At 53.9% G+C, this 57671-nt stretch carries 53 protein-coding genes (1 of these 53 running past the window's edge); 22 read left to right on the top strand and 31 right to left on the bottom strand.

The features are described 5' to 3' along the window. On the top strand, positions 1-976 hold a 976-nt coding region (locus ABGA49_RS14315), incomplete at its 5' end, for a hypothetical protein (RefSeq protein WP_347665707.1). Between the two features lie 5 nt (positions 977-981). Beyond that, positions 982-1563 carry an SLATT domain-containing protein gene (locus tag ABGA49_RS14320; protein ID WP_347665708.1) on the top strand — a complete coding sequence of 194 codons (582 nt, stop codon included), beginning with the start codon at positions 982-984 and terminating at the stop codon, positions 1561-1563. Between the two features lie 578 nt (positions 1564-2141). On the opposite strand, the gene ABGA49_RS14325 is transcribed toward ABGA49_RS14320, so the two are convergent. Continuing rightward, positions 2142-2504 (bottom strand): helix-turn-helix domain-containing protein, encoded by a 363-nt coding sequence (locus ABGA49_RS14325; protein ID WP_061493372.1) that lies wholly within the window; start codon positions 2502-2504, stop codon positions 2142-2144. Between the two features lie 329 nt (positions 2505-2833). Between ABGA49_RS14325 and ABGA49_RS14330 the strand changes: the two genes are divergently transcribed. Next, positions 2834-4009: an efflux RND transporter periplasmic adaptor subunit gene (locus ABGA49_RS14330; protein ID WP_088237809.1), complete on the top strand. Its 1176-nt coding sequence runs from the start codon at positions 2834-2836 to the stop codon at positions 4007-4009. A gap of 23 nt (positions 4010-4032) precedes the next feature. Further along, positions 4033-7185, top strand: a complete 3153-nt coding sequence (gene oqxB, locus ABGA49_RS14335; protein ID WP_347665709.1) for a multidrug efflux RND transporter permease subunit OqxB — start codon at positions 4033-4035, stop codon at positions 7183-7185. A 65-nt stretch (positions 7186-7250) separates the two neighbouring features. On the opposite strand, the gene ABGA49_RS14340 is transcribed toward oqxB, so the two are convergent. The 3 genes from ABGA49_RS14340 to ABGA49_RS14350 all read right to left on the bottom strand — a co-directional run bounded on the left by ABGA49_RS14340 (position 7251) and on the right by ABGA49_RS14350 (position 10114). Continuing rightward, a complete protein-coding gene (locus ABGA49_RS14340; RefSeq protein ID WP_347665710.1) occupies positions 7251-7730 on the bottom strand; it encodes an Rrf2 family transcriptional regulator in 480 nt (159 codons plus the stop codon). A gap of 318 nt (positions 7731-8048) precedes the next feature. Next, on the bottom strand, positions 8049-9437 hold the full coding sequence (locus tag ABGA49_RS14345; RefSeq protein ID WP_134318749.1) for an ATP-binding protein: 1389 nt from the start codon (positions 9435-9437) through the stop codon (positions 8049-8051). Beyond that, positions 9437-10114 carry a response regulator transcription factor gene (locus ABGA49_RS14350; RefSeq protein WP_347665711.1) on the bottom strand — a complete coding sequence of 226 codons (678 nt, stop codon included), beginning with the start codon at positions 10112-10114 and terminating at the stop codon, positions 9437-9439. The genes ABGA49_RS14345 and ABGA49_RS14350 overlap by 1 nt, the downstream gene beginning before the upstream one ends. Before the next feature lie 206 nt (positions 10115-10320). Between ABGA49_RS14350 and ABGA49_RS14355 the strand changes: the two genes are divergently transcribed. Then, complete coding sequence (locus tag ABGA49_RS14355) at positions 10321-11157, top strand: MipA/OmpV family protein (protein WP_347665712.1); 837 nt, start codon at positions 10321-10323, stop codon at positions 11155-11157. A 338-nt stretch (positions 11158-11495) separates the two neighbouring features. Here ABGA49_RS14355 and ABGA49_RS14360 read toward each other — a convergent pair whose 3' ends face one another. Next, positions 11496-12932, bottom strand: a complete 1437-nt coding sequence (locus ABGA49_RS14360; RefSeq protein WP_347665713.1) for a hypothetical protein — start codon at positions 12930-12932, stop codon at positions 11496-11498. Between the two features lie 448 nt (positions 12933-13380). Here ABGA49_RS14360 and ABGA49_RS14365 point away from each other — a divergent pair, with 448 nt between their 5' ends. Together ABGA49_RS14365 and ABGA49_RS14370 are read left to right on the top strand one after the other, a co-directional pair. Beyond that, the gene (locus ABGA49_RS14365; RefSeq protein WP_347665745.1) at positions 13381-13989 is read left to right on the top strand and encodes a TetR/AcrR family transcriptional regulator; all 609 of its coding nucleotides are present in this window, start codon (positions 13381-13383) and stop codon (positions 13987-13989) included. A 51-nt stretch (positions 13990-14040) separates the two neighbouring features. After that, positions 14041-14946 (top strand): alpha/beta hydrolase, encoded by a 906-nt coding sequence (locus ABGA49_RS14370; protein ID WP_347665714.1) that lies wholly within the window; start codon positions 14041-14043, stop codon positions 14944-14946. A 133-nt stretch (positions 14947-15079) separates the two neighbouring features. Here ABGA49_RS14370 and ABGA49_RS14375 read toward each other — a convergent pair whose 3' ends face one another. Then, positions 15080-15613 carry a carboxymuconolactone decarboxylase family protein gene (locus tag ABGA49_RS14375; protein ID WP_061493382.1) on the bottom strand — a complete coding sequence of 178 codons (534 nt, stop codon included), beginning with the start codon at positions 15611-15613 and terminating at the stop codon, positions 15080-15082. 121 nt (positions 15614-15734) lie between these two features. Here ABGA49_RS14375 and ABGA49_RS14380 point away from each other — a divergent pair, with 121 nt between their 5' ends. Then, on the top strand, positions 15735-16694 hold the full coding sequence (locus tag ABGA49_RS14380) for an AraC family transcriptional regulator (RefSeq protein WP_061493383.1): 960 nt from the start codon (positions 15735-15737) through the stop codon (positions 16692-16694). Between the two features lie 110 nt (positions 16695-16804). On the opposite strand, the gene ABGA49_RS14385 is transcribed toward ABGA49_RS14380, so the two are convergent. The 4 genes from ABGA49_RS14385 to ABGA49_RS14400 are packed head-to-tail and all read right to left on the bottom strand — an operon-like array spanning position 16805 to position 20595. Further along, positions 16805-17740 carry a GlxA family transcriptional regulator gene (locus ABGA49_RS14385; protein WP_347665715.1) on the bottom strand — a complete coding sequence of 312 codons (936 nt, stop codon included), beginning with the start codon at positions 17738-17740 and terminating at the stop codon, positions 16805-16807. A 10-nt stretch (positions 17741-17750) separates the two neighbouring features. Then, a complete protein-coding gene (locus tag ABGA49_RS14390) occupies positions 17751-18950 on the bottom strand; it encodes an MFS transporter (protein ID WP_347665716.1) in 1200 nt (399 codons plus the stop codon). A gap of 42 nt (positions 18951-18992) precedes the next feature. After that, positions 18993-19754, bottom strand: a complete 762-nt coding sequence (locus ABGA49_RS14395) for an SDR family NAD(P)-dependent oxidoreductase (protein ID WP_061493386.1) — start codon at positions 19752-19754, stop codon at positions 18993-18995. 25 nt (positions 19755-19779) lie between these two features. Next, on the bottom strand, positions 19780-20595 hold the full coding sequence (locus tag ABGA49_RS14400) for an SDR family oxidoreductase (RefSeq protein WP_347665717.1): 816 nt from the start codon (positions 20593-20595) through the stop codon (positions 19780-19782). Positions 20596-20817: 222 nt separating this feature from the next. On the opposite strand from ABGA49_RS14400, the gene ABGA49_RS14405 reads away from it, so the two are divergent. Next, positions 20818-21102, top strand: a complete 285-nt coding sequence (locus ABGA49_RS14405; protein ID WP_061493388.1) for a hypothetical protein — start codon at positions 20818-20820, stop codon at positions 21100-21102. Positions 21103-21229: 127 nt separating this feature from the next. Here ABGA49_RS14405 and ABGA49_RS14410 read toward each other — a convergent pair whose 3' ends face one another. Beyond that, entirely contained in the window at positions 21230-21952 is a 723-nt protein-coding gene (locus ABGA49_RS14410) for an SDR family oxidoreductase (RefSeq protein WP_061493389.1), read from the bottom strand. 97 nt (positions 21953-22049) lie between these two features. Between ABGA49_RS14410 and ABGA49_RS14415 the strand changes: the two genes are divergently transcribed. After that, the gene (locus ABGA49_RS14415; RefSeq protein WP_347665718.1) at positions 22050-22949 is read left to right on the top strand and encodes a LysR family transcriptional regulator; all 900 of its coding nucleotides are present in this window, start codon (positions 22050-22052) and stop codon (positions 22947-22949) included. A 393-nt stretch (positions 22950-23342) separates the two neighbouring features. Then, positions 23343-23921 carry a YceI family protein gene (locus tag ABGA49_RS14420; protein WP_061493391.1) on the top strand — a complete coding sequence of 193 codons (579 nt, stop codon included), beginning with the start codon at positions 23343-23345 and terminating at the stop codon, positions 23919-23921. A gap of 47 nt (positions 23922-23968) precedes the next feature. Here the strand turns inward: ABGA49_RS14420 and ABGA49_RS14425 are convergent, their stop codons facing one another. From ABGA49_RS14425 to ABGA49_RS14435, 3 genes are read right to left on the bottom strand one after another with little or no spacing between them, the layout of a single operon-like run. Next, entirely contained in the window at positions 23969-24766 is a 798-nt protein-coding gene (locus tag ABGA49_RS14425; protein WP_347665719.1) for a hypothetical protein, read from the bottom strand. After that, positions 24763-25278, bottom strand: coding sequence for a sigma-70 family RNA polymerase sigma factor (locus tag ABGA49_RS14430; protein WP_071889871.1), 516 nt, complete (start codon positions 25276-25278; stop codon positions 24763-24765). Before ABGA49_RS14430 ends, ABGA49_RS14425 begins: the two co-directional genes overlap by 4 nt. Positions 25279-25300: 22 nt before the next feature. Then, on the bottom strand, positions 25301-25789 hold the full coding sequence (locus ABGA49_RS14435) for a tetratricopeptide repeat protein (RefSeq protein WP_271044663.1): 489 nt from the start codon (positions 25787-25789) through the stop codon (positions 25301-25303). Between the two features lie 633 nt (positions 25790-26422). On the opposite strand from ABGA49_RS14435, the gene ABGA49_RS14440 reads away from it, so the two are divergent. Then, the gene (locus ABGA49_RS14440; RefSeq protein ID WP_347665720.1) at positions 26423-27979 is read left to right on the top strand and encodes a carbohydrate porin; all 1557 of its coding nucleotides are present in this window, start codon (positions 26423-26425) and stop codon (positions 27977-27979) included. A 46-nt stretch (positions 27980-28025) separates the two neighbouring features. Here the strand turns inward: ABGA49_RS14440 and chbG are convergent, their stop codons facing one another. From chbG to ABGA49_RS14480, 8 genes are all read right to left on the bottom strand, one after another. Beyond that, positions 28026-28790: a chitin disaccharide deacetylase gene (chbG, locus tag ABGA49_RS14445; RefSeq protein ID WP_088237822.1), complete on the bottom strand. Its 765-nt coding sequence runs from the start codon at positions 28788-28790 to the stop codon at positions 28026-28028. A gap of 9 nt (positions 28791-28799) precedes the next feature. After that, positions 28800-30155: a 6-phospho-beta-glucosidase gene (locus ABGA49_RS14450; protein ID WP_347665721.1), complete on the bottom strand. Its 1356-nt coding sequence runs from the start codon at positions 30153-30155 to the stop codon at positions 28800-28802. 94 nt (positions 30156-30249) lie between these two features. Further along, the gene (gene chbR / locus ABGA49_RS14455; protein WP_347665722.1) at positions 30250-31092 is read right to left on the bottom strand and encodes a transcriptional regulator ChbR; all 843 of its coding nucleotides are present in this window, start codon (positions 31090-31092) and stop codon (positions 30250-30252) included. Positions 31093-31099: 7 nt separating this feature from the next. After that, the gene (gene chbA, locus ABGA49_RS14460) at positions 31100-31450 is read right to left on the bottom strand and encodes a PTS N,N'-diacetylchitobiose transporter subunit IIA (protein WP_061493398.1); all 351 of its coding nucleotides are present in this window, start codon (positions 31448-31450) and stop codon (positions 31100-31102) included. Positions 31451-31500: 50 nt separating this feature from the next. After that, entirely contained in the window at positions 31501-32859 is a 1359-nt protein-coding gene (gene chbC, locus ABGA49_RS14465; RefSeq protein ID WP_061493399.1) for a PTS N,N'-diacetylchitobiose transporter subunit IIC, read from the bottom strand. A 73-nt stretch (positions 32860-32932) separates the two neighbouring features. Continuing rightward, positions 32933-33253 carry a PTS sugar transporter subunit IIB gene (locus tag ABGA49_RS14470; protein WP_061493400.1) on the bottom strand — a complete coding sequence of 107 codons (321 nt, stop codon included), beginning with the start codon at positions 33251-33253 and terminating at the stop codon, positions 32933-32935. 252 nt (positions 33254-33505) lie between these two features. Next, the gene (locus ABGA49_RS14475; protein ID WP_061493401.1) at positions 33506-35191 is read right to left on the bottom strand and encodes an NAD-dependent malic enzyme; all 1686 of its coding nucleotides are present in this window, start codon (positions 35189-35191) and stop codon (positions 33506-33508) included. 67 nt (positions 35192-35258) lie between these two features. Continuing rightward, a complete protein-coding gene (locus ABGA49_RS14480; protein WP_061493402.1) occupies positions 35259-36200 on the bottom strand; it encodes an AEC family transporter in 942 nt (313 codons plus the stop codon). Positions 36201-36640: 440 nt separating this feature from the next. Here ABGA49_RS14480 and ABGA49_RS14485 point away from each other — a divergent pair, with 440 nt between their 5' ends. Next, positions 36641-37972 carry a 2-hydroxycarboxylate transporter family protein gene (locus ABGA49_RS14485; protein ID WP_061493403.1) on the top strand — a complete coding sequence of 444 codons (1332 nt, stop codon included), beginning with the start codon at positions 36641-36643 and terminating at the stop codon, positions 37970-37972. 84 nt (positions 37973-38056) lie between these two features. On the opposite strand, the gene ABGA49_RS14490 is transcribed toward ABGA49_RS14485, so the two are convergent. Beyond that, positions 38057-38344 (bottom strand): hypothetical protein, encoded by a 288-nt coding sequence (locus tag ABGA49_RS14490; RefSeq protein ID WP_263099528.1) that lies wholly within the window; start codon positions 38342-38344, stop codon positions 38057-38059. Positions 38345-38481: 137 nt separating this feature from the next. On the opposite strand from ABGA49_RS14490, the gene ABGA49_RS14495 reads away from it, so the two are divergent. Then, positions 38482-39096 carry a TetR/AcrR family transcriptional regulator gene (locus tag ABGA49_RS14495; protein WP_347665723.1) on the top strand — a complete coding sequence of 205 codons (615 nt, stop codon included), beginning with the start codon at positions 38482-38484 and terminating at the stop codon, positions 39094-39096. On the opposite strand, the gene ABGA49_RS14500 is transcribed toward ABGA49_RS14495, so the two are convergent. From ABGA49_RS14500 to ABGA49_RS14525, 6 genes are all read right to left on the bottom strand, one after another. After that, positions 39097-39699, bottom strand: coding sequence for a PqiC family protein (locus tag ABGA49_RS14500; RefSeq protein WP_347665724.1), 603 nt, complete (start codon positions 39697-39699; stop codon positions 39097-39099). Beyond that, positions 39696-41318, bottom strand: coding sequence for an MlaD family protein (locus tag ABGA49_RS14505; RefSeq protein WP_347665725.1), 1623 nt, complete (start codon positions 41316-41318; stop codon positions 39696-39698). Before ABGA49_RS14505 ends, ABGA49_RS14500 begins: the two co-directional genes overlap by 4 nt. Continuing rightward, the gene (locus ABGA49_RS14510) at positions 41315-41923 is read right to left on the bottom strand and encodes a paraquat-inducible protein A (protein WP_347665726.1); all 609 of its coding nucleotides are present in this window, start codon (positions 41921-41923) and stop codon (positions 41315-41317) included. The genes ABGA49_RS14505 and ABGA49_RS14510 overlap by 4 nt, the downstream gene beginning before the upstream one ends. Beyond that, positions 41920-42546 (bottom strand): paraquat-inducible protein A, encoded by a 627-nt coding sequence (locus ABGA49_RS14515; protein ID WP_347665727.1) that lies wholly within the window; start codon positions 42544-42546, stop codon positions 41920-41922. The genes ABGA49_RS14510 and ABGA49_RS14515 overlap by 4 nt, the downstream gene beginning before the upstream one ends. A gap of 61 nt (positions 42547-42607) precedes the next feature. Then, positions 42608-43270: a DUF3313 domain-containing protein gene (locus ABGA49_RS14520; RefSeq protein ID WP_347665728.1), complete on the bottom strand. Its 663-nt coding sequence runs from the start codon at positions 43268-43270 to the stop codon at positions 42608-42610. 205 nt (positions 43271-43475) lie between these two features. After that, positions 43476-44060, bottom strand: a complete 585-nt coding sequence (locus ABGA49_RS14525) for an NAD(P)H-dependent oxidoreductase (RefSeq protein WP_061493405.1) — start codon at positions 44058-44060, stop codon at positions 43476-43478. Between the two features lie 112 nt (positions 44061-44172). Between ABGA49_RS14525 and ABGA49_RS14530 the strand changes: the two genes are divergently transcribed. The 7 genes from ABGA49_RS14530 (at position 44173) to ABGA49_RS14560 (ending at position 56054) form a co-directional block, all read left to right on the top strand. Then, the gene (locus ABGA49_RS14530) at positions 44173-44757 is read left to right on the top strand and encodes a TetR/AcrR family transcriptional regulator (protein ID WP_061493406.1); all 585 of its coding nucleotides are present in this window, start codon (positions 44173-44175) and stop codon (positions 44755-44757) included. 78 nt (positions 44758-44835) lie between these two features. Further along, positions 44836-46092, top strand: coding sequence for a nitrate- and nitrite sensing domain-containing protein (locus tag ABGA49_RS14535; protein WP_347665729.1), 1257 nt, complete (start codon positions 44836-44838; stop codon positions 46090-46092). Between the two features lie 287 nt (positions 46093-46379). Beyond that, positions 46380-47639 (top strand): CmpA/NrtA family ABC transporter substrate-binding protein, encoded by a 1260-nt coding sequence (locus ABGA49_RS14540; protein ID WP_134318767.1) that lies wholly within the window; start codon positions 46380-46382, stop codon positions 47637-47639. 10 nt (positions 47640-47649) lie between these two features. Next, positions 47650-48537, top strand: coding sequence for a nitrate ABC transporter permease (gene ntrB / locus ABGA49_RS14545; RefSeq protein ID WP_061493409.1), 888 nt, complete (start codon positions 47650-47652; stop codon positions 48535-48537). A 10-nt stretch (positions 48538-48547) separates the two neighbouring features. Further along, a complete protein-coding gene (locus ABGA49_RS14550) occupies positions 48548-49342 on the top strand; it encodes an ABC transporter ATP-binding protein (RefSeq protein ID WP_347665746.1) in 795 nt (264 codons plus the stop codon). Positions 49343-49378: 36 nt separating this feature from the next. Continuing rightward, positions 49379-52288 carry a nitrite reductase large subunit NirB gene (gene nirB, locus ABGA49_RS14555; RefSeq protein WP_347665730.1) on the top strand — a complete coding sequence of 970 codons (2910 nt, stop codon included), beginning with the start codon at positions 49379-49381 and terminating at the stop codon, positions 52286-52288. A 19-nt stretch (positions 52289-52307) separates the two neighbouring features. Further along, positions 52308-56054 (top strand): bifunctional nitrate reductase/sulfite reductase flavoprotein subunit alpha, encoded by a 3747-nt coding sequence (locus ABGA49_RS14560; RefSeq protein WP_347665731.1) that lies wholly within the window; start codon positions 52308-52310, stop codon positions 56052-56054. Between the two features lie 158 nt (positions 56055-56212). Here ABGA49_RS14560 and ABGA49_RS14565 read toward each other — a convergent pair whose 3' ends face one another. Next, entirely contained in the window at positions 56213-56716 is a 504-nt protein-coding gene (locus ABGA49_RS14565; protein ID WP_167352654.1) for a surface-adhesin E family protein, read from the bottom strand. Continuing rightward, complete coding sequence (locus ABGA49_RS14570) at positions 56713-57315, bottom strand: hypothetical protein (RefSeq protein ID WP_347665732.1); 603 nt, start codon at positions 57313-57315, stop codon at positions 56713-56715. The genes ABGA49_RS14565 and ABGA49_RS14570 overlap by 4 nt, the downstream gene beginning before the upstream one ends. 243 nt (positions 57316-57558) lie before the next feature. Between ABGA49_RS14570 and ABGA49_RS14575 the strand changes: the two genes are divergently transcribed. Further along, on the top strand, positions 57559-57671 hold the 5' portion of the coding sequence (locus ABGA49_RS14575; RefSeq protein ID WP_061493414.1) for a nitrous oxide-stimulated promoter family protein. It continues 232 nt past the right edge of the window; only the first 113 of its 345 coding nucleotides appear in the window; it begins with the start codon at positions 57559-57561; its stop codon lies off the right edge, out of view.

Consider the following 57671-nt stretch of genomic DNA (forward strand, 5'->3'; position numbering starts at 1 on the left):
GAATACTGATGATCTGTTCGTCAGAAAAACGCTTCTTCATGGGGATGTCCTCACGTTGCTGATGAAGACATTACTAACATCGTCGTGTGTTAATCAATGGGGAGCAGGTCACCGTAATAACAAAAGTAGTAATCTTCATAATCTTTGCCGCATGTTAAGAGCCTGGAAAAATAGAAACACCATTGATATGGGGGGACTTCTCATTGACACATTAGCCTGGAGATTTCTGAAACAAACAGATGATTACGATAATACCGGAATGGTCAGTTATGGGCTTATGTGTCGAGACTTCTTTGACTTTTTGCATCAAGAAGATGCACATGAACATTATGCAGCGATAGGAAGTGGGCAGAGAGTTAAGGTCTATAGAAATTTTCAGCGGCAAGCAAAACGAGCCTTTAAATTATGTACACAAGCGATTGAAGCTTATGAGAATGGCTCGACAAAGAAATGCCATGAACACTGGCGAGAAGTTTTCGGGCTAACTTTCCCTAAAGTAGCTGTAGAAATGCGTGACTCTCAGGGGTTAGAGTCAGCTAATTTCATCAATGAGTCCTATACGGCTCAGACATGGCGCAATACGGAAGAGTTTACAGATGAAAAGTTTGATGATGTTGATATAAGATATCCCCTCGAAGTTAACTGCATTGTCAAAGAAAACGGGTATAGGGACCGTTCGATTAGGGCTTACCTGTCGGATATAGCTCGTTCTTGGTTACCACCGAATAGAACTTTATCATTTTCGATCAACCAGGCAAGTTTGGATCTCATTCCCGAACCTTATGATATTTACTGGAAAGTCTTGAATAGAGGTCGAGAAGCTGAACAGCGTGATGAAGTTCGAGGCCAAATAGTTTTAGGTCAAGTAACTCATACTGAACATACAAAATTTAGAGGTGCTCACAAGGTTTGGTGTTACATAGTTAAGAACCATATAGTAATTGCCCAAAACGTTATCGACATACCAATCGAGTAATTATTATGCAAAAAAATGACCTATTATCTCATATTGCTACTGCTGGATATAATGTTGGATTTGGTGCTAAGAAAAACTTTGCTACATTTGATATTGTCAGCAAAATTCCTGGCTGGATTGGCATCATATCATTAGCAGTCTCTATTTTAGGCCTTTACATGGACGAAATGAGTTCTAAGCATATTGCAGCCATTTTTATCATTTTGAGTATTGGCAGTTTGTACATCAATTTCTATGATGGTGATAAAAGTAAATATGAAGAAGCAGGTAAGAAGCAAACAGCAATCTTCAGAAAGATTGAAAGATTCTATTACGATGCGAAATCAGAAAACGAACCGGATTCTGTTAAATATATTGGACAACTTGACATTCTGATGAAAGAATTTTATGAAACCACTATCACCAAACAAATTTGTGGGAGCAATTGGTATGCTCATTATAAATTCTTTAGTGAAATGGAAAAAAGGTGGATTGAAGATCAGTTGTCATTGACTTTCTGGAAGGATAAATTTCCTAACACATTGAAACTATTCATTCTGATAGTTTTCTGCGTCATTTTGCTTTCGATAATTTATAGGTTTAATTGATTGTCGTGATAGAGGAGTTGCACTCCTCTATCATTTCTAGGGGGTTACTGGTTCTGCTTTGCCCGCATCGGGTAATATACTGTACGTTTTCAATGTCCGCTTTTGGCACTCAACAGACGTTTGTGGAATTTACATGCTGTACATGTAAAGCTTGTTTTAAGGGTTTAAATGGGAATGTCGGCAGTAGAGAGTAGAGTAATCTCTCGACCTGTGATGCACAGCCAATGTGTCATAAGAGTATGCTCGTCGAAATTCTCAGGTGTACTCATTAGTTTATGATGTTCATTTTCTTAAATTTCATGAGTGAGTGATGTTTTTAAGTTTCATAATGAATCAAGCCTGGTTGCAGTGATAAAGCTGATATCGGCGAAAATCGGCGTTTACGCATCCCATACGGAGCAAGCGGAATTAACGCTTCTTTACTGTCCTTACACCAGCCGCTGACGGGTAATCTTGCTCAGGTTAACATCGGCGTCTGGATGAAACATCAAACCGGACACGCCGGGCGGCCTGCCCGTAGCGCTGTTATCAGGTTGACGATTTCATCCTGCACGGGCTGCCGCGAAAACGACGACATGTTATGTGGATTGCTGGCGTAATGTCCGCATTGCAGAGGTGCCCATACTACGGCGCCATACTCCGGGTGCCACGCCATACTGGCGCTTGAAACTGCGATTGAAGGATTGCTGAGAGTCAAAGCCCAACGCGATCGCCACGTTCAAAATCGGTTCAGAGCTGTGCGTTAAGCGCTCGACCGATTTTTTCAGTTTTTGTGCGCGAATATACTCGCCGAGGGTATAGCCAGTATGTTCTTTGAATATCCGCTGGAGGTGCCATTTCGAATAGCCCGCGCGCCGGGAAACGGTGCCAATGTCCAGACGGCTTTCAAGGTTGTTGTCGATCCAGTCGAGTAAATCGTGCATAAATGCGTCAGTGTTCATTTCGTTCCCCCACGCAGCTTAAAAGGTATCTTTATCTGTTGCATTTAAAGGTGGCCCGATTTTGCATTAATTGCAAGTTTTATTGTTGCATTTAAGACCTTGCCGGAATTGCGTCTTTTGCGCTGACCAAAATAGCACATAAAGTGTATTAATTATTGTTGCACTAAATTTAGCGCCTCCCTACAATCCCCGCGATAGTGTATTCGTAACTGTTACAGTTTTGTGGCGATGAACGACACAAATGGCCTGAAGCCAGACCGGACAAAGGAAGTGGCGCGGTGTCTTCTACTGCGTCTTGCCCGGCGGCTACAATTAGCGGAATAAAAATAATGAGCCTGCAAAAACCTTGGGTTAACTTTCATCTGCATGCGTTGGGAGTAATGTTACTCTCCGTACTGCTTGTCGGCTGCGATGACGGTGTCGCGCAGAACGCCGTGCCACAAGCTCCCGCCGTCAGCGCCGCTGATGTGGTCGTGAAATCCATTAGTCAGTGGGATAGCTTTAACGGTCGGATTGAAGCGGTGGAAAGTGTTCAGCTACGCCCCCGTGTATCTGGCTACATTGATAAAGTGAATTACACCGACGGCCAGGAGGTGAAAAAGGGCGATGTGCTGTTCACTATCGATGACCGAACCTATCGTGCCGCGCTGGAACAGGCGCAGGCAACGTTAGCGAGAGCCAAAACGCAGGCCAGCCTGGCGCAAAGTGAGGCTGAGCGTACCAATAAATTAATCCATACCAATCTGGTATCCCGTGAAGAATGGGAGCAGCGCCGTTCAGCTGCCGTCCAGGCACAGGCCGACATTCGCGCAGCGCAGGCGGCGGTTGACGCGGCGCAACTTAATCTGGATTTCACCAAAGTCACCGCGCCTATCGATGGCCGCGCCAGCCGTGCGTTGATCACCAGCGGTAATCTGGTCACTGCCGGTGACAGCGCCAGCGTGCTCACCACGCTGGTCTCGCAGAAGACGGTTTACGTCTATTTTGACGTGGATGAGTCGACTTACCTCCACTATCAAAATCTTGCCCGCAGTGGGCAAGGGGCGTCCAGCAATCACCTGGCGCTACCGGTTGAGATTGGCCTTGTTGGCGAGGAGGGCTACCCTCACCAGGGGAAAGTGGATTTTCTTGATAATCAGTTAACGCCGAGTACCGGCACGATCCGTATGCGCGCGCTGTTGGATAACGCGCAGCGTCAGTTCACGCCGGGACTGTTTGCTCGCGTACGGCTGCCGGGTAGCGCTGAATTCAAAGCCACGCTGATTGACGACAAAGCGGTGCTGACCGATCAGGATCGCAAATATGTTTATATCGTTGATAAAGATGGTAAAGCGCAGCGTCGCGATATCACGCCGGGGCGTCTGGCTGCCGGTTTACGCATCGTGCAGCAAGGGTTGAAGCCGGGCGATAAAGTCATCGTCGATGGTTTACAAAAAGTGTTTATGCCGGGTATGCCGGTTAACGCGAAAACCGTTGCCATGACCGCCAGCACTGCCCTCAACTGATCCCTTATTTGAGAATCCGACACATGGACTTTTCCCGCTTTTTTATCGACAGGCCGATTTTCGCCGCAGTGCTGTCGATTCTAATTTTTGTCACCGGATTAATCGCTATCCCGCTGCTGCCGGTCAGCGAATATCCGGACGTCGTGCCGCCAAGCGTGCAGGTGCGTGCGGAGTATCCGGGTGCCAACCCGAAAGTGATTGCAGAGACTGTGGCGACGCCCTTGGAAGAAGCGATCAATGGCGTTGAAAACATGATGTACATGAAATCCGTTGCAGGCTCCGACGGCGTACTGGTGACCACCGTTACTTTCCGTCCGGGTACGGATCCCGATCAGGCGCAGGTTCAGGTACAAAACCGGGTATCACAGGCTGAGGCGCGTTTGCCGGAAGATGTAAGGCGTTTGGGCATCACCACCCAGAAACAATCGCCGACGCTGACGCTGGTGGTGCATCTGTTTTCGCCCGGCGGTAAATACGATTCACTGTATATGCGTAACTACGCCACGCTCAAAGTGAAGGATGAACTGGCGCGTCTTCCCGGTGTCGGCCAAATTCAGATTTTTGGTTCGGGCGAATACGCGATGCGCATCTGGCTGGATCCCGATAAGGTCGCGGCGCGCGGATTGACTGCTTCGGATGTGGTCACGGCGATGCAGGAGCAAAACGTACAGGTTTCCGCCGGGCAGCTTGGTGCTGAGCCGCTGCCGAAAGAGAGCGATTTCCTGATCTCCATTAACGCTCAGGGTCGCCTGCACACCGAAGAAGAGTTTGGCAATATTATTCTGAAAACGGCGCAAGACGGCTCGCTGGTACGCCTGCGCGACGTGGCGCGTATAGAAATGGGGTCTGGCAGCTATGCACTGCGTTCCCAGCTTAACAATAAAGACGCAGTCGGGATTGGTATCTTCCAGTCTCCGGGGGCGAACGCCATCGATTTGTCTAACGCGGTGCGCGCCAAAATGGACGAACTGGCCACGCGTTTCCCGGAAGATATGAAATGGGCGGCACCTTACGATCCTACGGTGTTTGTTCGCGATTCGATTCGCGCGGTCGTGCAAACATTGCTGGAAGCGGTGGTGCTGGTTGTACTGGTGGTGATCCTGTTTCTGCAAACCTGGCGCGCGTCGATTATCCCATTGATCGCGGTGCCGGTATCGGTTGTGGGTACGTTCAGTATTCTCTACCTGCTTGGTTTTTCACTTAACACCCTGAGTTTGTTCGGGCTAGTGTTGGCTATCGGTATCGTGGTGGATGATGCCATCGTGGTGGTGGAAAACGTTGAGCGCAATATCGAAGAGGGACTGGCTCCCCTTCAGGCAGCGCATCAGGCGATGCGTGAAGTATCCGGGCCGATTATCGCGATTGCGCTGGTGCTCTGTGCAGTGTTCGTACCGATGGCGTTTCTTTCCGGGGTAACCGGTCAGTTTTACAAACAGTTTGCGGTGACGATCGCGATTTCAACAGTGATCTCCGCCATCAACTCGCTGACGCTCTCGCCAGCGCTGGCGGCCATGCTGTTAAAGCCGCACGGCGCACAGAAAGACTTCCCTACCAGGCTTATTGATCGTCTGTTCGGTTGGCTTTTCCGTCCGTTTAACCGCTTTTTCCACCGTAGCTCGAACCGCTATCAGGGGCTGGTTGGCAAAACGCTTGGACGACGGGGTGCGGTGTTTATTGTGTATGTGCTGCTGCTCTGTGCCGCTGGCGTCATGTTTAAAGCCGTACCCGGCGGGTTTATTCCCACACAGGATAAGCTCTATTTAATTGGCGGTGTGAAAATGCCGGAAGGCTCTTCGCTGGCACGCACCGATGCGGTGATCCGCAAAATGAGCGAAATCGGCATGAACACCGAAGGGGTGGATTATGCGGTCGCCTTTCCTGGGCTTAATGCGTTGCAATTCACCAATACGCCGAATACCGGGACGGTCTTTTTTGGCCTGAAACCGTTTGACCAGCGTAAACATTCTGCGGCGGAGATTAACGCTGAGATCAACGCGAAAATTGCACAAATCCAGCAGGGCTTTGGCTTCTCTATTTTGCCGCCGCCGATTTTAGGGTTGGGTCAGGGGTCTGGTTATTCGCTGTACATACAGGATCGTGCTGGTCTTGGTTATGGTGCGTTGCAAAACGCGGTGAACATGATGTCCGGTGCGATTATGCAGACGCCAGGGATGCATTTCCCTATCTCAACCTATCAGGCTAACGTTCCGCAGCTGGATGTGCAGGTCGATCGTGATAAGGCGAAAGCGCAGGGGGTGTCGCTGACCGATCTTTTCGGTACGCTGCAAACCTATCTGGGTTCGTCTTATGTGAATGATTTCAACCAGTTCGGGCGTACCTGGCGTGTGATGGCGCAGGCAGACGGACCGTTCCGCGACAGCGTGGAAGATATTGCTAATCTGCGCACCCGTAATAATCAGGGTGAAATGGTGCCGATCGGCAGTATGGTGAAGATCACGACGACGTACGGGCCGGATCCGGTGATTCGCTACAATGGTTATCCGGCAGCGGATCTCATTGGCGACGCGGATCCTCGCATACTCTCTTCTTCGCAGGCGATGACGCAACTGGACAAAATGTCGAAGCAAATACTGCCGAATGGGATGAATATTGAGTGGACGGATTTGAGCTTCCAGCAGGCCACTCAGGGCAATACGGCACTGATTGTCTTCCCGGTTGCGGTTCTGCTGGCTTTCCTGGTGCTGGCAGCGCTGTATGAAAGCTGGACCCTGCCGCTGGCGGTGATCCTTATCGTACCGATGACGATGCTGTCCGCGCTGTTTGGCGTCTGGCTGACCGGTGGGGATAACAACGTGTTCGTGCAGGTCGGTCTGGTGGTTCTCATGGGACTGGCCTGTAAAAACGCGATTCTTATCGTTGAGTTTGCCCGCGAGCTGGAAATTCAGGGGAAAGGTATCATGGAAGCGGCGCTGGAGGCGTGTCGCCTGCGTTTACGCCCGATTGTGATGACCTCCATTGCGTTTATTGCCGGGACCATTCCGCTGATCCTCGGCCACGGCGCGGGGGCAGAAGTGCGCGGCGTCACCGGGATCACGGTGTTCTCCGGTATGCTGGGCGTGACGCTGTTTGGTCTGTTCCTGACACCGGTGTTTTACGTAACGCTGCGTAAACTTGTTACGCGTGACAAATCAGCAAGGGACGTTTTGCCTGCCTGAGTTGTTGCAGATAACAAAAAACCGCCTTCACTGTGAAGGCGGTTTTTTTTGTCATCAGAAAAGAATCAAAGCGCTTTTTTATGCTGGGCAACAATGTCAGGCACCAGATCGAACCCGCTGGTATTGGCTTTTTTGACTTCTGCCAGCGCGCTTGCCACGGTATGGCGAGCTAACACCTCTAACGAAGCCTGCTCTGCTTCATCGGCGATAGATTTGAAGTACCAGCACGCGTTGGCACTGACCACGCAGCGAGCCGGTATATCGGGACGCGACGCCCACAGCTTTTTATCTTCGGTGACGGAAACATAAATATCGCGCAGAGTGATCTTTTCCGCCGGGCGACCAAGGTGAATAGAACCGTTGCGGCCAAGCGTTGAGACGATAATGCCGTCACGCGTGAGCGGAACCATTAATTTGCGGATAAAGCTCGGATTCGCTTCCAAACCGTAGGCCAGAATCGCACTTGTCGAACGTTCACCCAATTGCTCCGCCATCGCTACGCTGAGAACCATCTGCAAAGCTGTCGGGAAGCGGTAATCTAACATTTCATTGTCCTGGGTTGCGGTGAATCTTGTTCTTTTTGGCACCGCAGAGGTGAATAATCAATGAGCAATAATATAACAAATACGGCAATTTTTTTGAAGAAGTCTACGGGTGACCTGACTCGTAAAAATAAGTTTCCGGTGTGCACAAAAGGCAACGCTGATCTCACATTCAATGTGGGCTGATGCCTGACCGGTAGACGATCCTGGCCATTTAGCAGATGTTCGTAAGACGTTAGGGGCGGTATTCGGAAAGCATTTTGGAAGGGGCCCGAACGGGGATACTCTCCGGCGGGCTGGGTTCAAAAACCGTGTTTTCGTTCAGGCGGACGTGTGGTTTGGGAAATTAACCGTAACCATGAGCCCACCTTCGGCAGAGGTACTCAGGCTTACGCTGCTGTTGTGTTGCTGCGCAACCGCGTTGACAATTGCAAGCCCCAATCCACTCCCGCTTTGCACCTGATTGGGATCGCGAAAAAATCTGTCGAACACCCGCTCCCTCAATTCAACGGGAATGCCTGGCCCCGCGTCTGAGACACATAGCTGAGTGGATGCATCAGATGATCGTACCTCTACCACAACCCGTCCGCCCTCAGGACTGTATTTCACGGCATTTTCAATGACGTTGTCGATCAGCGACATCAGGCGTTCCCTGACACCGGTAATCCAGATTTCATCATGAGAGTAGAATTCGAGTTCAATACTACGTTCAGCCGCCAGCGGTGCCAGTGCAGCCATTCGCTCTTGTATGAGCGTCGTCAGCGGCACCGGCGCCATAACCGTGTCTGTACGCGCTTCGCTGTGCATCAGCAGCAGCAACTGATTGACGAGACGAGCCGCACGGCTATTGCTGCGAATAATCCCTGCAAGTAACTCCTGTTGGCTATCGCTGTTTATATAGGCTTGCAAGGCCTCAACATTGATGCGCATCGCCGCCAGGGGAGTACGCAGTTCGTGAGCGGCATCGGCTATGAAAACCCGTTCCCTTTCCGTGCTTTCTCGCACTCTGGTGAGGAATCCATTAACCGCATCGACCATTTGGCGAAGCTCCCTGTGTTTTGGCACTTCTTTTAAGGGCGAGAGATCTTCTGGCGTTCGGAAGGCAATTTCAGTGACGACCTTGTTCCAGGGACGCATGGCAATGCGGATAGACAGCCACGCGGGAAACAAAAGAAAAGGAATGCACACCAACAGCGGCAATACGTAGTAGCCACGCGAGTTCAGGTAAATAAAGAAGTTCCAGCCACCGGCAGGGGTGATAAGTGTTACCTCCACATCGGCGTTTGCGGATTTGAGGGTACGGCTAGTCCAGGTACGACCTTCACTCTGAATCGTCTGGATTTTCCCATATCTGGTGTTTGTCACGCCTGTTGGAGCGCCATCAGATGCATAAATAATCTCTTTATTTTTCCGAACGATCAGGCTGATTGACAGTTCCGGATCTTCACTTCCGCCATAATCTTCCCGCAAGGCCTTGCTGAACGCGTCCAGAACATCAGTGCGCTTCTGCGGGCTATCGTCCATACGATCGATCATTGTAAAAATGGTTTCGTAAGTCTTACTGCCCGTTAGTATCGGGGGACTGCGCAAGTCCTCCCACAAAACGTAGGTCAGAAAAAGACACCAAAGCAGTGTAAGCAGTACCATTTGCGCGATCATCACTCGCCGCACGAGCGTTGGCGTTCTCAGGTGGTGCCAAACATTGCGCATCAACCCGCTCCTTTCTGGATCGGTACGGTATCAATGACATACCCTACGCCCCGCACCGTGCGTACATAGCCGTCGCCAATTTTGCGACGCAAATTACCCATATGCACATCGAGCGCATTACTCATGTTTTCTTTTGCGCCGAAGATCTTTTCTTCCAGGAAACGGCGTGTCAGGACGCGGTCAGCACGCAACATTAACGTTTCAAGCAGCGCGTATTCACTGGCCGTCAAATCGACACGACCTGCACCCACGGTTACGCGACGAGTCGGCACATGGAGAGAGAGGCCGCGGATTTCTATCGCCTCATCCTGAAAACCGTAACTGCGGCGTGCAAGGGCTCTCACCCTTGCTAACAACTCGGCGAGCACAAAAGGTTTAACGAGATAGTCGTCTGCACCGGCATCCAGGCCACTGAGGCGATCTTGCAACGTGCCTCGCGCGGTCAGGATGATGACCGGGATGCCCTTGCACTGCTGACGCAAGCACGCCATCAGGCTCATGCCATCGCCGTCGGGCAGTCCGAGGTCGAGCAGCACAAGTTCTGGCACGCAAGCGTCAAGCTGATGCAGCGCATCCTCTTTTCGGCGAACCCATATGACGTCAAATCCTTGATCTGAAAGAGCAATACGCACGCCATTGCCGAGATCCAGGTCGTCTTCGATTAGGAGAATTTTCACAATGGTTACTGTATCAACGGTGAATGAAGAACGTCTGAAGAAAAAATCGATATCAGGAAATCTATCAGGTTTGGGGCACCTGTACTTGCTTCATGCTTTCTTCATTTTTGGCTCATGAGAACTTTAGGGTGAGCATTCAAACTGAGCGTTCTGATGTTTAAAAACCGTTTATATCGTAATCAGTTGAATCCACAAGGACTTCTTTAATGAGAAACATCGAACTGCGTCATAAGTTTCCCCCCTCACTCTCGGGTCGTAACCTGAAAAAAATAGTGCCGGGCATTATTCTGGCGTTGCTGGCCACCCCGACCCTGGCGGCAGAACAGCAACAAGGCAACGCGTTAACCCTCGGGGGAGGCGTGGATGTTGCGCCACGCTATTCTGGTTCGGATAAAAGCCGCGCCACAACGGCCCTGGTGCTTGATTACTCAATGGCAAATGGTTTCTTCATCAGCAGTACGCGGGGTATCGGTTATGGCAACAATATCGGCAAGCTGGATTACAGCGCTGCGCTGAGTTATCGCGCAGGCCGTAAGGATCGTAACGTGGACAGCGACTCAGTCAGCTACGGCAGCGATGAGTTGCGGGGGATGGGTGACGTCAAAGGCTCAGCGATTGGTGTACCCGGGTTAGGGTACAGGGTGACCGACTGGCTTAATGTGCAATTGCAGGCGGAGGTGCCGATTTCTGAGCGAAGCAACGGTACGGCGCTGCATTTTGGCATTACCAGCCCGCTGTATACGTCACCCAAAAATTCCGTGACACTGGCGCTGACCGGCAGTTGGGGGACGAGCCAGTACATGCAGACTTACTACGGCGTAAGCGCATCACAGTCGGCCGCATCGGGGTTTGCTCAATATGATGCCAGATCGGGAATTTATGCCTATAACATGAATATTGACTGGACGTACAAGCTCACCCCAGACTGGAGCGTGGTTACTGCAGCAGGCTATACGCAGTTGACCGGGGACGCACACAACAGCCCGATTGTGCAACGAAAATCATCGCCCACCGGAAGCCTGAAAGTGACATATCGCTTCTGAGCGCTTTTTTGCGTGTCCTTCCCGGCTGCGTGTGGCGATGCACGGTCAATAAATACGCATACGCTCCGCCCCGATTCAGATGACGGGGCGGTACTTTGCTCGCTCACTTTTTCCAGGACAATCAAAAAATTACGTCGTCTGACGTTCAGGATACGTCACGCTCTCCTGGAGCGTAAAAAACGCCGTCATCCGGTTTCGGTCATGCTTGCAATGCGCTGTATGATAAATCCTGACCCAAGAAAACATGACGAATGCGCGTCAGGCTAAAGGCCACATTATCGCTTTTCTGCTGTTAAACCATAAGGAAAAGCGATTTTTTGGTATAACACGCCTGTTTGTTAAATTTCACACCCTAGCTGCTTAACAACGTGACAGAGCTTTCGGGCGCCATTAAAATTCAAATGATCCGAATCGTAATAATCTTCAGGCGTGAATGCTTCATGTGTCGATAAATCAGTCATGAATACATTCTGGCCATCAGTAATACTTTCGATATACTCCAGCGTTTCATTTTTTAGGTTTTTATCAAAGTTTTCAACGTAAAAGTCAGTGAACGGCATAACGATAAAATTAATGGTAGAGTTCGTTTCTTTAATTAACTCTATCATGGAGGAAATGACCTCTTTATTATTTTCAAAACTATGCTTTCTTGTATAAGCCTTTGATAGTTCTGATGTACGTGTCAGGATGTCTGCTGATGAATATGAAAAGTCAGTGCGATAGTTTCTCTCATTTATAAAATCGACAGATTTTTTTACAATCGGCTCATCAAGCAACAGACTACTGAGCCTCGATAATTCCTCATCATTATAAAACTTAAGGTGAGTTTTTCTCTCGTAGATATGCCTGATGAGCAAATCAAGTGGGCTCAGAATATGTTGGCTAGTTGAATTACTATTGGAATTTTCGACTTTATTCCTGAAGTTGTATTCAATATCCTGGCTTTTGCAGAAGTAGCGGGCAATAGGGAACGTTGGGGCAGCGCCCATTGATAACTCATAAAAAGCATCATAAAGACCGATGCAGAGAATGAAATTTCGTATATGTGTTGTTTCTGTTATTTTCTTAATCAGGCTGTACGATAAAGTAAAATCACCGGAGAAGATAGAGAGGTTTACTGATTTATCTAATAGCTCATCAGGGAATCCCTGGTATGCATAGGATGATCCAAGTATCACACTCTGTACATTTGGATCGCTGATGATTTTTTTATAACGAGCATTAAGAAGAGGTATGAATCCAATATCCATACTATAAAGACTGGTATTCTTCTCTGGAAATTGCAGGATGGTTAGCGCGTCAGGGAATTCTATATTATTTTTTTTGATGAAGTTAAACCCTGTGGAATCTGTGACGATCAGGGGAATAAACGTATCGTCACTCTGGTTTAGCTGGATGCTTTCCGGGTCTGTGTCCAGATTGATTTCGAATGCGGTAACTTTTTCCATATTAGATGGAAGGAAAAGCGCGTTTTGCTGGTAGGAGTCCCAATCTCTTCCGACGAAGAAAACATGACACGGTTGTATTGAAAAATAGTATATAAAAAAATCAGTTAAGTGAGTGAGTAAGTTTTCAACATCGTCTGGTGTGACATTTTTCCCGGCACAGTAAATCAGTTGATTAATAAATGTTGTGGTATTCTCATCATCATTTAATAGATGACTATTTGCAATAAATAAATCCTTCAACTCATCCACGACGGAATCATTTTCAATCCAACTGAGTTTTTGTGCAAGGACGTGCATATTTTTTAGAAAAAGAACTCTGTTATTCATTTTACTTTCCCTGGTTCATAGTAAAAAATAATACAACAATAACAAGCGCATTTTTTTAGTTAATCGCGAAGTATACAGGAGGCGAATAGATATGGATATATTAAAGGATGTATTTGAGGCGGATTGAAAAAGGCAATTTTTAGTATTTTTAGCGCTCTATTCAACCGATTGAAGTACGTATCGGGCTGATATACTACAAAGGGTTGTCGCATATTATTTGGCTAATTTGATGAGGGGTGGTTTTTTATAACTGACGGACTTTTCTGGCCAGGGACGAATGGAGATTCACCCGAACTGAGCGACATTATTCATCCTGCGGCACCTGCGGCACCTGCGGTTCGCGAGCGTGTTTCGTTTTAGCGCGCATTTTCATCAAGCGGAAAACTTTCCAATTGTCGTTTTCTGTGGGAGTATTTAGGAATCGATTATTTCCAAAATGGAGAGCATGATGCCTGAGACATTGCACAGTGCCCGTGAACGGGGACGCCCGCGACAGTTCGACCCGGATTCAGCGCTGGATCTTGCAATACCGGTATTTCGTGAAAAGGGTTACCACAGTGCGTCGATAACCGATCTAAGCGAGGCGATGCAGCTCACGGCCGGCAGTATCTATAAAGCCTTTCACGACAAGCGAAGCCTCTTCCTGCAAGTGTTTGCACGGTATACCTCGCTGCGCAATCAAACCCTGCGCCAGCGCCTGACACAGCAACCTGATGGGCGGGCAAAAATCGCCGAACTCCTGCGCTTCTATCTTGAGTCTGCCAGCGATATGGAAGGGCGACGCGGTTGTCTGGTTGTCGGGAGTGCCATTGAATTGGGGCTGCTTGACGACGAACTGGCCGGGTTGGTCCGCGCTGCACTTGAACGCAACCAACACACGATCCGCCAACTGATTGAGCAGGGAAAGCAGGATGGGTCTGTGCATCCACGACATGATGCACAAGCACTGAGCAGCGTCCTGATGTGTCTGGTGCTGGGTATGCGTGTGGCGGGTAAGAGCGGTGAGTTACCGGCACATGATCGTCTGGTAGCCACGGTCATGACCCTACTCGACTAAAAATTTTAACCATAAAGGAAATGTTCATTTCCTAAATAACCGGAGTGATAAATGCCTGATCAATCAATCACACAACCCTGGTCGCAACCGGTCGATAATTTGCCCGGCTTTGCTCATTTCTACGCGGCAGTCGACGGTGTTCGCTTGCACTATGTCAGAGGCGGCAACCCGCATGGTGACGTGTTGTTGCTGCTGGCCGGCTTTCCGCAAAGCGCATATGCCTGGTACAAAGTGATGGCGCTGCTCGGCGATCGTTACGACCTCATCGCGCTTGATCTGCCCGGTCTGGGCGACTCAGACAAGCCTCTGGCTGGCTACGATACACAGACACTGGCCGGAAATGTCTATCGCTTTATGCAAACGCTCAAGATTGAAAGACATTACCTTGCCGCCCATGATGTCGGTGCCTGGGTCGCGTGGCCTTATGCCATGTGTTATAGCCAGCAGGTCATCAAATTGGCGCTGCTGGATGCCGGTATCCCGGGTATCACATTGCCGGATGCCTTACCTGCAACACCTGATAAAGCCTGGAAGACCTGGCACTTTGCTTTCCATGTGCTTCCCGATCTGCCGGAAGCGTTAATTAGCGGGCGTGAGGATGTTTACCTTGAATGGTTCCTGCGGCGCAAAACCGCCAGTCCGATGGCGTTTAGCCATGAGGATATCGCAGAGTATGTGCGGTTAATGAGGCAACGTGGTGCCCTTCGCGCAGGGTTAGCGCCTTATCGCGAGGCGGCAGTGTCAGCCGCCCAGAATCGGACGCGGTGCGGGCAAGGTAAATTGATGCTACCGCTCCTGGCAATTAGCGCTGAAGAGGGATCTATTCCTGATATGGCGGCCCCGCTACATCAGTTTGCGGCGGTGGTAACGGGCATCACTATCCCGCAGAGTGGTCACTTTATCCCGGATGAACAGCCCAACGCACTGAGTGAGGCAATGGCGACATTTTTCCGGTAGGGGCAAACAGGAACTTTTCCTGCGTCTGCGCGAGACCCTGACCTGCGCCCCATTGTTTTATTCGCCGGGATGTGGGTAAGGAGAGACGTAATATTGTGGCAGAAAGAGAGGGCTTTCTGCCACATGCAGTGGGTTAGTTTACTTTTGGAAAGTCCACCACGGTGTCATTTACACGGTTAATCATATTCGTGAACAGAATTGCACTGACGGCGCTGATCACTTCTACCACGTGTCGGTCGCTAAAGCCTGCTGCCAGAAAACGGCTGACGGTTTCTTCTGGTAAGGTGTTACGGGTCGTCACCAGTTTTTTCACAAATTTGACCAGCGCATCAAGATGCGGATCCTCCGGGTACTCTCCCCGACGTAATGCCTGAATCTGCTCAATACTGTAACCTGCCATTTTCCCGGTTAACGTATGCGCCGCCAGACAATAATCACATCCTGACACCTCACTCACCACAAGGTTAACGGCTTCAATTTCCTGTTTACTCAGCTGGCTTTTCGCCAGTGTGGCGTTGTGTTGCAATGCCTGACTCAGAATGTCGGGAGCGATCCCGATGGTCTGGTAGGCATTCGGGACTTTACCCATCGCCCGTTTAATGGCGTTAAAGAGTTCGGCTGTCTGACCCGTCGCATTGTCGGGGTGTACGGAAGTTAATCGGCTCATCATTTTTTCCTTTCAGTTTAAGGGTTTCGCCGTATCGGCGATGAGCACATAATAGGGCGCGGTGGGCTGACGTTCTGGCCGTATCGTCTCGACTTTTTGTCTTATCGTCTCAGGAGCCAGGGTGGACAACCTCAGTCGCTTGCTTTCCTTACTCGCGCCAGTATGTAACGTCAATCTCCACTGCCGTTTTACCGGGCGTTGGGACGCCGACCACCCGCAACAGGTCGCCGGTATTGTGCCCTGGCATGTCATTCTTCATGGTGAAACCCGGCTGGTTGTTGAAGGGAACACATTCGATGTTCGCGCGGGCGATATCGTTCTGTTCCCGCACGGATCGCCGCATTTATTGCAAAGCCTTGTGGACTGGGGGCAGGTCGTTCCCGCGCAGGTCAACAATAATGGCATCGTAACTGAAGTGTGGACGGAAGGGCCGGGGCCTGCGGTAGAGGTATTGTGCGGTGACTTTCATTTCGGTCCGGGCTATCGCTGGATGTTCGCCGATGAAACAACGCTGATCCATCTCCGTACCGATGAGCGACACGATTGCCCCGAGCTGGAAGCGCTACTGGTAATGTTGGTACGCGAAAGTCTAAGCGGTTTGCCGGGCAGTGCGAGCATCGTTAAGGGGCTGGCAGATACGCTGCTTGCGTTGATCCTGCGTATTTTACTGTCGCGGCGCGAGCCTCCTGCCGGGGTATTGCGTTTGCTAAGCGATAAACGTCTTGCTCCTGCTGTATTGGCTGTCATCGCCGATCCGGCAGCGCCATGGACGATGGCATCAATGGCGCAACGCTGTTTTTTGTCCCGAGCCACCTTCGCCCGTCACTTTTCAAACAGCTACCATCAGACACCGCAGGCCTGGCTTAATCAACTGCGTATGATGTTGGCGGTGAGGCTACTTTCAGAAGCGCGAAACCTGATGATGGAGGGTGTGGCTGAGCAGTGCGGTTTTTTGTCGCTCTCCTCTTTCACGAAAGCGTTCAAAAAAACCTACGGTATCACGCCTGCTCAGTATCGTAGACGTGGGCATAGCCCCTTTTTCACCGGAACCTTGCCGGACGGCAACGATGATCAGGCGTAATGTTATCGTGCAAACTTGCATTTCCTTTCGGTGACACGCCGTTAGTCTGCGCTCGCGGAAAAGAATAATAACCCCACGTCCCCCTTGCAGAGTGAATACAGCACTATGGCTTAACGGCCTGCGCGTAGGGATTGAGGTGGAATGCCATACCCGCGAATAAACACCTCCCGCATATGCCGTCTGTCGCGAAAACCGGACTCACGAGCGATGGCATCCAGCGACAGGCGGCTTTGCTCAATCATGACGCGCGCGGCCTCAAGCCGCAGCCTTTCAATCGCTTTTGCCGGGGACTTGCCCGTCTCCTGACGAAAAAGACGGCTAAGCTGGCGGGGGCTGACATGCACCGCATCGGCCAGCATTTCAACTGTCAGGGTTTTGCGCAGATTGTTGCGGGCATATTCCAGCGCAGTTTGCAGACGATCTGAGCGAGGTGACAGGGCAAGCATTTCCGAATGCTGCGTTTGGCCGCCGGAGCGACGCTGATTCATCACCAGACGATGCGCCACCGTACGGGCAACGTCTGCACCGAGATCTTTCTCTACCATACCGAGCGCCATGTCCAGCCCGGCGGTCATGCCTGCCGAGGTCCAGATAGTGTCATCAATAATAAAAATACGATCATCTTCGAGCCGAATAGTGGGGTGTTGTGAGACCAGACTGTGTGAGTGCGCCCAGTGCGTGGTGGCACGTTTTTGCTCCAGCAGTCCGGCCTGTGCCAGTACAAATGCGCCGGTGCAGATCCCGGCGATACGGCGTGCCTGGCTGGCGGTAGTTTGCAGAAAATTAACCACGCCGGGGCTGGCGGGTTCCTCCTGGGGAGACAGCACGCCTGCCACCAGCCAGGTATCCACCTGCGTTTCCTCGCTCAACTTCGCCGAATCTACACCAATACCGGAAGAAGAACGTACGGTACCGCCATGTTCGGAGTAGACCTCAGGTTGATAAAACGGGCGATCAGCGACCAGATTAGCAAACTCAAATACCGTCAGCGTAGACAGCGCCAGCATCTGAAAATGGTCAGCAATGATTAATCCTATTCGGTGCATCGCAACTCCTTTATGACAGACTAACCGCCTGATATTCCGCAGAGCGGGCGCGTAAACGCTCAGACGTCCACAGACTGGCCAATGCCAGCAGCAGGAACACGATTGAGCTTATCATTACTCCGTAAAAGCCCGACAGTGGATAAAGCCATGAGGCTACGGCCGAACCAAAACCAATACCGCAGAACATAAACGCACTGGTTAATGCCAGCGAAATTCCACGCGTTTCCGCCGTTGAGATCTCCACAATACGCCGCTGTTGAGTGGGCCATAACAGATCAGTGGAGAAGGCCCAGACCACCAGCAGGAGATACAACAATGACAGTTGAGCCGGTAGTAGCATGATCAGCAACATATCCGCCACCAGCAACGTCAGACCGACAACCAACAAGTGTTCCGCACTGTAGTGGCGTGCAGCACGGGCAACAAAAAGATTCCCCACAATACCCGCCGAGCCAATAACGGCCAGCGCGATGGAGACGGCCGGGGTATCACCTTGCCAGCGATCGCGGATCATCGGCGAGATAAAGGCGTACATGTCGTAAACGCCGGAGGTGATAAAAAAGACGACCAGAAAGGCGGCCAGTGATTTGCCTTGCTTGAGCACCATGCCGACCTGGCGTAAGCGGATATCAACACCGCTGACCACGTTGGGCACCAGCAGAAACACGCTACTGGCGGTGAGGACACTCATCAGCGCGATAAGCGTGAATAACATCCGCGAGCCCCAGACGGTGGCCAGCCATGCCGCCAGCGGAATACCGACCATACTGGCCATTGAGACGCCCAGCAGGATCATGGCAATGGCGCTGCCACGTTCTTCAGGAGCCACTAACTCTGCGCCGAGCGCAATCAGTACCGGACCGATCAGGGAGGCACCCAGCCCCATGACAATCCGCGAAGCCACCAGCACCTTATAGTCCGGAGCAATGGCAAAAGTCAGGGCGCCCAGTCCAAATACCAGCATGCCTGCCAGCACCTGTGTTCTGCGCATGAACTTGCCGAACATAACCTGTGCCAGCGGCGCGCCGAGCGCAAATGTCAGACCGAAAATAGAGAGCAGACGAGCACTTTGTGCATCGCTGATCCCCCACTCCTGAGAAATCGGGACCAGACTGCCCGCTACGGAAAGCGAACCGGTCGCCTGAATAAAATACGCCAGGCTAAGCGCCCATAGTGCGCGGCGTTGGGAGGTGGACAGGTGATTTTGCATTATCAACTCCAGAACGGGGGCAGTTACCTGCCCCAGAGCAGGTTACGCAACCGGGATCGGGTTATCCATCATTGACTGGTTGAAGGCATTCACCATCTCGTGTTCATTCAAACCCGGATTTGCACGCGCAGGCAGCACACTCTCTACAATCGCTTCAATGGCGTCTGTCGCCAGTTTGTCAAAGGTCTGCTGGATAAAATCGGCTAGTGGCATCGCGCGGGAGTCACCGCTTTTGTAGATCAAATCGGTATCAACCCAAGGGGGTGAAATTTCAATGACCTTCACACCGGCATCGCGCAGTAAAAAACGCTGCGACAGGGTGTACGAATGAATCGCCGCTTTGGTTGCTGAGTAGAGTGCATTGGTCACCAGAGGTAAAAAGGCCAGAATCGAACTGTTATTGATCAATACCGCGTCCGGTTGCTGCTTTAGGTGCTCAACAAAAGCTGAACTGACCCGAACAGTGCCCAACAGGTTGGTATCCAGTAAGGTGGTAGCCATCTCATCGTCCAGTTCAGCGGAGGCGTTATCAAACGGCATAATGCCAGCGTTATTGATCACGACATTCAGCGCCGGATAGCGCAAGAGCACCTCTTTCGCCGCCGATTTAATGCTGGATGCATCGGTCACATCCAGCACCACGGAAGCCATCCCCGGATTTTCAGCCGTGACCGTGTCCAGAAGTGCCTTACGGCGGCCTGAAATGATCACCTGATTTCCCAGTTGATGAAATTTTTCCGCCATCGCGCGGCCAATCCCGGACGTGCCGCCAGTGATAAAAATAGTGTTGCCTGTCAGTTTCATACGGTTATTCCTGTTGGCTAAATAATTAGCGAGTCGGGCCGACGCGATAACGGTCGGCGGGTACGTTACGTGAAAGATGCGGAATCATGGCCTGGCGACTGCTTTCCATCGCCTGCCAGTAAGCGTCGTTATGCAATGATGGGATGGTGACAAGTTCCCCGTTAAGAAAACCCGTTAGCGCGGCATCGACCAGGTCAGAAGCACTCATCACTATCGACTTATCGAGTTGTTCGAGGGGTAAGCCGCCGTTATCCCAGAACGGTGTTGCTGTCGCGCCCGGCAGCACGGCCTGGATGTGAATGCCCTTTTCGGCGAGTTCGTGATGCAGTGACTGACTGAATGCCAATACAAAGGCTTTTGTACCGCCGTACACGCCGTTCAGCAGTTCCGGCGCGAGGCTGACAATCGAGGAGATATTGATGATGGCGCCCGTACCTCGCGCGACAAAACCTGGAACCACGCTATACGTCAGACGGGTCAGGGCGACGACATTGATATTAATCATCGCCTGCATCTCATCGACTTCGCTCAACAACAACGGCGTATGCGTACCCACACCGGCATTGTTCACCAGCAGTGTGATGCTGGCATCGTCACGCAGTTTTCGCTCCAGAGCGGCAAGCTGTTGGGCATCTCCAAGGTCGGCTGCCAGCACTTCCACATTACGGGCGGTGTCAGCAGTAATGTGGCTGGCCATCTGATTCAGGCGGTTATGATTGCGAGCGATAATGATCAGGTCGTAACCCATGCGCGCCAGTCGATTCGCGTAAATCGCACCGATACCGGAAGACGCACCTGTGATCACGGCGGTGCCTTTAGTGGGTTGTGTTGCGAGATTCATTGCAGACTCCTTTCGATCACGATTGATTCAATGAGAGAATCATAAGTGAGAAAGAAGTGTCTTAAATGACGATTATGGTAGTCATTTAAGACATTATATGTCTCACTTCGCATGACCGTCAGGAGTGAAAATACCTCCCGGATCCCGTGCCATTTTCCCCAGAAGAGGGTTTTAACGGCTCCTGAAGGTGTCAGGAGAGTTAACGTTTTCAGTTGATTAGGCTTGCTGACGCTTAACGATAACCCGACCTCCACGTCTTACGCTTCACACTTTATTGGCTACAATGCCTCCAGGGCTGCGCTGGATATGTTTACTGTTCAACCGAGCGAAGCGTTGAGGGACACCGGTATAAAAGGCAACGCTGTCAGCCCGAAGTTTGTAAAAACGGACCTGACGGGTTACGGGGTAATGACGCCAGCGGAGGGGGCGCGGCGGCCGGTTAAATATGCTCTGGAAGGGGATGAGTCCGGTGCGTTTATAGAGCCTGACGGCAGACCCCCCAGGTGAGCAGGGAGCCGGAAACGGCTCAGTGCTGAACGCTGTTTCTGGCTCACTTTTCTCTCCTTCCGGAATCTGCTTTCGGAGCAAAGCAGGCAGTCTACACCGACACGACGCCAGTTCCCGGTCAGGTATTTCAGTTGGCGGATGCCGTTGGCCTGATGGTTATTTCGGTTGTATCAACACTCTCTGGAGCGTCAATAATCTGCCGAACGGCGCGGGCAATATCCGCAGGTTTAAGTGCCACAGAACGGTACACATCCATCGCCGCTTTGGTTTCCGTATGGGTAATGGTTGAGGCCAGCTCACTCTCCACCACGCCAGGGTTGACGCAAGTCACGCGAATAGTCGAACTTTCCTGACGTAAACCATCCGAAATCGCTCGTACGGCGAATTTTGAGGCGCAATAGACGGCAGCGGTTGGCACCACAGTCAGGGCACCGATAGATCCTATATTGATTATCTGACCGGAGCCCTGGGCTTCCATGACAGGAAGAACAGCACCAATCCCCCAGAGCACCCCCTTAATATTCACGTCAATAATGCGTTCCCACTCATCCTGTTTGCCCGCTGCAAGCGGAGAAAGTGGCATGACACCCGCATTGTTGATCAGCACGTCGATCCGACCCCATTGATCAAGCGCTGCCTGCACGAAGCCCGCCATCGACAGGCGACTGGTGACATCTAACTCCCGCGCCAGGGCAATCCCCCCTGCGCTGCGTATTTCTGTGGCAATGGCTTCAATACGTTCCAGCCTGCGCGCCCCTAATAACACCTTCGCGCCGGCATTTCCAAGCTCTCTGGCCATGCCTTCACCAATCCCGCTGGATGCGCCGGTAATGACTATCACTTTATCCATAGCATGCTCCTCAGTTGAGTTCGAATCGATCATAGAACGTCGCGATTGTTTTCAGTATCCTGTCATTACTGGACTCACTGGTTAGCGGCATTAAACAATGAAAATCGATCTTAACCTTTTACCTGTTTTTCTCGCGGTGGCAGAAGAGCGTAATTTTAGTGCTGCCGCTGCTCGCCTGGATGTCACCCGATCGGCGGTCAGCCAGGGAATAAGGCGGCTTGAGGACGTATTCGGCACCATGCTGGTAATGCGAACGACTCGCTCAGTCACGCTGACGGAAGCGGGAGAACGTCTGCGTCAGTCCCTGTCATCACCGTTATCAAGTATTGACGCGGCGTTCGAAGACGTGGCGTCGGACACGCTGCCGCGAGGATGTCTGCGGATCGCAGTGACTTCGATAGCCGAAGCGTTTCTTTCCGGCCCGCTGATCGCCTCGTTTGCGGCAGCCAATCCCGCCGTGACGGTTGATATTGTCGTGACGGATGAAGAGTTTGATATTGTGGCCGCGGGTTATGATGCTGGCGTCAGACTTGGGGAGGTGATCGAAAAGGATATGATTGCCGTCCCGCTTACAGGAAAGCAACGTGAAATGGTGGTTGCCTCGCCCACGTATCTCGCGGCTAACAACACACCCGTACACCCGCGTGAATTGATCCATCACCGGTGTATTGGCTGGCGCCCAGCCAAAGATGTCGCCCCTTATCGCTGGGAATTTGAGGAGGCGGGAGAACCTTTCAACCTGGCGATTGAACCGCAGATCACAACGAACGATCTTCGCCTGATGTTGCGGCTTGCGCTCGCCGGTGGCGGAATTACCTTTGCCACAGAGGATACGTTCAGACCGTTTGTTGAAACAGGGCAACTTGTCTCATTGCTGGACGCGTTTCTTCCCTCTTTTCCGGGCTTCTATCTCTATTTTCCTCAACGCCGCAATATGGCACCCAAACTACGCGCTCTGGTCGACCATGTCAGGCAATGGCGGGAGCAGAATAGGTAATTGCCAGCGTTTGTTACGCGCCTCACGTTGATATTGAGCCTTGTGAGAGATTTGAGTATGGCTGTCCCTTAAGCGCGAACAGCAGAGGTTCGTGTTGACGGTTTCTGTCAGCGATTTGAGCGACAACGAGTGAATTTTCGCTATTGGCACATACAGACTGACCCGGTGGGATCAGACTATCCGCATGAGCGAGAAGGGATGTAATGCAAACGCACATCTGATTATCCTGCACACTCCTTTTGTTTATAATTGACTGAAATTTAAGATATTTTAACAATGTATTCTCTATCGCTTTCTCTCTTTTACCGTCTGTTTGCTGTGAAACGAGATGCGGGTTCGAATAAGAAGCAAGGTTGACGCGTTTATACGGTAACCACCTCAAGGATTACCACTATGACCCGTATCATGCCCGTCATCGCTCTCGGATTTTTAATCACGCCATTTTCGTTATATGCCAGCCCTGCCAGCTACAGTATCAACACGCAGAAAACGACGATTGCCCTCGCCTGGCATGCATTTGGGGGGACCTCAGAAGCCAGCCTGGAAAAGGTGACGGGAAATATTACGCTGGATACCGGAAATGAACGTGGCGACCGGATAGACGTCACCATTCCGGTTGATACCCTTAAGGCGTCCAATACCCTGTTAACGTATCAGATGAAAAGCCACCTTTTTTTTGATGCTGCACACTACCCAAACATCGCATTTACAAGCAGTCGCGTGGTGGCTCTCGGAAAGGGACATTTTCGGGTATTCGGGACCCTGGCCGTGAAAAATGTCACACGCCCGGTGATCCTTGATGCCTCCCTGGAAAGTCAACATGGCGAACTCTCGGGGGCGGAGAATATTTTTCTGCATGCCTCGACTGCGATTTCGCGCTCAGCATTCAATATGGATAGCTTTGCCGCGCTGGTGGATGACACCGTGACGATCACGATTGAGATTCAGGCCCGCCCACACCAGGCCGTATAAATCCCCCTGGCAGCCAGTCAATCAGCATGCCGGTGCGTTTTTTTTTGCTATGCCAACGCCGCTTGCAACGTCAGTGCGTTTTGTTGCAATTGGTCGGCAGGGTTACGGCCGATCAACACAAACTGATAGCCTCTGGAATGCCACCAGACGAGGTTCATCGCATGGCGTTGTTCATGACGAAGTTCTGTGCTGGCAGGATGGCTGTCCGGTGAAATACAGAGCGCCATCGGGCCGTAATCGGCATGCATCCAGGCAATTTGCGCAATCGAGGTGCTGTCATAGCGCAGCATCCGCACCATTTTCAGCTCTGCGCCTTGCAGTACCAGTTGCTGTTCATTCGCCCGCAAACCTATGTCTTGTGCCGTACGCGCCAGCCCACGCTGCAACGCTGAGGGGGAACTGTCTGCATCCAGCAACGTTTCCGCACTGTACAGAGACATATACTGTGCCTCAAGGTCACGCATTTTTTCGCTTTCGCCCTGAACCCTGGTCGCGGGGCGCGCGAAATAGCCCAGCCCCGAACCTATAGCCAGAAAACTGAGTGAGGCCGCGATCAACGCGCGTCGACTGACGCCCGGTGCTTTGTGAAAAGGGGCAGGTTGGTGGGCCAGCACGTTAGCCAGTTGTTCCTCCATACGAGACTGCGGCGCATCCCCCAGGAGGGGCGCAAAGGCACGGGCAACGTCTGCCTGGTTGAGCCTTAACTTGTCGGTTCGTTCGGCCAGGTGTTTATCCTGGCCAAGCGCGATCGCAAAGCGCTCTGCATCACTGGCTGGCATTTCACCATCGAGCCAGGCGACTATCGCCTCATCGCTGTACGGTGCTGTAAATCTGATTGATTTCAATATCGTTTCTCCTGTACAGGGGGCGGCGTGTGAATCACCTGGGCGATTTTTGCCCTCGCCGTAGCCAGCCGGCTCATGATAGTGCCAATCGGTACAGACAATGTGTCTGCTGCCTCCTGATAGGTAAAACCTTCAACATAGACTAAGAACATGGCATTGCGCTGTGCTTCCGGCAGTGCGCTTACGCACTGCATGATTTTCGCATAGTGCAGGCGTGCTTCATCCTGTTCATGCGTATCCGGCGCCAGTAACTCATCGCTTTCAACGAACCCCTGTCCCAGGCGCACCCGGCGGGCACGCACATCTGAAATCCAGATGGAATGCAGGATAGTGAATAACCAACTGTCAATGCGTGTCCCAGGGGTGAACTGCGCGCTTTTTTCAAGCGCGCGAACACAGGTAGACTGAACCAGTTCTTCCGCCACCTCGCGGTTACGCGACAGAACCAGCCCATAGCGCCACAGGCGTGTCAGATGTTCAGCAAGATGCTGACGGACGTCACGGGTCGTAATCTTTTTATCCTCTTACCATGACTCAGGATTCAGGATGGCCGTCGATAGCTGCCTGCAGATCCCGGTACTCTTCACAACCATGGCCGCAAAGTGTCGCGATGGTGCGCAATTGCGCTTTTGCCAGGTCAGGACGCCCTTTTACCAGCCATGCTTCGCCCAGGTATTCGCGTGCTTTGGCATAGGCTGGATTGAGTGCTAATGAACGCTGATAATAGCCGATACCTTCATCAGTACGCCCCAGCTTGCGCGTGGCATATCCCCGGTAATTCCAGGCTTCAGCAGTATTGCCGTTTTTAAGTGTGTTGAGCAGGTTCAGCGCTGCCTGATACTCCCCTTTTTTTGCCAGGTGATAAGCATAACGGGTTTTATCTTCATCGCTGAGTTGGCTTGTTTTCGCCGGGACGCACTGTTTCGCCGTACTGTCATAAACCTGCCCGCTGGGGCAATCCGGTGTCTTGCTGTTGGTATTATCGTCACCCGCTGCGAAAACGGGCATGACAGGCAGCAGCATACATACCACCGGCAACAGAAGACGTCGCAGGATCGCGGATGCGTTTTGCAGGTCATGCAGGGCGGTGCTAACGCGTAGCTGTGTTAACGGTGATGTTTTTTCAGTCATAAACGAGGCCCCATTTGCGTGTTAATGAAGGGTAAACGCGGCGACGGCGATTTCTATTCGATAAAAAGTGCGGAGAGGCCTCGACTGCTGTGCTATTCCTCAGTCACTCAGCAGGAAAAGGGCAGCGATCGATAACCGGAATAAGTGTGTTAATACGACCAAACGTTACCAGGTCAAGAGGAATACGGCGTATTGCTCTTATCAATTATTAGAATCCCTGCACAAATATGTTTATGGCATCAGGCCCCCTGTTTTATCCGCGCATTAACTTTTATGTAAACGATCTTTTGTACTTAATGTGAACCTGTTATCTATTAAAAACTTCCTGATTAATTCTCTTTTTAACGCATATATACCCATCTTTATAATAACTGCGTTTTTATTTTTAAAATAAATGAATTATCTTTAACTGTATTTATTTAATTAACCTGGGTTAGAATCATTTTCGCTCTTTTAATAGGGCGCTTTTAAATAAGTAAACCACTAACTTTGTATTCTAATTATATAACACATGGATTGTATGCTATGAAAAAATCATTGCTCGTGTTGTTGATCTCTGCCGCGTGTGGCAACGCCTGGGGGCAACCTTTATCCGTTGAAGAGCGGCTTGCTCAGTTGGAGAAAAAACTGGAAGAAAATGCGCGTGAACTCAGCCAAACCAAAGCGGAATTGAATAAATATAAACAAATGACCACGCCTGTTTCTATTACCGGGGTGGCTAATAATCAAGAAATAAATAAATCTGAAATCAATCGCAAAAATACAAATGGTTCGACAGCGGAAACGACACCGCAGACGCTAAAAGCGTTAAGCGATTTTGTAAAAGAGGATATGGGTTTCTCATTTACCGGCTATTTGCGCTCCGGGTGGGGAACGGGCAATCACGGTTCGCCAAAAGAGTATGCCATTGGTTCGCTGGGGCGTTTCGGTAATGAATACTCGTCGTGGTTCGATCTGCAATTTAAGCAGCGCGTCTATGCGCAAGATGGCAAATCTGCCCATGCGGTGGTCACGCTGGATGGTAACGTGGGTGAGCAGTACGGCACTGCATGGTTTGATAAAGATTCGGAAAACCTGCTGCAATTTTCTGACATCTATCTCACTACTACCGGGTTTCTTCCCTTTGCACCGGACGCCTCTCTGTGGATCGGTAAACATAACCTGCCCAAATACGAAATTCAGATGCTGGACTGGAAAAGCCACCTGACTGACAGCGGTGCCGGGGTGGGGATTGAGAACTGGCAGGTCGGTGCCGGGAAGCTCAGCATGGCGCTGGTTCGCCAGGATCTCAATGCCCATGCCGTTAACTACCCGGCAACCCAGGATGCGATGCAGGTGAATACCAACACCGTGGATATTCGCTATAAAGAGATCCCCGTGGCGAGCAACACGACGGCGGAACTTCTCGGCCGATATTCGCGGGCGAACAAATCCGACAGTTACCAAAACAGTGAAAATAACGGCAGCCACTTTAGCGTGAAAGACGCCTGGCTTGCGGGGGCGGTGCTGCGACACCGTTTTGATGCGGGCGGTTTTGAAGAGCTGACCGTCCAGGCGGCGGATAACTCATTGGCCAGCGGTTTTGCACTGATTTCCAATGCCAGTCCGGGGTATGGCAATGGCGACAACTACTATGGCGAACACACTTATGGCAAGGCATTGCGCGTGATCTCGCAGGGCGAGTTTTACCCCGCATCGTCTGTTGTACTGGCGCATGCGTTAGCCTGGTCGGCGGGCAATGATATCTACAGTTATGATACCGGGGCGCATACCGACTTCCAGAGCTATCGTGCGGTCGTGCGTCCAGCCTGGATCTGGAAAAACGGCAACCAGACCGGCATGGAGCTGGCGTGGTTTAAGCAGACCAACCAGCAGCAGGGCAACGCGTACGCGGAGAAAGGCTATAAAGCCACGCTGTTCCATGCGCTAAAAGTCGACACCAGTCTGTTGCAGTCGCGGCCTGAACTGCGTTTCTACACGACCTATATTCGGGCACAGGATAATGAAATCAGCCAGTTCAGGTTTGCCGATCGGAAAAAAGACCAACTGACCATTGGCGCACAAGCGGAAGTCTGGTGGTAAGAGAGTGGGAAAATTGCGGCGCGCGTTGCGCCGCAAAACGCCGCGGCTACATTGCGAGATCCAGAAACGTGCCGAGGCGGTAACCACGCTCCGCAATGGCATATTTCAGTGACGAAGAGGTAAGGATCTCCAGCTCTGTCACGCGCGGATAACAGTAGCTGCTCTGGCGAATCGTATTATCGATAAACGCCGGGTGGCACATGATCTCCAGCGATGATTCACCGCGGTCCGCGGAGGCATCCAGCGCCTGTAAAAAAAGCGCTTGCGAAACCCCATCGCCGTAAAAACCGCTGCTGAAACCCTGCGTGCTACGCAGTGACGGCGGCACATCATCTGCCGGCAACAGCGCCTGATGGTCGATACGCAATGGCAGGCGCCGTTCTGCGGCAAACTGCGCCACGAGAGGAAAGAGTTGCGGGATCATATGCACGTGATGATGGCTGTCAAGATGCGTCGGTTCGCGGCCAAACAGGCCAACAAAACGCCGGTACTGGCTCGCCAGCTCCTGCGCAATCTCGTCGAGCGGCAACGTATCCTGTTCTGCCATTTGCCAGATCCATTTTCCCAGTTGCCCGTCGCGGGTCAGGCCCGGCATCGGCGTAAGGGGTTTACCCAGCGTCAGCACAAAGTGCAAACCCACGGCCAGTGCAGGCAATTCGCTGGACAGTTGTGCTGCATGTTCAACGGCTTCACCATTAACCAGTGCCGTTGTCGATGTGACGACACCGTGGAGAAAACTGTCGATAATGCCGTAGTTTTGCCCTTTGCTGAGGCCAAAATCATCGGCATTCACAATCAATAAGCGTTCCATAGCCACCTCTTAGCGTCGTTCATCCCTGAGCGTTTTAATGCAGTCGGCAAAGTTCGGCAGCCACTTCTCATGCGCCAGAATCAGTTCGCGCGCCAGCACTTCGGCATCGCTGTCGGAATGAATCAGCGGGCTGAGACTCAGCGCCAGCACCACATCGTTAAATTTGCCGCTCAGCGCCGCCTGACTGGCCGCCACTTCAAACCCTTTGATGGTATAGATAAGCCCCAGCACCTTTTCATCAAAATGGGTGATGCGCGGATGGGGCGTTGCACCATCGCGACCGAGCAGGCAGGTCATCTCAACTGCCCAGTCCGCCGGGATGTTATCCACCCGTCCGTGATGGGGAATGTTGACGTAGTGTTCGCTCTGTTTGTCGTTATAGATGGCGTTAATCACTTCACAAGCTGCGTCGGAGTAGTATGCGCCGCCGCGCTGTTCCAGCTCTTTCGGTTTCGTGTTCAGTTGTGGATCTTTATAGAGGTCAAACAACTGTTTTTCGACCTTTTGCACTACCTGCGCACGGGCGCCGCCTTTGTAATACTCGCCCATCTCAATGGCCAGCATCTCTTTTTGTTTGACATAGTAGAGCAGGTAGGAGCAAGGCAGCAGGTTCAGTGAGCGGATTAACCCTTCGCTAAATGGCATGTCGAAAATATTCTTCACCGTCGAGGCGCTTAATGCTCCGCTTGCCACGCCATCAAGTAATTCCGCAAAGCGCGAGACGCCATTCACCCGCACCTCTTTAATAAAGACCATATGATTCAGGCCAAACAGATCGATAGCGAGATCGTCGCTCTCCGTTAATTTCAGCACATCGCGGATAAACATCTTCATCCCGGTTGGGATATTGCAAACGCCAATAAACTTTTTAAAGCCGGTATGGCGGTAAACCGCTTCGGTCACCATGCCCGCCGGGTTGGTAAAGTTAATCACCCACGCATTCGGGCAGATAGCCTCGACATCTTTAATAATGTCGAAGATCACCGGAATGGTGCGTAATCCTTTAAACAGGCCGCCCGCGCCGTTGGTTTCCTGGCCCAGATACCCATGACTGAGCGGGATGCGTTCGTCCAGTTCACGCGCTTTCAACTGGCCCACTCGCAATTGTGTGGTGACAAAATCCGCCCCTTGCAGCGCTTCGCGACGGTTCAGCGTTTTGTACACTTTCAGCGGCACACCCGCTTTTTCAACCATGCGCTGGCAAAGATTGAAAATAATATCCAGCTTCTCTTTTCCCTCTTCAACGTCGACCAGCCATAATTCACTCACCGGCAGTTCGTGAAAGCGTTTAATAAAACCTTCGAGAAGCTCCGGGGTATAGCTGCTGCCGCCGCCAATGGTAACGATTTTTAATTTCTGGCTCATAACTTCTCCCTTCAGTGTGCTCAGCCCGTTGCAGAAAGAAACGCGTTGCCGCCAGGCGTGGCTGGGCCGGTTGAAAATGCAGGAAATAAACGGGTTACTGAATTAACTCCGTTAAACTTTTGCGATAACCATTGGGCGTAAAAGACGTCATCTTTTTAAACGTCTTAATAAACAGGCTGGGGCTGCTATAACCGGATTCCCAGGCGATATCGGTAACCGAATAGTTGGTCATCTCCAGCTGTTTTTTGGCAAAATCGATGCGGATCTCATTGATAATCTGCATTGGCGTTTTGCCGTAATAACGCCGTACTGCACGGGTCAGATACTCCTGGGATTTTGCTGACAGGCGAACCATATTCTCCAGCGCATGATCGCCAAACTGTGTTTTATCGTGCATCGCTTCCACGGTGGATTTCAGCCATTGCGGAGTATCATCAATCACCTGTTCTTCACGGTAATGGCGTAAGCGGTTGATAATATGGAAAGTAATGGCTTCAACAAATTCATCCAGCCCGCTTTCACGGAAATTGAGGGAGGAGATAACCGTCTCGACATACGCCTGAAAAGCGCTGGTGGTGCGGTAAGCCTGCGAGGCGACGAAGCAAAACGGCAGCAGTGAAAGATAATGCTGCTCGAAGAACCGCTTACTGATACCTACGTTCAGAATGCGCGTCGCGCCGAATTCGTAGAAACTTTGATGATGCGATCCCAGCGGGATAAACACGAAATCGCCACGCTCCAGCAGCACGCGCTTACCGTTAATGACCTGGTAATAGCGGCCGGTTAACACAAGAGTAAACTCGTAGTAGTCGTGCTGATGCAATCCGCTGGCGCTTTCCGTTTTGTTGTAGATGAACACATGGAAATTTTTGCCATTAAACAACTGCTGTTCACGGACAGTGGTGATTTCCTGGGGGTTGAGCTGCGGCTGCATCATTCGCTCCTCACTTATTCAGTATTTCATGGACATCGATCAACTCGGTAACCAGTTCACGCGCCAGCATGGCGTTCATCAGATGATCCTGCGCATGCACCAGCACCAGGCTTACGTTGATTCTTCCTTCGCCCTGATCGTCTTCAATCAGTTTAGTCTGCACCCGATGTGCCTCATTAAGCGCCATGCGCGACTGTTCCATCATGGTTCGCGCGGCGGCGCAATCGCCCAGCTTGGCTTGTTTCAGCGCCGCATAGGCCAGGCTGCGTGCCTGACCGGCATTGATGATAAGGCCCATGATCACCTCTTCCAGCGCATCGGTTGCCAGCGGCGTCTCCATGGCATTGTCGATATCGAACATAGTGTCTCCTTGTAAGCTGTCCGGCAGGTGTATATGCCTGCCGGTGATGATCAAAATTTCAACGCGTTAGCGATATCTTCTTCGCTCTCTTCCTCTTCAATGGCGTGTTGCGCCTTGTTGGCGACCACCACGAAGGGGAGGTAGATCAGCGTGGCGATACCGAGGTTGAACAGCGCGAGTAACAAGGCGGCGATGCTGCCATTGGTATTAAAGAAAGCGCCGAGCCCGGTTGGCATGGTCCATGGCGCAATGTTGGTAATTGGCGGAATAATGCCTGCGTAGTAAGCCAGCAGGGTGATGGCCGCCAGCACCGGTTGCACCAGAATAAACGGGATAAACATGACCGGGTTCATGATGATCGGCAGACCAAACAGAATCGGTTCGTTAATCTGGAAGAGGCCGGATGGCAGCGCCAGTTTGGCGACCTGGCGATGATCCGCGCGGCGTGATGCGATGAAGATGGCAATAATCAGCCCAAGGGTTGCGCCGCTGCCGCCAAGGAAAATATAGGAATCCAGCATCGGTTTCGCCCAGACGTGGAAGGTTTTGCCAGCTTCCAGTGCTGCGGCCACAGATCCATATTGCTGGTAGGTGGCAATGTTCTCCAGCGCCCATGGGGTCATGATGCCGCTATCCAGTGCGGTCAGTGCCAGCGAACCATGAATACCGAAGAACCACAGCAGCGGTACAAACAGCACGTAAACCCAGCCGACAATGCTGCCGAGTGAAGCCAGCGGCGTGGAAATGGTATCCATAATGATTTGATGGAAGTTGGTGCCCGCGTTCGCCAGCGCCCAGGCGATAATCCCCATGACCGACAGAATAATAAAACCGGGAATTAACGCCGAAAAGGAGCGGGAAACCGATGCAGGCACGCTATCCGGTAAGGTAATCACCCAGTTGCGGCGCACAATAAATGTGAACATTTCCGCCACGACCAGGCCAATAATAATCCCTGAGATAATATTGGCGCCGCCCAACCAGTTTGCCCCCACCGCATAGGCTTCACCCACGCTGTAGGGTGTCACGGTCATAAATGCGGCAATGGATAACAGTCCGGCGGCCAGCGCATCCACTTTGCGCTCTTCCGCCAGGGCCATACCAATAAAGAAGGGTGCCATTAATGACATGATGCCCAGTGTGCCGTTGTAGACATTACCGCCAATGCCTTTCAGGCCATTAAGCGTTTCAATGGTGGATGCATCAAGGCGAACGCCCAGCGAATAGAAAAACGAACCGTCGCCAAAGCTCAGAAAAACGTTGTTGATCAGGACGAACATCGCCCCGGCAAGGGTTAATGGCATCAGCCGGATAAAGCCATTTTTAACGGCGTTAACGTGAGGTTGCTTTCCTATTTTGACCGCAAAAGGAAGAAGTATCTTTTCAAGTGAAGCAATGGCATTACTCATAGAAAAATACCCTTAATGACCGCGCGAATATCGCGCGGTGAACATGAGGAAATAACGATGAAATGGCAAAAAATCAGTGGGCAGCGGCTTTTTTGATTGTCGCTACGGCCGCTTTTAACACTCCTAAGCCATCGACTTTGCCGTACAGCAGGGGATCAATCACTTCAACGGGTTTATCGGGTAACAGGCGCTGGATTTCGGGAAGCAGGTAGGCGATTTGCGGGCCTAATAAGACGACATCCGCCTGGGGACCTTTTTCCGCGGCCAGCGTTTCAGAAAATGCTTCAATAATGACCGGGACCGCATATTTTTCCGCCTGGGCCCGCATCTTAGAGACCAGCAGCGACGTCGACATGCCCGCAGAACAAAACAGATAAATATGTTTCTTTTCCATAAACTCGACCCTCAATGTGCGTTTCCCTGGCGGCCAGAAGTGGGTTCTGACTGCTGGTTGCAGCGGAAAACTTTTTTCCCGGACTGAAACAAGTATACGGTAGCGCTTCCGGAGTCGGTATTTCCTCAGTTAACAAAATTGTCTCTGGTTGACCTGGTGCTATGCACCTCTTCACACTTTGGGCAAATGGGCGGGGGAAAACGTTATCAGGAGAGATGACGGAGGACCGCAGTCCTCCGTGGTCAGGCAGGTTTAGAACGAAGCGCGTTTATAGGCGCTGTAGGTGGCATTCCACCAGGTTTTATCCAGGCTTTGCTGCAATGCGTCTTCGCTCATGGCGGGCGCAACACCTTCTTGCTGTGCCACACGGGCTACCTCAAGCGCAATCGCACGAGAAACGCTTTCGATCATTTCCACTGGCGGCAATAATCCGCCTTTCTCGGTCGTTGCCAGCGGCGAATGCGCAGCAAGGGTTTTACTGGCCGTTACCAGCATCGCTTCTGTTACGCGGCTGGCTTTGCTTGCCAGTACGCCAAGGCCGAGGCCGGGGAAGATGTAAGCGTTATTACATTGGGCAATCTCGTAGTGTTCGTCCTGCCAGAATACCGGCGCGAACGGGCTGCCGGTGGCAATCAGCGCAGCGCCCTGCGTCCATTCGATCAGATCTTTGGGCTGCGCTTCCGCACGTGATGTGGGGTTGGACAGCGGCATAATAATCGGGCGCGGGCAGTGGCGATGCATCTCTTTGACGATCTCTTCGCTGAACAGTCCCGGCTGACCGGAGACGCCAATCAGCACGGTTGGGTGGGCGTTGCGCACCACTTCCAGCAGCGAGATATTGGACGACTCCACCTTCCAGTGGGCGATGCTCGCGCGTGAGGTGACCAGATTTTGCTGGAAATCCAGCAAATTAGGCATGTCATCCGTCAGCAAGCCAAAGCGATCAATCATGAAAATGTTGTTGCGTGCCTGTTCCGGCGTTGCGCCATCGGCAACCATCAGCGCCATGATTTTGTCGGCGATACCGCACCCGGCCGAGCCGCTACCGAGGAACACTACGCGCTGATCGCGTAAACGTGTCCCCGCCACCTGCGACGCTGCCATCAGCGTGCCGGAGGTGACCGCCGCGGTTCCCTGAATATCGTCGTTGAAGCAGCACAGCTCATTACGGTAGCGGTTAAGCAGTTTCGTCGCGTTCTTCTGCGCAAAATCTTCAAATTGCAGCAGCACGTCCGGCCAGCGGGTCTTCACTGCCTCAATGAACATATCCATAAACTCAAGATATTCATCGTCGCTGATGCGGGGATGTCGCCAGCCCATGTACAGCGGATCTTCCAGGTGCTGGGTATTGTTAGTACCGACATCCAGCATAATAGGCAGCGTAGACGCCGGGTGAATCCCCCCGCAGGCGGTATACAGAGAGAGTTTGCCAATCGGAATGCCCATCCCGCCGACACCCTGATCGCCCAGGCCAAGGATACGTTCGCCATCGGTCACGACGATCACGCGGATGTCGTTACGGGAAAAGCTTTGCAGCATTTCATCAATATGATGGCGGTTTGGCCACGAGATAAATAACCCACGTGCACGGCGGTAAATTTCCGAGAAGTGTTCGCAGGCTTCACCCACTGTCGGGGTATAAATAATCGGTAATGTTTCCTGCATATGCGTGCGCAGCAGGTTATAAAATAAGGTCTCGTTAGTATCCTGAATATTGCGCAGATACACGTGGCGAGAGATATCTTTTTTGAAATGGCAGAACTGTTTCCACGCGCGATCGGTTTGCTCTTCAATGCTTTCAACATTGTGAGGTAATAAACCGTGCAGGTTAAAGGCGAGGCGCTCTTCTTCAGTAAACGCCAGTCCTTTATTCAGTAACGGGTTTTCCAGTAACACTGCGCCATTATAAGGCGTATAAAGTGTTTCTTTGCGTGACATTATTGCTGCTCCTGACTAAATAATAACGACACCACTGTCGTTGTATCGGGGATATCAGATCTCAGTGTCATGAAATCAGATAGATCATGATTCCCTCAGTTAATACGCCGATCGCAGTGCCAATAAGAATGGAAGAGGATGCGGACTCGATATACGTTTCGCTGCGTAATGCAAACATGCCCGCAGCGATAGCGGATGGGGTGGCACCAATAATCACCACCTGCTGCATTAAGGTATGACTCAGGCCGAAAGCCAGTCCGGCGGCAGCCATCATGGCAGGCTGGATCAGGTTTTTAATGCTGATATTGGTAAACGTCTGCAGGTTTAACGACGGGCGCTCGCCGTAGAAGAGCAGACCGAGTGCGAACAGTGACAGACCACCGGCAATTTTACCGACCATCTCAATCGGCGCGCTAAGCAGGTGTGGTAATTGCACTCCCGCCAGGCTGAGCAGCACCCCGGAGATAGGGATCCAGACGATAGGATTACGCACTGCACGCATCAGGTTTTGCAAAATCAGTTTGCCTGGATGCAGCGCTTCGCTATCGGCATTTTTATCCCCCATGCGGATCAGAATAATGGTCAACGGGATCATAAATACGCTGGTGATTACGTTGCCGATCAGCACGCCTAAGAAGCCTTCCGGCCCAATCAGCACTGCCAGTACCGGTGCGCCGAAATACGCCATATCAGGAAAGGCGCAAACCAGAGACTGTATGGCGCTGGTTTTAATATCGTGGCGGAAAACATAGCGCGACAGGATCAACGTCAGTAAATAGGAACCCATCAGGCCAATAATCAGAACCGCCATAAACGAGAAGTTTTTGATCTTTTCCGGGTTGGTGTTTAACGCGCCGATAAACAGGTGAAAAGGGAGCGCAAATCGGATCACCACCGTGGCTAACACCGTGGCATCTTCACGACGCGTATAACCTAATTTCCCGCTCAGCCATCCCAACAGCATAATAAATACCAATGGGAATAAAGATTGTAAAAGTAATGAAGGCATAAGATATCCTGGGTTTTGTTTTAACTTGTTTTCAGGCGGCACTCTATCGGGAGCCTTTATCCCCGGAGGTGACTGGAATCACACTTCTCCTGTTTTAATTAGTTTCATAATGGCTACTTTAATTAAATGGATAATAAGAAAGGCTTAAGGGGTTATTTTTATTAGAAATATCTGAAATGAATATCCTGGCGGTTACTTTATTTACAAATAGCTGAGTTAAGTTATTTAAAATGGAATTACCACGGTATTCACAATTTTAACATTGGAAAACAGGCATGCTCTTTACAGTCAGCCGTCGTTGGTATTTATTCAATAATAACTTCCTGGTGGCAATATTTATTACTTTGGTTTTATTTTTTCAAGCATTTTATCCATTACGAATAACCCTGAGGTTATTCCTGGCCCACTGTTATTCATTAATAGCGAATCAGGTGAAAATAATGAAAGATAATCCTCTTAACCCCTCTGTAGAAACCGCCCCGGCAGGCGGGCAACTCGCCCGTTTGCAGGGGCTTGAAGTCGGCGCGGTACCACTGCTGCTGTTTGTGGGTATTGCTTCGATCGTTGCGGTATCGGCATCCGCCGGTTTACTGCCCAAAAATATGATTGGCGGCCTGGCGGTGATCATGACGCTGGGTTTCGCCTTCGCCAAAATCGGGCGTATGCTGCCCGTCCTGAAAGACATTGGCGGACCGGCAATTTTGTGCCTGATGGTACCGTCGGTACTGGTCTATTTTGGCATGTTCGAACCCCACACCATGGCGACGGTTCATCTGCTGATGAAAGAAGCCAACCTGCTCTATTTTGTCATTGCCTGTCTGGTGGTGGGCAGCATTCTGGGGATGAACCGGATTATCCTGATCCAGGGGATGATCCGTATGTTTGTGCCGCTGGTGGCTGGCACCGTGATGGCGGTGGTATCGGGGCTGCTGGTGGGCATGCTGTTTGGTTACACGCCGTATCACACCTTTTTCTTTATCATCGTGCCGATCATTGGCGGTGGCATTGGGGAAGGCATATTACCGCTGTCGCTGGCCTATTCGGCTATCCTCGGGCAAACGCCGGATGTCTACGTCGCACAACTGGCACCCGCTGCGGTGGTGGGCAATATTTTCGCCATCATCTGCGCCGGGGTGCTGGCGCGCATTGGCGTGCGCCGTCCTTCGCTTACCGGTAACGGTATGCTGATCCGCAGCGATGACGATAACCGTATTTTTACCCAGACCCAGAGCGCCCAGCAGACGGATTTCCAGTTAATGGGCGGCGGGTTGTTGATGATTTGCGCCTTTTTTATCGTTGGCGGGTTATTTGAAAAACTGGTGCATATTCCGGGACCGGTGCTGATGATCCTGATTGCCGTGCTGTGCAAATATGCGCAGGTGATCCCGGCGTCCATGGAGCAGGGCGCGCACAGTTGCTATAAATTCGTGTCGGCTGCGCTGGTCTGGCCGCTGATGATTGGTCTGGGCATGCTGTATGTGCCGCTGGAAAGCGTTGTTGCGGTCTTTTCCGTCGGCTATGTGGTGGTGTGCGGTTCGGTGGTGATTGCCATGGCGCTCAGCGGCTATTTCATTGCTTCATGGCTGAATATGTACCCGGTGGAAGCGGCGATTGTCACCAGTTGCCACAGTGGCCTGGGCGGTACCGGCGATGTGGCTATCCTCTCGGCGTCAAACCGTATGTCGCTGATGCCGTTTGCGCAGATCGCCACCCGTATTGGCGGTGCGTCGACGGTGATTGCGGCAACGTTGTTGCTGAGCTGGGTAGTGTAATGCCGACAACACTGCGCTGCTAAGCGGCGCAGTGTTTTGCAATCAAAAAGTTGTCCGCAAGCAGGTTGCGCCCTAAAAGATCCATTAACGGAACAGCAAAAATAGCCAGACTGAGGCGGTAATAAATGCGACCAGCGTCGAGCCCACCCATGCGGCAAGAAAGAAACGGCCAATGCTGTTGCGGGCTTTCAGCGCGCGGTAGTAGGTCAGGCTGAACTCCACATACCAGATAAACATCACCACCGCGATCAGCATCTGCATCAGCAGATTGTTGCCGACAAACGCGCTGAATACCGTCTGCGTCAGATAATTTACCAGGTTAGCCAGCAGCCACCAGCCGAACGTTGTGGGGTTGAGCACCTTGTTGAACACATCACACTCCTTTGTCATTTCACTCTGGTCGCCACTATACGCGGCTCGTACCCGTTCGGGTATGCCTGCGCGATGGTTGTGCTGGCGGCAAAATGGTAAAGTCAGACTAAACCGTTCAGTTAATTATCGAGGCAGCATTGAGAACACTTAGCGAGGAACGTCGTCAGGCCATTATCACTGCCGCGGCGGCTGTTTTTCAGGAACAGGGCTATGAGCGCACGTCGATGAGCGAAGTGGCCCGCCGGGCCGGTGGTTCCAAGGCCACGCTGTATAACTACTTCACCTCGAAAGAGGCGTTATTTGAGTCGGTGGTCAGAACCTACAGTACGCAATTCCTGACCCAGGCGGCAGCCGAGTTAACCAGCCCGCAAAGCCAGACGCTTACGCTGGAAGAGCGGCTGACGCGCTTTGGCGTCAGCATGTTGCAGGTGCTGACCGGGGATAACCAGGCGCTGCAACTTTACCGCATTGTGGTGGGGGAAGCCGGGCATTCGGATATCGGCACACTCTTTCGGGAGTCGGGCATCCGCGAAAGCATGGAAACGCTGGCGCAGGCCATGGGCGAGGCGGTGCAGAAAGGGGAATTGGCCGAGGCCAGTCCGGCGCTGCTTGCCAGCCAGTTTACCGCGCTGATCAAAGCCGAGACGGACGTGCTGCTGCTGAAACAGGCGATCCCGGTCTTCACTCCGGCGCAGATCGGCGAGATGGTCAAACGCGGCGTCCGTCTTTTTCTGTATGGTGCGCGGACGTAATTACCGGGGGCAAACCGCGTGCTGATAGCCGGATGCCGCCCACTGCGATAGGGTGCTGGCTATCTGCCCGGCAAGTTGCGCCACCTGCGTTTGCCAGGCGGCGTACATATCATCCTGTCCCGTTAATGCTCGCGTTAAGCTGCTCTGGCACAGCAATACACCGCGCTGTCCGTTCCCTTTGACCGCCAGCCGCCAGTCCGCCTCCAGGCTCAGGGCATGGCCTGGCCAGCTATCAAAACGCCGCAGTTGCAACTGGATGAGGACCACCGGTCGGGACGGCTCGCGCGCCAGACCGTCGACATCCTGCGCCCCCAGTTGCGCCGACATACCTGCGGAGAGCGCGCGTTGCAACTCCTCTCCGAGTGGGTTCAGCCAGCGTTCGTTTTCCCGTATCGCCATGCCGCTTTGCCCCAGACGAACCACCACCTGCTGCCCGTCCAGTTGCGAGGGCACACCCGGCGCAAATACATCAATATCATACGGCGCAGCCTGTACCGCGTGCGGCGGTGACACGGGCGATAACAGCGTGTGGTAGCGCACAGGCGCGGAGGTACAGCCGCACAGCAGTACGATGACCGTGGTTAAGAGGGTACGGATACTCATGGTTTTTCTGCCTGAGACGTCGTGTCGGGGTGAGTGGGATCGGCGGGGGTGCCGGTCAGCAGCGATTCCGGGTTGCGCGTCAGTTGCCCGGAAAGACCGCGCAGGGATTTCAGCGTGCGTGTTGTCTCTTGCAACGCTTGCAGAATGTTAAGCACCAGCGGCGAATCGTCTTCCAGTAGCGTACGCGCATTATCCGCCGTGGCCTGTGTGTGCTGCATCAGCGTGGCCGCCGCGGGCAGGGTTTGGCTGTTCACGGTTTTCAGGGTTTTGTTCAGTTCTACCAGTGCGCCATTGAGGTTATTGCCGAGGGAGGCGAGGGGCAGTTTATCCACCTTATTGACGATACTGGCCACCTGCTGCTGGATGTCATCCAGGCTACCGCCAATGGTCGGGATACGCAGCGGCACCGCATTGAGATCAAACGGCACGGCAGGGGCGTTCGGGAAGAAGTCGATGGAGACGAAAAGCTGCCCGGTCAGCAGACTGCCGGTCGAGACCTGCGCCCGTAAACCGCGCGATACCAGTTCGCGGGTAAATAACGCCGTCGCCCGGTCGAGATCGCTGGCATGCGGCGGCAACTTTTGCAGCACATTGCCCATGCGTGACGGATAAACGTCGATATCGACCAGTGTCGGGAACGCATAATGCTGCGGGTCGTAATCCAGGCTGATGGCTTTCACGCGGCCAATCACCACGCTGGAGAAGGCCACGGGCGCGCCAATGCTCAAACCGTGGAGCGCGCGATCAAAGCGTAAGCGAAAGGTGATCGGCGGGCCGTCGGCGGGGGCCATCGCGGATTCTTCATCCGGCGCAAGGCGATAGATGGCGGGTTCAGCCTCCGGTGACGGCGGGGCGTCGTCTGGCGTAGAAAACGCAATACCGCCGCTAAGGATGGTGGCGACGGTGCCGGTTTTAAGACGAAAACCGCCGCTTCCTGCCGACAGGTCAATGCCGCTGGCATTCCAGAAACGCGTGGCAGCGGTCACCAGATGATCATAGGGCGCTTCAATAAATACGCTTAAGCGCACGCCTTTCCCGTCGCTGCGCAGCGCAAAGGCGGTCACTTTCCCCACTTGCACTTTCCGGTAATAGACCGGGGAACCGCTCTCCAGCGATCCTAAATCATCTGCGTCAATCGTGAACAGGCGGCCCGGTACATCACTGACCACCGGCGGCGGGTTTTCCAGCCCGGTAAACTCATAGGTGGGCAGGCGGCTTTTGCCTTTATCGAGGCCGATATACGCACCGGAAAGCAGCGTGTCGATGCCGCTGACGCCGCCGATGCTGACCCGTGGGCGTACCACCCAAAAGCGGGTATCCGCGCGGGCAAGGTGGGCGGCGCTGCGGTTCAGCTTCACGTGAACGCGAACCTGATCATCTTCCTGACTGAGGGTGATCGCGGTAACGACGCCAACAGCGACATCTTTATATTTCACCTCGGTTTTGCCCGCTTCCAGTCCCGCCGCGCTACGAAAAGAGAGGGTAATGTCCGGGCCTTCCGCCAGCCGCGCCTGTAAAAGAATGTTGAGGGTGCAGGCCAGCGCAATCAACGGAATCACCCAGATCAGCGCGCTTTTCCAGTCCAGCCGCCCCCGTTTGCCCGCAGGAACACGGATCATGATCGCCTCCAGATCACACGCGGATCAAAGCTCAGTACTGACAGCATGGTCAGCACTACCACCAGCGCAAAAAACAGAATGCCTGCCCGCGGCTCGATGCTGGCAAGCCCGTGGAACTGCACCAGACCGCTCACCACGACCACCACCACCACGTCGAGCATCGACCAGTAGCCGGTCCATTCCATCAGATGGTAAAGCAAGGTGCGTTGGCGTCGTCCACGGCGCGTGCTGCGCCTGACGCTTAACAACAGGAACGTCATCAACATAAATTTCATCAGCGGGATGATGATACTGGCGATGAAGATCAACACCGCAATGCCGATCGAACCGCTCTGCCAGAAGGTGACGATCCCGGCGAAAATTGTGCTCTCTTCACTGCCGCCCGGAAAGCGAGCGGCGGTAACCGGCACCAGATTGGCCGGAATATAGAAAATCATTGCCGCCAGCAGTAAGGCCCAGCTCCAGGCAAGTGGGCGAGGCGTCGGTGGCGCAAAAGGCGACAGGCAGCGCGGGCAATGAACGGGGGCATCAATGTCTTTCTCTGCACGGCACACCAGCCCACACTGGCGACAGCCATAAACGCCGCTCTCAGCATACGGGATCATGTCAGGCTTCCTGTGTTAGCGGAGGAAAGCCGCAGCCAGTAACGGTGGGGATGCTGATTCGCCAGCACAATAGAGAGCCCTACGGCAGTGACCAGCGCCCATCCTCCCGGACCGGCTTCCACGGCAAATTGCGAGGAGAGCTTCACGGCGGAGACCACAAAACCCAGGATCGCGACATCTGCCATACACCATGGGCGAACCCAGCGCAGCGCCTTGATAGTGAAGGCCACATCCGCCGCGTGGTGGTTGCCGTGCAACAGTAACAACACCCGCAGTAGCAGGAATAACTGCATGAATGGCGCGCTCACTAACAGCACGGTGACGCATAACGCCAGCAGCGGCATGTCGCCGTGGTCAACCACTGCGTTGACGGTTTGCCAGAGCGAAAGGGCGTTGTGCATGCCATAGGCCTGAATCATCATGACCGGGCTGTAGCAGGCCAGCGCCAGGGCGATCAGCGCCGTCAGCGTCAGAGGCAAGAGCAGCGCATGCGGGATCAGGCTACTGCGCCAGATTAGCGAACGGCAATGTGTGCAAAACAGCGCCTGTCGCGCGCGTTGCGGATGGTAACGGGAAAGGTGTCCACAAACGGGGCAGGTCATCAGGTGTCGGTATATTTTCATCGCCGTCTGTACAGTAATTCAATGTGATCACTCCCCGAATGCACGGGGAGTGCGCTTCGGGCTACTTCAGCATCTCCGCCAGCTCTTCCGCCCCTTTATCAATGCCGACTTCAGCGGCGCTCAGCGAGCCAATCGTGGCAGAAACGTTCATGGCGTTGGGATACTGTTTGGCGACATACGCCAGCAGCAATTGATTACTGGTCGCGTCATACACTTCAACGGCGTAATTCACATAACCGCTCATCATGCCTTGCCCACCGCGAATCGACTGAACAATGTTGTACGGGCCGCCCGCCAGATCAAACTTGGTGACGGTGCCCACCACCTGCGGCGTGGTGCCTGCGCCGGTCAGCGTTAATTTCAGGCGTAAGGTGTCGGCGGCCGGTGTGCTTTCTACGCGCAGTCGCGGTTGCAGCGTTTCGCGAAACTTTTGCTGCATATAGCTGGCAAGCGCTTGTTTGTCTGATGAGGACATGTCGTCAAACTGGCTATCGCTGCCGTTGTACAGGCTAACCGGTTCAATAATGACGCTGTGGTACTTCTGCCAGTCCACCGGTTTGCTGTAGCGGTAAGGAATACGCGACGCGTTATCGCCGGTATTGGGTTGCAGTTGGGCCGTAGACTGTAATCCTGCATAGCGTACCGGGTCGCTTCCTGAGCAGCCTGCCAGGAAAACCGTCAGCAACAGCAGTGTCGGGGGAATGCCCCTGGAGATTGTTTTCATGCGAAAAACCCTTTTATCGCGCTTGATTATTGAACCGGGTGGCGCAGCTACAAAACTAAACTGAACCGTACGGTTTAGTATTAAGTTCGACGATGATCAAAGTCAAGGGATAGTTTTTCTACGTGATTATTTCACTCACCAGGGAGAACGGCGGGATGCGTGGTGCATCAAGAGATAATGCGCCCCTTCAGCAGGGGCGCACCGCTCAAAAGATCCGTTTTCCTGTCTCATGCGCCTGGTGCAAACAGGCTTCCGGCGTGCCGAGATCCGGCATCATCAGCGTGGTATTGGTCATCACTGGCGCGCCGCAATAATCAAAGATACCGTGAGCGATCTGCGTCTTCCAGGATTGCGCATAGCCATGCTTTTCAAACGTCTTCAGATCGGCACCGCCCAGTGCTACAAGGTGCACCGGCAAATGCCCGAGTTTTTTCGCGACCTTGCCATCCGCACCTTCTTCATAGGCCCAGCCGTTCGTAAACACACGGTCGATCCAGCCTTTTAATAAACCAGGCATCGTCCACCAGTAAATCGGAAACACCAGCACCAGCGCGTCGGCATTGTCGATACGCGCCTGTTCGGCAAGGACATCAGCGGGCAGTGGCGCGGCGTGTGCAAAAGCGGCACTATCTTCCGCAGAAAAGATCGGGTTAAAACCTTCCCGTGTCAGATCGGCGATTTCGGCGCTGTTTTGCGCATTGGCCGCGGTGATCCCTTCGGCAACCGCCTGCGCTACGCTGTGGGTTAAAGAGTGAGTTAATGGATGAGAAACGACAATCAACGCATGCATATCAAACCTCCTCCGTTGCCAGATGGCGTACAGGAACGTAATCTTATATACCAAAGGTAACCTACCATTAGTAAGTTACCTTTGGTATATAAGACTGTCAAGGGGAGAGACCATGAGCGATACCCGTGTGCGTCAACGTCTGACGCGTGAAGATCGCTATACACAGCTGGTGGAAGTGGCCTGGCAAATTATTCGCGATGAAGGTACGGAGGCGTTAACGCTGGGGCATCTCGCAGAGTGTGCGGGTGTGACCAAACCGGTGGTATACGATCATTTCATCAGCCGTTCCGGGTTACTGGCGGCGCTGTACCGCGAATACGATCAGCGGCAGAACCAGAAAATGGATGAGGTCATCAGCCGTACTGATGCGACGCCGGAAAAGCTGGCGGCAGTGATTGCCACTGCCTACATCGACTGTGTGTTACTGCAAGGACGCGAAATGCCAAGCGTACTGGCTGCGCTGGCCGGAACGCCGGAGCTGGAAAAAATCCGCCGGGAGTATGCTGTCGACTTCATCGGCAAATGCCGAACGCTGTTTGCGCCATTTTGCACTCACCCGCTGCGTGATGCGGCATTGTGGGCCATGCTCGGTTCTGCCGAGGGGCTGGCGTGGGCGGTGGTTCAGGGGGCCATCACCGATGTTCAGGCCAAAGACGAATTGTGCGCGGTCATTATAGGAATGGTGCATACAGCGTGACGGGACAAAAAGCGCCATAACATAATGGCTGGCGCGTTGCTTGCATTAGTGAAGTATTGACTTCCCGGGAGTACGCGCATGATAGCCAATTCGTCGACCACCATCCGTTTCCTGTTAGCCTCGCGCCAGTGCGAGCTGAACAGCCTGCGTTATCTGCTGCAAAGCGGTGAACTGGTGGGCAAAATCAGCCAACTGGTGCATATGCTGCAACGCGAGCGGGGGACATCCAATATGTTCCTCTGCTCGGCGGACAGCCAGTTTGCCGATGAGTTGCTCCTGCGCGAGCGCGACGTGGCACAAGCGCAAGCGCCGCTGATGATGCAGCTCGACACACTGGAAAGCCAGATAGCCGCGCTGCCGCAAGCCAGTCGTTTGTTCAGCCACGTGGCAAGCGTGGTCTATGCCCTCAGTTTACTGCCCACCCTGCGCCAGCAAATCCGCCAGCGCGCGCTGCGTTTACCGCAGGCGATGACCTTTTTTAACGACATCATCCGCAACCTGCTTTCGCTGGTGTTTGAGCTCTCCGATACCGCCGCAGAGCCCGCTATTTCCCGTGCGCTGATTGCCATGTTCAGCTTTATGCAGGGCAAGGAGTACGCCGGGCAGGAGCGGGCAACAGGGGCGGCGGCCTTTGCGGTTGGCACCTTCAGCGACGAGACACAGCAAAAATGGCTCGATCTCATTGAACGCCAGGAGCGTTGTTTCGCCACCTTCGCCGATTTCGCCGATGACGAGCACCGTCTTCGCTGGCAACAGATGACCACCGACAGCCACTTTGAACGTTTACGACGCATTGCCTGTACCGGGCGTGAATTCATCGAAGCGGATAGCTGTCTGCGCTGGTTTGCGCTGGCCACGCAGCGCATTGATGCGATGAAAACGCTGGAAGATGCGCTGGCGCAAACCCTGATGGCCCATTGCCGGGCGCGCATCGCCGCCACTGAACAGGCCAACAGTGAACAGCGGGCGGATCTGGAAAGTCTGATGCCGCCGCAGGAAGGGGAAGAGAGCGGTTATTCGGTGTTTATTGATTCTCATGGATGGCTGGAGAGCGGCGGCGTACGCCCGCAGCTCGGGCGCTCTTTGTTAACGCTGGTGCAGCAGCAGTCGCGACGCCTGCAAGCGCTGGATACCGAACTGGCGGCGCTGCGTGAAACGCTCAATGAACGCAAACAGATCGAACGCGCCAAAAGCATGCTGATGCAGCACCGGCAGATTAGCGAAGAAGAGGCCTATAAAACCCTGCGCCGGATGGCGATGAATCAGAACAAAAAGCTGATTGAGATCGCCAGCGCAATGCTGGCGGTAGCGGATGTTTTTCAACCTAATACTTAAGGGGTAGCTGCACGTGAAGGGTGCGAAATGTGCTCTGTGATAGTGCGAAAACGCGACGGAAAACCGCTTTCTGACGGCCCTGAAGCAGGTAAATGCGCCATTCGTTGACCCTGGCACAGCCCTTGCTTTAGTCACATAGCAACAACACAACATAACGCATGCGCGGCCAACGGCGGTCGGGCGTGTGTTAACCGGACAACGGCGTCCATAAGCGTGCAGCTTTGCACCGGCTTATGGACGCCGTTTTTTTTTGCATCCCCACAACGGTGAGCAGCGCGAGGGTGGCAATGAGCGACAACAAAACAAAGGGGATGACGGTTTCCCGCCGTCAGTTTTTACTGGGTAGCGCAGCGCTGGGCGGCAGTCTGCTGCTGCCGTCCGTCGTCAACCGCGCGTGGGCCGCAGGTTCCGATGCGCCGGAGCTGAAAGAGATCCGCGTCGGGTTTATCCCGCTAACGGACTGCGCATCGGTGGTGATGGCGTCGATCAAAGGCTTCGACAAAAAATACGGTTTTACCCTGCTCCCCAGCAAAGAGGCCAACTGGGCCGCCGTGCGTGACAAAGTGGTATCAGGTGAACTGAACGCCTCGCATATGCTTTACGGTCAGCTTTATGGCCTGCAAATGGGGCTCTCTGGCCCGCAAACCGCCATGGCATCACTAATGACCCTCAACCAGAACGGGCAGGGGATCACGCTGGCGAATCAGCTGCACGATGCGGGTGTCAGCGATCTGGCCACCCTGCAAAAGCACATCGCTGCCAGCCCGGCAGGCACATATACCTTCGCCCAGACCTTTCCGACCGGTACGCACGCCATGTGGCTTAACTACTGGCTGGCGAGCGCGGGCATCCATCCGCTGAATGACATTCGCAGCGTGGTGGTGCCGCCGCCGCAAATGGTGATGAACATGAAGATTGGCAATATGGTCGGCTACTGCGTGGGTGAGCCCTGGAATCAGCGTGCCATCAGCGACAATCTCGGTTTTACCGCCGCCACGACGCAGGATATCTGGCCGGATCATCCTGAAAAAGTGCTCGGCACGCGCGCCGACTGGGTGGAGAAAAACCCCAACAGCGCCCGCGCGCTAACTGCCGCCATCCTTGAAGCTTCCCGCTGGATAGACGCCTCTGAAGCCAACCGCCGGGAAACCGCCAGCGTGATTGCCGGGCGTGCGTATCTCAACACCAAAGAAGAGACCATTCTCGGGCGCATGCTAGGGCAGTACGAAAACGGCATCGGTAAACGCTGGACCGATCAGCACGCCATGCGTTTCTTCCACGATGGCGAGGTGAATTACCCGTGGTTGTCGGATGGGATGTGGTTCCTCACCCAGCATAAACGCTGGGGATTCCTCACCGAAGACCCGGATTACCTTGCCATCGCCCGCCAGGTTAACCGCATTGATATCTACAAACAGGCTGCTGCGGCGGTGGGCAATGTGTCGCTCCCGGGCAGCGACATGCGCAGCAGCGTATTGATGGATGGCGTTCGTTGGGATGGCAGCAATCCTGCCGCGTACGCCAATAGCTTTAGTGTGAAGAAGTGAGAGGTTGCAGATGAAAAACCAGGCGCAGATTATCCCCATTCCGTTGGACAACACGCCGCCCGCGCGGACGCAGGCAGAGATCGTCCCGTTACCGGCTAAACCGGTGGTACGCCGCCGTGTGCCACTGCTTCGTCCGCTGATGCAACGCGGGGTTCCGGCACTGTTGGGCATTGGCCTACTGCTTTGCCTGTGGCAGGTTGCCGCGCTCAATAGCAAAGGGTTTCCCACACCGTGGCGGACCTGGCAGGCGGCGCTGACCCTGTTCGCCGATCCGTTTTATATCGCCGGGCCAAACGATCAGGGCATTGGCTGGAACGTGCTGGCCTCGTTGCAGCGCGTGGCGACCGGTTTTGGTCTCGCTGCACTGGTGGGCATTCCCGCCGGGTTCCTGATTGGCCGTTTTCGCTTTGTCGCCAACATGCTCAACCCACTGATCTCTCTGCTGCGTCCGGTCAGCCCGCTGGCCTGGTTGCCGATTGGCCTGCTGCTGTTTCAGCGCGCCGAACCGGCGTCCAGCTGGACGATTTTCATCTGCTCCATCTGGCCGATGATCCTCAACACCGCGGAAGGCGTGCGGCAGATCCCGCAGGACTACCTGAATGTGGCGCGGGTGCTGCGGCTTTCGGAGTTCGCCATTATGCGCAAAATCCTGCTGCCGGCGGCGCTGCCGGGCATCCTCACCGGCATGCGCCTGTCGATTGGCATCGCCTGGCTGGTGATCGTCGCCGCTGAAATGCTGACTGGCGGCATCGGCATCGGTTTTTGGATCTGGAACGAATGGAACAACCTGAACGTGGAAAACATCATTATCGCCATCGTGGTGATTGGGGTTGTCGGCCTGCTGCTGGAGCAGGGGCTGATGTGGATAGCCAGCCGTTTTAACTACAGCCACCGCTAAGGAGACGATGATGCGTACAACGCCCATTATTCAGGTACAGCAGGTTAGCCAGCGCTTCCACACCCGCAGCGGTGAGTTTCTGGCGCTGGATAACGTGAGCTTTGACATTCACACCGGTGAAACCCTCAGCCTGATCGGTCACTCCGGCTGCGGCAAGTCCACACTGTTGAATTTGATTGCCGGTTTGACGCTGCCCACCAGTGGCGGACTGCTGTGCAATAACCGTGAAATCGACGGACCGGGGCCGGAGCGCGGGGTGGTGTTTCAGAACCACTCGCTGCTGCCGTGGCTGACCGCTTACGACAACGTCGCGCTGGCGGTTCGCCAGGTGTTTCGCAGCGAAATGCCCAAACAGGAGATGCATGAATGGATCATGCATAACCTCGAGCTGGTGCATATGTCCCACGCATGGAATAAACGCCCGCACGAAATCTCCGGCGGCATGAAACAGCGTGTCGGCATTGCCCGCGCACTGGCCATGAAACCCAGCGTGCTGCTGATGGATGAACCCTTTGGCGCACTGGACGCCTTAACCCGCGCTCACTTGCAGGATGCGGTGATGGAAATCCAGCAACGCCTGCACACCACCATTGTGTTGATCACCCATGATGTGGACGAAGCGGTGCTGCTGTCGGACCGCGTGTTGATGATGACCAACGGCCCGGCGGCGACTGTCGGCGAAATCATGGCGGTGGAACTGGAACGTCCGCGTTCCCGCGTGGCACTGGCCGACGACGCTCGTTACCAGCGATACCGCCAGCAGGTGTTGCAGTTCCTTTACGAGAAACAGCCGAAAGCGGCCTGACCTCTCTTCCCCTCTTTCGATGTAAGGATCCAGGTTATGAAAAAGCCGGTATTAGTGGTGATCGGCCACGGCATGGTTGGGCACTATTTCCTTGAACAACTGGTGGCGCGTGAACTGCATCAGCAGTACGAGATTGTGGTGTTTGGCGAAGAGCGCTTACCCGCTTATGACCGCGTGCATCTGTCGGAATATTTCGCCGGGCGCAGCGCCGCGTCACTGTCGCTGGTGAGTGAAGGTTTCTTTGCCGACAACGGCATAACCTTGTGCAGCGCCAGTAAAATTGTCGCTATCGACAGCCAGCAACGCTGCGTGCGTGACGAGCAAGGCGTTGAGACCCACTACGACAAACTGGTGCTCGCCACCGGCTCATATGCGTTTGTGCCGCCGATTAGCGGCAATACGCGCCCTGGCTGCCTGGTCTATCGCACACTGGACGATCTGGACGCCATTGCTGCCTGTGCGCAACAGGCCAAAAGCGGTGTGGTCATCGGCGGTGGGTTGCTGGGGCTGGAAGCGGCTAACGCGCTGCGTCAGTTGGGGCTGGAGACCCACGTCGTTGAGTTCGCCCCACGCCTGATGGCGGTACAACTGGATGAGTGTGGCGCGGCAATGTTGCAACGCAAAATTGACGCGCTGGGCGTGAAGGTGCATACCCGCAAAGAGACACGGGAGATCGTCGACGGCGAACAGGCGCGACACCGCCTCTGCTTTGCTGACGGCAGCGTGCTGGAAACGGATCTGCTGCTGTTTTCCGCCGGGATTCGCCCGCGCGATGAACTGGCGGAGAGCGCACAACTGCAAAAAGGGCCGCGCGGTGGCATTGTCATTAACGACTATTGCCAGACTTCCAACGAAGCGATTTACGCCATTGGCGAATGCGCATTGTGGAACGGGCAGATCTTTGGTCTGGTCGCACCGGGTTACCAGATGGCGCGTAGCCTGGCGGATCGGCTGGCGCAGCAGGATACGCCGTTTACCGGTGCGGATATGAGCACCAAACTGAAACTGCTCGGCGTGGAGGTGGCGTCGCTGGGGGATGCGCACGGCAAAACGGAGGGCGCTCAGAGCTATCAGTGGACCGACGGCCCGAACGAAATCTACAAAAAAATCGTTGTTTCCGCTGATGGCAAACGGCTGCTCGGCGCGGTGTTGATTGGCGACAGCGCTGATTACAGCATGCTGCTGCAAATGATGCTTAACGCCATGCCGCTCCCCGCTCAGCCGGAGACGCTCATTCTGCCGGCCCGTTCCGGCGATGCGCCAAAAGGACTCGGCGTGGCGGCGCTGTCGGCCAGCGCGCAAATCTGCTCCTGTCATAACGTCAGTAAAGGGGACATTGCCGCCGCTGTTGCCGGGGGGTGTACCGAACTGGGGGCGCTCAAGAACTGCACGAAAGCCGGTACCGGCTGCGGGGGATGCGTTCCGTTGCTGAAACAGGTGATGGAGCATGAACTGACGCAACGGGGCGTCGAAGTGAAAAAGGACGTTTGCGAGCATTTTGCCTGGTCGCGCCAGGCGTTATACCACCTGATCCGTCTGCATGACATTCGCAGCTTTGATGCGCTGATTGCGCGCTTCGGGCGCGGTAGCGGCTGTGAAGTGTGTAAACCGCTGGTGGGGTCGATGCTGGCATCCTGCTGGAATGAGTACCTCTTAAAGCCGCAACATTTGCCGCTGCAGGACACCAATGACCGCTTTTTTGCCAATATCCAGAAGGATGGCACTTACTCCGTGGTGCCACGTATTCCTGCCGGGGAGATCACTCCGCAGGGGCTGATTGCCATCGGTCAGGTGGCACAGCGCTATAACCTCTACACCAAAATCACCGGCGGGCAGCGGGTGGATCTGTTTGGCGCGCGCCTTGAACAGTTACCCGCCATCTGGGAAGAACTGATCGCGGCCGGTTTTGAAACCGGGCATGCCTACGGTAAGTCTCTGCGCACGGTGAAATCCTGTGTGGGTTCCACCTGGTGCCGCTACGGTGTGCAGGACTCAACCGGCATGGCGATTGCGCTGGAAAACCGCTACAAGGGCCTGCGCGCACCGCACAAAATCAAAATGGCGGTCTCCGGCTGTACTCGCGAATGCGCCGAAGCGCAGGGCAAAGACATTGGCGTGATCGCCACTGACAAAGGCTGGAATCTGTATGTGTGCGGCAACGGCGGCATGAAACCGCGTCACGCCGATCTGTTCGCCAGCGATCTCGACAGTGAAACACTGATGAGCATCATCGACCGTCTGCTGATGTTCTACATCCGTACCGGCGATCGGCTCCAGCGCACCAGCACCTGGCTGGACAATATGGAAGGCGGCCTTGATTACCTCAAACAGGTGATTTTGCAGGACAGCCTCGGCATTGGCGCAGAGCTGGAGAGCGAGATGCAGCAGGTGGTGGACAGCTACCAGTGCGAATGGAAAACCACGCTGGATAACCCGCAAAACCGCCTGCTGTTCCGTGGATTTATTAATAGTGACCACCCTGACGAAGCGGTGGTCATGGTGCCGGAACGCGGGCAAATTCGTCCTGCCACGGCGGAAGAAAAACCGGCCCAACGCACCGCGAAGCCGTGTGAGGATGAGTGGCTCCACGTTGGCGCTGTGGCTGATGTTCCGGCTAATGCAGGCGTGGCGGCGCGCCTTGGTCAGCAGCAAATCGCGCTGTTTCATTTGCCGGGCAGCGAACCGCACATTTTCGCCCTGGAGAACCATGAACCCGGCAGCAATGCCAATGTGCTGTCGCGCGGTCTGCTGGGTGACGTTGCGGGCGAGCCGGTGGTGATTTCGCCGCTCTACAAAAAACGTTTTCGCTTAGCCGATGGCGTCAGTCCGGATGATGCGGCTCTGCGCGTGCGCGTGTGGCCGGTAAAAGTGGAGCACGGGCAAATCTGGGTGCGCCGCATGCCTGTCGATCAGGCTCTCTTCCCGGCGATTGCCGAAGCGTCATAAACCGCGTCAGGGGGCGAAAATGGAGCAGATAAAAAGCGTATGCCCTTATTGTGGGGTAGGGTGCGGGCTGGTCATGAACGTGGAAAACCAGCGTATTATCAGCGTCACGGGGGATAAAACGCACCCGTCCAACGCCGGTCGGCTGTGTACTAAAGGCCAGAGCTGCGCTGCTGCCCTGACCGCGGCGGGCAGGCTGGAACAGGCGTGGTTGCGTACCGATCGCCAGCAACAACCGGTTCAGGTCCGGGTGCACGACGCTATCCGTGAAACGGCCCGGCGGCTGCGGGATATTATTGATAATTACGGCCCGGATGCGGTGGCGTTATACGTTTCCGGGCAGATGTCCCTTGAAGCGCAATATCTGGCGAACAAACTGGCGAAAGGGTTTATCGGCACCAACAATATCGAGTCTAACTCCCGGTTGTGCATGGCCAGCGCCTCGACGGGGTACAAGCTGTCGCTGGGAGCGGACGGGCCGCCAGGTTCCTATGATGACTTCGATCGCGCGGATCTGTTTTTGGTGATCGGTGCCAATATGGCCGACTGCCACCCGATCCTCTTTTTGCGCATGATGGAGCGGGTAAATGCCGGGGCCAAACTGATTGTCGTCGATCCCCGGCGCACCGCAACGGCGGAAAAAGCCTCGCTGTTTTTACAAATTAACCCAGGAACGGACCTGGCACTCCTTAACGGGTTGCTGGCGCTGCTGGTACAAAACGGTCACACCGATCCGGCGTTTATCGCGCGTTTTACCGACGGCTGGCAGGCGATGCCGGACTTCCTGCTGGATTATCCGCCGCAGTGGGTGGCGGAACGCACTGGTCTGGCAGAAGCCGATATTCGCCAGGCGGCGGAGTGGATTGGCCAGGCAGGCGAGTGGATGAGCTGCTGGACGATGGGGCTGAACCAGAGCACGCACGGTACCTGGAGCACCAACGCCATTTGCAATCTGCACCTGGCGACCGGGGCGATTTGCCGCCCCGGCAGCGGGCCTTTTTCCCTCACCGGGCAACCGAACGCCATGGGCGGCCGCGAGATGGGATATATGGGCGCGGGGTTGCCGGGGCAACGCTCGGTACTGGTAGAAAAAGATCGCGCCTTTATTGAACGGCTATGGCAGCGCCCGCCGGGAACGCTGCGCCCGGATTGCGGTGACGGCACGGTGGCGCTGTTCGATGAGATGTGCGCCGGGCATATCAAAGCCTGCTGGATCATCTGCACGAACCCGGTGGCCAGTGTGCCGAACCGGCAAAAGGTAATTGCCGGGCTACAGCAGGCGGAACTGGTGATCGCCCAGGATGCCTTTCTTGATACCGAAACCAACCGCTACGCCGATATCCTGCTACCCGGCGCGCTGTGGGCGGAAGCCGAAGGGGTGATGGTTAACTCCGAACGCACCATGACGCTGATGCAACAGGCGGTGGCCCCGCCGGGTGAGGCGCTTGCCGACTGGCAAATCATCGCGCAGGTGGCGTGCGAAATGGGGTATGCCGACGGTTTTACCTATGCCTGCGCCAGTGATGTGTTTGCTGAACTCCGCCAGGCGTGGAACCCGGATACCGGCTATGACCTGCGCGGTGCCAGCTATCAGCGGTTGCGTGAGACGCCGCTGCAATGGCCTTGTTCACCGGAGGACAACGATGTCCGCCATCCCATTCGTTACCGGCAGTCAACGCTGCGCTTTGCCACTGCCAGCGGTAAAGCACACTTTTTTGCCCGCCCGGATCTGCCGCCTGCGGAAATGCCGGACGAGGAATTCCCGCTGGTATTGAATACCGGGCGCGTCCAGCACCAGTGGCACACGCTGACCAAGACCGGCAAGATCCCACTACTTAATAAGCTCAATCCGGGACCGTTTATCGAAATCCACCCGCAGGATGCCGACAGGCTGGGGATCTACACAGGGGATCATGTGGATGTGCGCTCCCGGCGCGGCTCCGCCACCTTGCCTGCGGTAGTGACCGATCGCGTGCTTGCCGGTCACTGTTTTGCCCCGTTCCACTGGAACGATCTGTTCGGTGACAACCTGGCGATTAACGCAGTGACCAGCGATGCGGTCGATCCGTTGTCGCGACAACCTGAGCTGAAGTTCTGCGCCATTTCGTTGGTGCGCAGCAGCCAGCAGCCAGTGATAACGCCTACGGACAATACGCCCACCGCAGACGAAGAGGGCATGGCGGATGTGCTGATGCTCTGGGCCTCTACCACCGGCAATGCTGAATCCTTTGCACACACCTGCGCTGACCGATTCCGGCGTAGCGGGATGACGGTCAGACTCTGCGCGATGAACAACGTTGCTGTCGCGGATCTCGCCGCGGTGCCGCGAGTGTTGTTGATTGCCAGCACCTTCGGCGATGGCGATCCGCCGGATAACGGCACAGCGCTGTGGGCGGCATTGCAGGATGAGGCTGCACCGCAACTCTCTACCACGGCGTTTTCGGTGCTGGCGTTCGGGGATGCCAGCTACGATCGGTTTTGCGGTTTTGGCCGCCAGCTCGACGCTCGCCTGGCGGCATTAGGCGCGCAGCGGCTCACCGCGCGCGTGGACTGTGAAGCGGGCAGCGTGGCTGCGCATCAGTGGCTCAACACCCTGCTGCAATTACTGGGCGATGCGACTGCGGTTGTGCTCAGCGCCCCTTGCGATGATCGGCAACCCGGTTATAGCCGCCATGCGCCGTTACCTGCACCGTTGGTGCTTAACCAGCGTCTGAGCGGCGCCGGGGCAGAAAAAGAGATCCGTCAGTTTGCCTTTGATTTGCAGGGCAGCGGCATGCACTACCAGGCCGGAGATGCGTTGGGCGTCTGGCCGTGCAACAGCGCACAGAGCGTGGCGCACATCATCGACGCGCTGGGGCTGGCAGGGCATACGCCGGTGCAGGTGGCGGAACAGGGGGAAATGCCGCTTTCTGAAGCGCTGACCCGCCATGTTGACATTACGCGGATTACGCCGGAGGTGCTGGAGTTTGTCGGCAAACGGGCAGCGAATGCCACGCTTAATGGGCTGCTCAGCAGCGCAGGTAAAGACGATTTACAACAGTGGTTATGGGGGCGGCAGATTATCGATCTGTTACAGATGTTCCCGGTTCGCGCGACGGCTGCGGAGTGGGTGTCGGTGTTGCGGCGCTTGCAGCCCCGTTTTTACTCCATATCTTCCAGCCCGACCGTCTCGCCGCAGCAGGTGCAACTGACCGTTTCCACGGTACGTTATGGTGAGGGGAAACAGCGCGGCGGGGTCTGCTCTACGTTCCTTGCGGATCGTGCCACGAGTGCAGAGATCTTCATTCATTCGTCACCGCATTTTCGCCTGCCCGCCGACCCTAACGCGGCGATCATTATGGTTGGAGCAGGCACCGGTATTGCGCCGTTTCGCAGCTTTTTACAGGAGCGACAGGCGACCGCCGCCAGGGGGCGCAACTGGCTGTTCTTTGGTGAACAGCATGCGGCGACGGATTTTTACTACCGTGATGAGCTGGAGGCCTGGCAGCGAGAGGGGGTATTGCACCGTTTTACCACGGCTTTTTCCCGCGATCAGGCGCAGAAAGTATATGTGCAGCATCGCATGCTGGAGCAGGGTGAAACCCTGTGGCGCTGGCTCTCTGAAGGCGCGTATTTCTATGTCTGCGGTGATGCAAACCACATGGCGAAAGATGTGGATGCCGCGCTCAGACGGGTGGTTCAGCGCTGGGGTGCGATGCGTGCCGACGAGGCCAGCGACTGGGTAGCGAAGCAGATAGAGGAGAAGCGCTACCAGCGCGATGTCTATTAACCGTTGTACACAGGGATACAAAGCGGCGGCTGCGGATTTTCAATCGATGACATCTTGCGTGATAAAGGGGAGAGGGGGGCGCAAACGCATCCCCCCATTGCACGGGATCGATGTATCCTGATTGTGTGCCTTTTACCGCCGTTCTGTCTCTTACTGTATCAATCGCCGACGTCTGGCGTGTCGGTATCACGCGGGGGTTCGGGCTTCAGACGTGAAGGCTCAATCAGACAGACGGCCGCGGCGACAATCCCCATTAACGACTCCTGCGGATAGGGCTGCCACTGGCCGATGCTGTGGCGTTTAAACACTTTGTCGCCTTCGGCCCAGCGCTGCGTAAAGTAGATACGCTCAAACTGGGCATACTCTTGCGTATCGCAGTTGAAAACATAAATGGCGCGTGAGCTGTAAATATGGATAGGTGGGTTTTTCTGGTACAGGCCGCCTTGCTCATAATTATTAATCAGCCAGAGACGGCGCAGGTGCGTGTTGCCTTTATAGCTGGAGACGGTGCGCATATCTGCATAAGTGCCGCCGGTGTCATCTTCCAGCATTTTGATAATGCCATGCGGGCGCGTGTTCGCTGCCGGTACGGCAGGCTTATCGACGCTGGCACAGCCCGTCATCAGCAACAGGGCAGAGCATAACCACAGCGGTTTTATCATTTGTGGTTGCCTTTCAGATCCGGTCGTAGCGGCAGTAAATCCACATCCGTGACGTTGCCCTGCAAAGTACATAACAGTTGCGATTTGCCGCCGCTGCTTTCCAGCATGGCCAGTTTCTCAACGCTGTTTTTGCCTGGCGCAATGCCGCTGGCCGCGCCGGTATTGGGTTGCCACGCTTTATCACCGACGCGTTTGATCATCGGCTCAACGATGTAATTATGGCCGTCCTGCTGCCACTTCACATTAGGCAGGGCGCTGACGATGGTCTCCGGCGGCTGGTCAAAAACCAGTCCCCAGAAATAGAATTTCCCCAGTTCATCACCGTCGCTGGTACGCATGAAGTAGCCGGAAATGGTCAGTTGCTGCACCTTGAGCGGCTGCGTAAACCACACCACATCTTCCCCCTCTTTAGGGGCAACAAACCAGGCGTGGCCTTGATTATCGGTTTTCAGCGGTGCGGTGTGGGTCAGGGTGGCGCGTTGCGCGTACAGTTCGCTAAAAAACTGACTGTCGCAGCGCAGTAAACTTTCCGGGAGTGGGGTGGCTGTGGCGGTTGTTGCCATGGCCAACAGTGTCAAAGGGATCAGTCGGGTGAGCATACAGCATCCTTACCTATAAATGTGAGTGATTAATTTATCGTTAATCAGACGCAATTCTTTAGATGTTTTGGCGGGCAAAACGCGGTCGTGGCGGTAAATACGGTGGGGTGACTCCGGTTGTGCATCCACTGGTGCCGCATCATAGCGTTAGCCTCCGTCACTGCGCAGGAAATGCACGTATGAAGTGCAATCCGTTACCGATAAGATGTATTATTATTGCATCTTTAAAGTGAGGTGATTGCTATGTCTGGCCCACGCATCCTGCGGGAAAAACGGACTATCCGGAAGATGATTGCACTCTACCAGCGCGCTTGCCCGAATGCGGTCAGTAGTGCGTCGCACTACGCGGAATTGTA

Origin of the sequence: Kosakonia sp. WA-90, from assembly GCF_039871955.1 — a bacterium.
Classification (GTDB): Bacteria; Pseudomonadota; Gammaproteobacteria; order Enterobacterales; family Enterobacteriaceae; genus Kosakonia; species Kosakonia oryzendophytica.

What these genes read in the sequence shown, in the direction of transcription:
- chbA (WP_061493398.1), bottom strand. Translation starts at nt 31,450, where the DNA reads ATGTTCGATATCGACAATGCCATGGAGACGCCGCTGGCAACCGATGCG.
- ABGA49_RS14395 (WP_061493386.1), bottom strand. Translation starts at nt 19,754, where the DNA reads ATGAAACTGACAGGCAACACTATTTTTATCACTGGCGGCACGTCCGGG.
- chbC (WP_061493399.1), bottom strand. Translation starts at nt 32,859, where the DNA reads ATGAGTAATGCCATTGCTTCACTTGAAAAGATACTTCTTCCTTTTGCG.
- ABGA49_RS14420 (WP_061493391.1), top strand. Translation starts at nt 23,343, where the DNA reads ATGACCCGTATCATGCCCGTCATCGCTCTCGGATTTTTAATCACGCCA.
- ABGA49_RS14560 (WP_347665731.1), top strand. Translation starts at nt 52,308, where the DNA reads ATGGAGCAGATAAAAAGCGTATGCCCTTATTGTGGGGTAGGGTGCGGG.
- ABGA49_RS14355 (WP_347665712.1), top strand. Translation starts at nt 10,321, where the DNA reads ATGAGAAACATCGAACTGCGTCATAAGTTTCCCCCCTCACTCTCGGGT.
- nirB (WP_347665730.1), top strand. Translation starts at nt 49,379, where the DNA reads ATGAAAAAGCCGGTATTAGTGGTGATCGGCCACGGCATGGTTGGGCAC.
- ABGA49_RS14435 (WP_271044663.1), bottom strand. Translation starts at nt 25,789, where the DNA reads ATGCTGCTGCCTGTCATGCCCGTTTTCGCAGCGGGTGACGATAATACC.
- ABGA49_RS14510 (WP_347665726.1), bottom strand. Translation starts at nt 41,923, where the DNA reads ATGATCCCGTATGCTGAGAGCGGCGTTTATGGCTGTCGCCAGTGTGGG.
- ABGA49_RS14390 (WP_347665716.1), bottom strand. Translation starts at nt 18,950, where the DNA reads ATGCAAAATCACCTGTCCACCTCCCAACGCCGCGCACTATGGGCGCTT.
- ABGA49_RS14375 (WP_061493382.1), bottom strand. Translation starts at nt 15,613, where the DNA reads ATGAGCCGATTAACTTCCGTACACCCCGACAATGCGACGGGTCAGACA.
- ABGA49_RS14360 (WP_347665713.1), bottom strand. Translation starts at nt 12,932, where the DNA reads ATGAATAACAGAGTTCTTTTTCTAAAAAATATGCACGTCCTTGCACAA.
- ABGA49_RS14325 (WP_061493372.1), bottom strand. Translation starts at nt 2,504, where the DNA reads ATGAACACTGACGCATTTATGCACGATTTACTCGACTGGATCGACAAC.
- ABGA49_RS14550 (WP_347665746.1), top strand. Translation starts at nt 48,548, where the DNA reads ATGCGTACAACGCCCATTATTCAGGTACAGCAGGTTAGCCAGCGCTTC.
- ABGA49_RS14475 (WP_061493401.1), bottom strand. Translation starts at nt 35,191, where the DNA reads ATGTCACGCAAAGAAACACTTTATACGCCTTATAATGGCGCAGTGTTA.
- ABGA49_RS14330 (WP_088237809.1), top strand. Translation starts at nt 2,834, where the DNA reads ATGAGCCTGCAAAAACCTTGGGTTAACTTTCATCTGCATGCGTTGGGA.
- ABGA49_RS14340 (WP_347665710.1), bottom strand. Translation starts at nt 7,730, where the DNA reads ATGTTAGATTACCGCTTCCCGACAGCTTTGCAGATGGTTCTCAGCGTA.
- ABGA49_RS14570 (WP_347665732.1), bottom strand. Translation starts at nt 57,315, where the DNA reads ATGCTCACCCGACTGATCCCTTTGACACTGTTGGCCATGGCAACAACC.
- ABGA49_RS14345 (WP_134318749.1), bottom strand. Translation starts at nt 9,437, where the DNA reads ATGCGCAATGTTTGGCACCACCTGAGAACGCCAACGCTCGTGCGGCGA.
- ABGA49_RS14415 (WP_347665718.1), top strand. Translation starts at nt 22,050, where the DNA reads ATGAAAATCGATCTTAACCTTTTACCTGTTTTTCTCGCGGTGGCAGAA.
- ABGA49_RS14520 (WP_347665728.1), bottom strand. Translation starts at nt 43,270, where the DNA reads ATGAAAACAATCTCCAGGGGCATTCCCCCGACACTGCTGTTGCTGACG.
- ABGA49_RS14530 (WP_061493406.1), top strand. Translation starts at nt 44,173, where the DNA reads ATGAGCGATACCCGTGTGCGTCAACGTCTGACGCGTGAAGATCGCTAT.
- ABGA49_RS14535 (WP_347665729.1), top strand. Translation starts at nt 44,836, where the DNA reads ATGATAGCCAATTCGTCGACCACCATCCGTTTCCTGTTAGCCTCGCGC.
- ABGA49_RS14470 (WP_061493400.1), bottom strand. Translation starts at nt 33,253, where the DNA reads ATGGAAAAGAAACATATTTATCTGTTTTGTTCTGCGGGCATGTCGACG.
- ABGA49_RS14320 (WP_347665708.1), top strand. Translation starts at nt 982, where the DNA reads ATGCAAAAAAATGACCTATTATCTCATATTGCTACTGCTGGATATAAT.
- ABGA49_RS14450 (WP_347665721.1), bottom strand. Translation starts at nt 30,155, where the DNA reads ATGAGCCAGAAATTAAAAATCGTTACCATTGGCGGCGGCAGCAGCTAT.
- ABGA49_RS14505 (WP_347665725.1), bottom strand. Translation starts at nt 41,318, where the DNA reads ATGATCCGTGTTCCTGCGGGCAAACGGGGGCGGCTGGACTGGAAAAGC.
- ABGA49_RS14485 (WP_061493403.1), top strand. Translation starts at nt 36,641, where the DNA reads ATGAAAGATAATCCTCTTAACCCCTCTGTAGAAACCGCCCCGGCAGGC.
- ABGA49_RS14440 (WP_347665720.1), top strand. Translation starts at nt 26,423, where the DNA reads ATGAAAAAATCATTGCTCGTGTTGTTGATCTCTGCCGCGTGTGGCAAC.
- chbR (WP_347665722.1), bottom strand. Translation starts at nt 31,092, where the DNA reads ATGATGCAGCCGCAGCTCAACCCCCAGGAAATCACCACTGTCCGTGAA.
- ABGA49_RS14365 (WP_347665745.1), top strand. Translation starts at nt 13,381, where the DNA reads ATGCCTGAGACATTGCACAGTGCCCGTGAACGGGGACGCCCGCGACAG.
- ABGA49_RS14370 (WP_347665714.1), top strand. Translation starts at nt 14,041, where the DNA reads ATGCCTGATCAATCAATCACACAACCCTGGTCGCAACCGGTCGATAAT.
- ABGA49_RS14565 (WP_167352654.1), bottom strand. Translation starts at nt 56,716, where the DNA reads ATGATAAAACCGCTGTGGTTATGCTCTGCCCTGTTGCTGATGACGGGC.
- ABGA49_RS14525 (WP_061493405.1), bottom strand. Translation starts at nt 44,060, where the DNA reads ATGCATGCGTTGATTGTCGTTTCTCATCCATTAACTCACTCTTTAACC.
- ABGA49_RS14515 (WP_347665727.1), bottom strand. Translation starts at nt 42,546, where the DNA reads ATGAAAATATACCGACACCTGATGACCTGCCCCGTTTGTGGACACCTT.
- ntrB (WP_061493409.1), top strand. Translation starts at nt 47,650, where the DNA reads ATGAAAAACCAGGCGCAGATTATCCCCATTCCGTTGGACAACACGCCG.
- ABGA49_RS14500 (WP_347665724.1), bottom strand. Translation starts at nt 39,699, where the DNA reads ATGAGTATCCGTACCCTCTTAACCACGGTCATCGTACTGCTGTGCGGC.
- ABGA49_RS14480 (WP_061493402.1), bottom strand. Translation starts at nt 36,200, where the DNA reads ATGCCTTCATTACTTTTACAATCTTTATTCCCATTGGTATTTATTATG.
- ABGA49_RS14410 (WP_061493389.1), bottom strand. Translation starts at nt 21,952, where the DNA reads ATGGATAAAGTGATAGTCATTACCGGCGCATCCAGCGGGATTGGTGAA.
- ABGA49_RS14385 (WP_347665715.1), bottom strand. Translation starts at nt 17,740, where the DNA reads ATGCACCGAATAGGATTAATCATTGCTGACCATTTTCAGATGCTGGCG.
- ABGA49_RS14540 (WP_134318767.1), top strand. Translation starts at nt 46,380, where the DNA reads ATGAGCGACAACAAAACAAAGGGGATGACGGTTTCCCGCCGTCAGTTT.
- chbG (WP_088237822.1), bottom strand. Translation starts at nt 28,790, where the DNA reads ATGGAACGCTTATTGATTGTGAATGCCGATGATTTTGGCCTCAGCAAA.
- ABGA49_RS14400 (WP_347665717.1), bottom strand. Translation starts at nt 20,595, where the DNA reads ATGAATCTCGCAACACAACCCACTAAAGGCACCGCCGTGATCACAGGT.
- oqxB (WP_347665709.1), top strand. Translation starts at nt 4,033, where the DNA reads ATGGACTTTTCCCGCTTTTTTATCGACAGGCCGATTTTCGCCGCAGTG.